General features: G+C 72.5%; 54 protein-coding genes and 1 pseudogene (1 of these 55 running past the window's edge). 19 read left to right on the forward strand and 36 right to left on the reverse strand.

Annotated elements, in window-relative coordinates; translation table 11 throughout:
- Positions 1-97: 97 nt before the first annotated feature.
- Both ACFFIA_RS18365 and ACFFIA_RS18370 read right to left on the reverse strand, forming a co-directional pair.
- Positions 98-595 carry a DUF2752 domain-containing protein gene (locus tag ACFFIA_RS18365; protein ID WP_377252575.1) on the reverse strand — a complete coding sequence of 166 codons (498 nt, stop codon included), beginning with the start codon at positions 593-595 and terminating at the stop codon, positions 98-100.
- 33 nt (positions 596-628) lie between these two features.
- The gene (locus ACFFIA_RS18370) at positions 629-1,840 is read right to left on the reverse strand and encodes a winged helix-turn-helix domain-containing protein (protein ID WP_377252577.1); all 1,212 of its coding nucleotides are present in this window, start codon (positions 1,838-1,840) and stop codon (positions 629-631) included.
- A gap of 60 nt (positions 1,841-1,900) precedes the next feature.
- Here ACFFIA_RS18370 and ACFFIA_RS18375 point away from each other — a divergent pair, with 60 nt between their 5' ends.
- Together ACFFIA_RS18375 and ACFFIA_RS18380 are read left to right on the forward strand one after the other, a co-directional pair.
- Positions 1,901-2,743, forward strand: a complete 843-nt coding sequence (locus tag ACFFIA_RS18375; RefSeq protein ID WP_377252579.1) for a bifunctional DNA primase/polymerase — start codon at positions 1,901-1,903, stop codon at positions 2,741-2,743.
- 64 nt (positions 2,744-2,807) lie between these two features.
- Complete coding sequence (locus tag ACFFIA_RS18380) at positions 2,808-3,359, forward strand: GNAT family N-acetyltransferase (RefSeq protein ID WP_377252581.1); 552 nt, start codon at positions 2,808-2,810, stop codon at positions 3,357-3,359.
- Between the two features lie 624 nt (positions 3,360-3,983).
- Here ACFFIA_RS18380 and dapB read toward each other — a convergent pair.
- The 17 genes and pseudogenes from dapB to rimP all read right to left on the reverse strand — a co-directional run bounded on the left by dapB (position 3,984) and on the right by rimP (position 21,373).
- Positions 3,984-4,742, reverse strand: coding sequence for a 4-hydroxy-tetrahydrodipicolinate reductase (gene dapB / locus ACFFIA_RS18385; RefSeq protein WP_377252583.1), 759 nt, complete (start codon positions 4,740-4,742; stop codon positions 3,984-3,986).
- 29 nt (positions 4,743-4,771) lie between these two features.
- Positions 4,772-5,683, reverse strand: a complete 912-nt coding sequence (locus tag ACFFIA_RS18390) for an acetylxylan esterase (protein ID WP_377252585.1) — start codon at positions 5,681-5,683, stop codon at positions 4,772-4,774.
- A gap of 157 nt (positions 5,684-5,840) precedes the next feature.
- The gene (locus tag ACFFIA_RS18395) at positions 5,841-7,097 is read right to left on the reverse strand and encodes a M16 family metallopeptidase (protein WP_377252587.1); all 1,257 of its coding nucleotides are present in this window, start codon (positions 7,095-7,097) and stop codon (positions 5,841-5,843) included.
- A complete protein-coding gene (locus tag ACFFIA_RS18400) occupies positions 7,097-9,463 on the reverse strand; it encodes a polyribonucleotide nucleotidyltransferase (RefSeq protein ID WP_377252589.1) in 2,367 nt (788 codons plus the stop codon). The genes ACFFIA_RS18395 and ACFFIA_RS18400 overlap by 1 nt, the downstream gene beginning before the upstream one ends.
- A 223-nt stretch (positions 9,464-9,686) precedes the next feature.
- The gene (rpsO, locus tag ACFFIA_RS18405; RefSeq protein ID WP_308714609.1) at positions 9,687-9,956 is read right to left on the reverse strand and encodes a 30S ribosomal protein S15; all 270 of its coding nucleotides are present in this window, start codon (positions 9,954-9,956) and stop codon (positions 9,687-9,689) included.
- Positions 9,957-10,069: 113 nt separating this feature from the next.
- Positions 10,070-10,996 carry a bifunctional riboflavin kinase/FAD synthetase gene (locus ACFFIA_RS18410; RefSeq protein ID WP_377252592.1) on the reverse strand — a complete coding sequence of 309 codons (927 nt, stop codon included), beginning with the start codon at positions 10,994-10,996 and terminating at the stop codon, positions 10,070-10,072.
- Positions 10,997-11,159: 163 nt separating this feature from the next.
- Complete coding sequence (truB, locus tag ACFFIA_RS18415; protein WP_377252594.1) at positions 11,160-12,041, reverse strand: tRNA pseudouridine(55) synthase TruB; 882 nt, start codon at positions 12,039-12,041, stop codon at positions 11,160-11,162.
- Positions 12,042-12,086: 45 nt separating this feature from the next.
- A complete protein-coding gene (locus ACFFIA_RS18420; protein WP_377252596.1) occupies positions 12,087-13,388 on the reverse strand; it encodes an MATE family efflux transporter in 1,302 nt (433 codons plus the stop codon).
- A gap of 51 nt (positions 13,389-13,439) precedes the next feature.
- Positions 13,440-13,808, reverse strand: a complete 369-nt coding sequence (locus tag ACFFIA_RS18425; RefSeq protein WP_377252599.1) for a hypothetical protein — start codon at positions 13,806-13,808, stop codon at positions 13,440-13,442.
- A 463-nt stretch (positions 13,809-14,271) separates the two neighbouring features.
- The gene (locus ACFFIA_RS18430; RefSeq protein ID WP_377252682.1) at positions 14,272-15,324 is read right to left on the reverse strand and encodes a DHH family phosphoesterase; all 1,053 of its coding nucleotides are present in this window, start codon (positions 15,322-15,324) and stop codon (positions 14,272-14,274) included.
- Positions 15,325-15,329: 5 nt separating this feature from the next.
- On the reverse strand, positions 15,330-15,800 hold the full coding sequence (gene rbfA / locus ACFFIA_RS18435; RefSeq protein ID WP_377252602.1) for a 30S ribosome-binding factor RbfA: 471 nt from the start codon (positions 15,798-15,800) through the stop codon (positions 15,330-15,332).
- Positions 15,801-15,896: 96 nt separating this feature from the next.
- Entirely contained in the window at positions 15,897-16,190 is a 294-nt protein-coding gene (locus tag ACFFIA_RS18440; RefSeq protein WP_377252604.1) for a DUF503 domain-containing protein, read from the reverse strand.
- A gap of 82 nt (positions 16,191-16,272) precedes the next feature.
- Positions 16,273-18,903: a translation initiation factor IF-2 gene (gene infB, locus ACFFIA_RS18445; RefSeq protein WP_377252685.1), complete on the reverse strand. Its 2,631-nt coding sequence runs from the start codon at positions 18,901-18,903 to the stop codon at positions 16,273-16,275.
- 291 nt (positions 18,904-19,194) lie between these two features.
- Positions 19,195-19,299, reverse strand: a pseudogene (locus tag ACFFIA_RS18450) (translation initiation factor IF-2 N-terminal domain-containing protein); the annotation flags it as partial.
- 81 nt (positions 19,300-19,380) lie between these two features.
- Positions 19,381-19,695 (reverse strand): YlxR family protein, encoded by a 315-nt coding sequence (locus ACFFIA_RS18455; RefSeq protein ID WP_377252606.1) that lies wholly within the window; start codon positions 19,693-19,695, stop codon positions 19,381-19,383.
- A gap of 35 nt (positions 19,696-19,730) precedes the next feature.
- On the reverse strand, positions 19,731-20,765 hold the full coding sequence (gene nusA, locus ACFFIA_RS18460; RefSeq protein WP_377252608.1) for a transcription termination factor NusA: 1,035 nt from the start codon (positions 20,763-20,765) through the stop codon (positions 19,731-19,733).
- Positions 20,762-21,373, reverse strand: a complete 612-nt coding sequence (gene rimP, locus ACFFIA_RS18465; protein WP_377252610.1) for a ribosome maturation factor RimP — start codon at positions 21,371-21,373, stop codon at positions 20,762-20,764. The genes nusA and rimP overlap by 4 nt, the downstream gene beginning before the upstream one ends.
- 356 nt (positions 21,374-21,729) lie before the next feature.
- Between rimP and ACFFIA_RS18470 the strand changes: the two genes are divergently transcribed.
- From ACFFIA_RS18470 to ACFFIA_RS18495, 6 genes are all read left to right on the forward strand, one after another.
- The gene (locus tag ACFFIA_RS18470) at positions 21,730-22,155 is read left to right on the forward strand and encodes a hypothetical protein (protein ID WP_377252687.1); all 426 of its coding nucleotides are present in this window, start codon (positions 21,730-21,732) and stop codon (positions 22,153-22,155) included.
- Positions 22,156-22,201: 46 nt separating this feature from the next.
- Positions 22,202-22,627: a ferritin-like domain-containing protein gene (locus tag ACFFIA_RS18475; protein ID WP_377252612.1), complete on the forward strand. Its 426-nt coding sequence runs from the start codon at positions 22,202-22,204 to the stop codon at positions 22,625-22,627.
- Positions 22,628-22,675: 48 nt separating this feature from the next.
- Positions 22,676-23,269, forward strand: coding sequence for a PadR family transcriptional regulator (locus ACFFIA_RS18480; RefSeq protein ID WP_377252614.1), 594 nt, complete (start codon positions 22,676-22,678; stop codon positions 23,267-23,269).
- Positions 23,266-23,979: an ABC transporter ATP-binding protein gene (locus ACFFIA_RS18485; RefSeq protein WP_377252616.1), complete on the forward strand. Its 714-nt coding sequence runs from the start codon at positions 23,266-23,268 to the stop codon at positions 23,977-23,979. The genes ACFFIA_RS18480 and ACFFIA_RS18485 overlap by 4 nt, the downstream gene beginning before the upstream one ends.
- The gene (locus ACFFIA_RS18490) at positions 23,976-26,693 is read left to right on the forward strand and encodes an FtsX-like permease family protein (RefSeq protein WP_377252618.1); all 2,718 of its coding nucleotides are present in this window, start codon (positions 23,976-23,978) and stop codon (positions 26,691-26,693) included. The genes ACFFIA_RS18485 and ACFFIA_RS18490 overlap by 4 nt, the downstream gene beginning before the upstream one ends.
- Positions 26,694-26,866: 173 nt before the next feature.
- Complete coding sequence (locus ACFFIA_RS18495) at positions 26,867-27,580, forward strand: nucleotidyltransferase domain-containing protein (protein ID WP_377252620.1); 714 nt, start codon at positions 26,867-26,869, stop codon at positions 27,578-27,580.
- Positions 27,581-27,692: 112 nt separating this feature from the next.
- Here ACFFIA_RS18495 and ACFFIA_RS18500 read toward each other — a convergent pair whose 3' ends face one another.
- The 9 genes from ACFFIA_RS18500 to ACFFIA_RS18540 all read right to left on the reverse strand — a co-directional run bounded on the left by ACFFIA_RS18500 (position 27,693) and on the right by ACFFIA_RS18540 (position 37,038).
- Complete coding sequence (locus ACFFIA_RS18500; protein ID WP_377252622.1) at positions 27,693-28,409, reverse strand: VIT1/CCC1 transporter family protein; 717 nt, start codon at positions 28,407-28,409, stop codon at positions 27,693-27,695.
- Complete coding sequence (gene map, locus ACFFIA_RS18505) at positions 28,406-29,263, reverse strand: type I methionyl aminopeptidase (RefSeq protein WP_377252624.1); 858 nt, start codon at positions 29,261-29,263, stop codon at positions 28,406-28,408. The genes ACFFIA_RS18500 and map overlap by 4 nt, the downstream gene beginning before the upstream one ends.
- Before the next feature lie 87 nt (positions 29,264-29,350).
- Positions 29,351-30,022: a gamma-glutamyl-gamma-aminobutyrate hydrolase family protein gene (locus tag ACFFIA_RS18510; RefSeq protein WP_377252626.1), complete on the reverse strand. Its 672-nt coding sequence runs from the start codon at positions 30,020-30,022 to the stop codon at positions 29,351-29,353.
- Positions 30,023-30,033: 11 nt separating this feature from the next.
- Positions 30,034-30,798: a 3-oxoacyl-ACP reductase gene (locus ACFFIA_RS18515; RefSeq protein WP_377252628.1), complete on the reverse strand. Its 765-nt coding sequence runs from the start codon at positions 30,796-30,798 to the stop codon at positions 30,034-30,036.
- Positions 30,799-30,864: 66 nt separating this feature from the next.
- Positions 30,865-32,220 (reverse strand): aldehyde dehydrogenase family protein, encoded by a 1,356-nt coding sequence (locus tag ACFFIA_RS18520; RefSeq protein WP_377252630.1) that lies wholly within the window; start codon positions 32,218-32,220, stop codon positions 30,865-30,867.
- Positions 32,217-33,617 (reverse strand): glutamine synthetase family protein, encoded by a 1,401-nt coding sequence (locus tag ACFFIA_RS18525; protein ID WP_377252632.1) that lies wholly within the window; start codon positions 33,615-33,617, stop codon positions 32,217-32,219. The genes ACFFIA_RS18520 and ACFFIA_RS18525 overlap by 4 nt, the downstream gene beginning before the upstream one ends.
- Before the next feature lie 60 nt (positions 33,618-33,677).
- The gene (locus ACFFIA_RS18530) at positions 33,678-34,502 is read right to left on the reverse strand and encodes a FadR/GntR family transcriptional regulator (protein ID WP_377252634.1); all 825 of its coding nucleotides are present in this window, start codon (positions 34,500-34,502) and stop codon (positions 33,678-33,680) included.
- Between the two features lie 17 nt (positions 34,503-34,519).
- Complete coding sequence (locus tag ACFFIA_RS18535) at positions 34,520-36,097, reverse strand: amino acid permease (RefSeq protein WP_377252636.1); 1,578 nt, start codon at positions 36,095-36,097, stop codon at positions 34,520-34,522.
- A gap of 17 nt (positions 36,098-36,114) precedes the next feature.
- Positions 36,115-37,038, reverse strand: coding sequence for a phosphotransferase (locus tag ACFFIA_RS18540; protein WP_377252638.1), 924 nt, complete (start codon positions 37,036-37,038; stop codon positions 36,115-36,117).
- Between the two features lie 524 nt (positions 37,039-37,562).
- Here ACFFIA_RS18540 and ACFFIA_RS18545 point away from each other — a divergent pair.
- Complete coding sequence (locus ACFFIA_RS18545) at positions 37,563-39,989, forward strand: GcvT family protein (RefSeq protein ID WP_377252640.1); 2,427 nt, start codon at positions 37,563-37,565, stop codon at positions 39,987-39,989.
- Here ACFFIA_RS18545 and ACFFIA_RS18550 read toward each other — a convergent pair.
- The 5 genes from ACFFIA_RS18550 to ACFFIA_RS18570 all read right to left on the reverse strand — a co-directional run bounded on the left by ACFFIA_RS18550 (position 39,970) and on the right by ACFFIA_RS18570 (position 47,061).
- Positions 39,970-41,853, reverse strand: a complete 1,884-nt coding sequence (locus ACFFIA_RS18550; RefSeq protein WP_377252642.1) for a serine/threonine-protein kinase — start codon at positions 41,851-41,853, stop codon at positions 39,970-39,972. The genes ACFFIA_RS18545 and ACFFIA_RS18550 overlap by 20 nt on opposite strands.
- Positions 41,854-42,011: 158 nt before the next feature.
- Positions 42,012-44,153: a putative bifunctional diguanylate cyclase/phosphodiesterase gene (locus tag ACFFIA_RS18555; protein WP_377252689.1), complete on the reverse strand. Its 2,142-nt coding sequence runs from the start codon at positions 44,151-44,153 to the stop codon at positions 42,012-42,014.
- A 20-nt stretch (positions 44,154-44,173) separates the two neighbouring features.
- Positions 44,174-44,986 carry an SAM-dependent methyltransferase gene (locus ACFFIA_RS18560; protein WP_377252644.1) on the reverse strand — a complete coding sequence of 271 codons (813 nt, stop codon included), beginning with the start codon at positions 44,984-44,986 and terminating at the stop codon, positions 44,174-44,176.
- Between the two features lie 143 nt (positions 44,987-45,129).
- Positions 45,130-46,341 (reverse strand): 3-oxoadipyl-CoA thiolase, encoded by a 1,212-nt coding sequence (gene pcaF / locus ACFFIA_RS18565; protein ID WP_377252646.1) that lies wholly within the window; start codon positions 46,339-46,341, stop codon positions 45,130-45,132.
- A gap of 477 nt (positions 46,342-46,818) precedes the next feature.
- Positions 46,819-47,061, reverse strand: coding sequence for an aldehyde dehydrogenase family protein (locus ACFFIA_RS18570; RefSeq protein ID WP_377252648.1), 243 nt, complete (start codon positions 47,059-47,061; stop codon positions 46,819-46,821).
- 574 nt (positions 47,062-47,635) lie between these two features.
- Between ACFFIA_RS18570 and ACFFIA_RS18575 the strand changes: the two genes are divergently transcribed.
- From ACFFIA_RS18575 to ACFFIA_RS18620, 10 genes are all read left to right on the forward strand, one after another.
- A complete protein-coding gene (locus tag ACFFIA_RS18575; RefSeq protein WP_377252650.1) occupies positions 47,636-48,454 on the forward strand; it encodes a CoA transferase subunit A in 819 nt (272 codons plus the stop codon).
- The gene (locus ACFFIA_RS18580; RefSeq protein WP_377252653.1) at positions 48,451-49,200 is read left to right on the forward strand and encodes a CoA-transferase subunit beta; all 750 of its coding nucleotides are present in this window, start codon (positions 48,451-48,453) and stop codon (positions 49,198-49,200) included. The genes ACFFIA_RS18575 and ACFFIA_RS18580 overlap by 4 nt, the downstream gene beginning before the upstream one ends.
- 150 nt (positions 49,201-49,350) lie before the next feature.
- A complete protein-coding gene (gene pcaH / locus ACFFIA_RS18585) occupies positions 49,351-50,076 on the forward strand; it encodes a protocatechuate 3,4-dioxygenase subunit beta (RefSeq protein ID WP_377252655.1) in 726 nt (241 codons plus the stop codon).
- Positions 50,073-50,621, forward strand: a complete 549-nt coding sequence (gene pcaG, locus ACFFIA_RS18590) for a protocatechuate 3,4-dioxygenase subunit alpha (protein WP_377252657.1) — start codon at positions 50,073-50,075, stop codon at positions 50,619-50,621. Before pcaH ends, pcaG begins: the two co-directional genes overlap by 4 nt.
- Positions 50,596-51,909, forward strand: coding sequence for a 3-carboxy-cis,cis-muconate cycloisomerase (pcaB, locus tag ACFFIA_RS18595; RefSeq protein WP_377252659.1), 1,314 nt, complete (start codon positions 50,596-50,598; stop codon positions 51,907-51,909). The genes pcaG and pcaB overlap by 26 nt, the downstream gene beginning before the upstream one ends.
- The gene (gene pcaD / locus ACFFIA_RS18600; RefSeq protein ID WP_377252661.1) at positions 51,906-52,673 is read left to right on the forward strand and encodes a 3-oxoadipate enol-lactonase; all 768 of its coding nucleotides are present in this window, start codon (positions 51,906-51,908) and stop codon (positions 52,671-52,673) included. Before pcaB ends, pcaD begins: the two co-directional genes overlap by 4 nt.
- Complete coding sequence (gene pcaC, locus ACFFIA_RS18605; protein ID WP_377252663.1) at positions 52,666-53,112, forward strand: 4-carboxymuconolactone decarboxylase; 447 nt, start codon at positions 52,666-52,668, stop codon at positions 53,110-53,112. The genes pcaD and pcaC overlap by 8 nt, the downstream gene beginning before the upstream one ends.
- A 77-nt stretch (positions 53,113-53,189) precedes the next feature.
- Positions 53,190-53,996: an IclR family transcriptional regulator gene (locus ACFFIA_RS18610; RefSeq protein WP_377252665.1), complete on the forward strand. Its 807-nt coding sequence runs from the start codon at positions 53,190-53,192 to the stop codon at positions 53,994-53,996.
- Between the two features lie 297 nt (positions 53,997-54,293).
- Positions 54,294-54,581: a hypothetical protein gene (locus ACFFIA_RS18615; RefSeq protein WP_377252667.1), complete on the forward strand. Its 288-nt coding sequence runs from the start codon at positions 54,294-54,296 to the stop codon at positions 54,579-54,581.
- A 28-nt stretch (positions 54,582-54,609) separates the two neighbouring features.
- Positions 54,610-54,972, forward strand: a complete 363-nt coding sequence (locus tag ACFFIA_RS18620) for a hypothetical protein (RefSeq protein WP_377252669.1) — start codon at positions 54,610-54,612, stop codon at positions 54,970-54,972.
- A gap of 143 nt (positions 54,973-55,115) precedes the next feature.
- On the opposite strand, the gene ACFFIA_RS18625 is transcribed toward ACFFIA_RS18620, so the two are convergent.
- The 3 genes in view from ACFFIA_RS18625 to ACFFIA_RS18635 are tightly spaced (each overlapping or abutting the next) and all read right to left on the reverse strand, a layout consistent with a single transcriptional unit that may run on beyond the window.
- Positions 55,116-55,934, reverse strand: coding sequence for an ABC transporter permease (locus ACFFIA_RS18625; protein WP_377252671.1), 819 nt, complete (start codon positions 55,932-55,934; stop codon positions 55,116-55,118).
- Positions 55,894-56,700 carry an ABC transporter ATP-binding protein gene (locus ACFFIA_RS18630; RefSeq protein ID WP_377252673.1) on the reverse strand — a complete coding sequence of 269 codons (807 nt, stop codon included), beginning with the start codon at positions 56,698-56,700 and terminating at the stop codon, positions 55,894-55,896. Before ACFFIA_RS18630 ends, ACFFIA_RS18625 begins: the two co-directional genes overlap by 41 nt.
- Positions 56,697-56,879: the final stretch of a MarR family winged helix-turn-helix transcriptional regulator gene (locus tag ACFFIA_RS18635; RefSeq protein WP_377252675.1), read on the reverse strand. 333 nt of this gene lie beyond the right edge of the window; 183 of the gene's 516 nt are visible here — the last part of the coding sequence; its start codon lies beyond the right edge, outside the window — the gene reads right to left on this strand; it ends in the stop codon at positions 56,697-56,699. The genes ACFFIA_RS18630 and ACFFIA_RS18635 overlap by 4 nt, the downstream gene beginning before the upstream one ends.

The following is a 56,879-nucleotide window of genomic DNA, read 5'->3' on the forward strand; positions in this document are numbered from 1 at the left end:
ACCCCGAGACGACGATCACCTCAAACCATGACGCGGATCATGACCAAGCACTACTAGGTCGAGTAGCCGGGAGGGTCTCACCTCCCGGCTACTCGACCTAGACGTAGAACCAGGTGAACGGCGCCCACGGCAGGTTGCGCAGGATGCTGAAGGCCAGCCACGCGGAGAGGAAGAAGCCGATCACCACGGGCGTGATGCGCAGCGACGGGAGTGTCTTGCCGAAGACCCGCTTGCCGGTCCAGGCCAGGTACACATAAAGCAGGAACGGCACCGCGAAGACGAAGAGCGCGTGGTGGCGGGCGGCGGCTGGGACGTCGCCGCGCAGCAGGTACCAGAACGCGCGCGTGCCGCCGCACCCCGGGCAGTCGAGCCCCGTGGTGAGCTTGAGCAGGCAGGTGGGGGGCGCGTCGGCGGTCGACTCGGTGGGGTCGGCGATCGTCACGTAGGTGGTGGCCGCCGCCAGGCAGCCGAGCACCGCCACCGGGGCGAGCCACCGGGGCGAGCGCGCCATCAGCCGGCTGAGCCGGCCGGGCGGCGGAGGCACGTAGAAGGGCGGCGGAGGCGGAGCGGCGGTGGGATCGGCCACGCTGGTCACGGCGCCTCCTGGTCGGCTCGCTCGCTCACCGGTTTACGGTACACCGAGAGCGCTTTTCATCCGGAGGTCACCGCCCTCGGGCGGTGACACCGCCGACAGGCCCAGCCATCCGGCGAGCCGGCGCAGCTCAGCCGCGAGCGCGTCGGCGGTGTCGGCCGGGTCGGCGCCCGGCTCCAGCCAGGCCGCCGGCACGCGGAGCACACCAGCCTTGCGGTCGGCCTTGAGGTCGACCCGCGCGGTGAACCGGTCGCCCTGGAGGAACGGGAGCACGTAGTAGCCGTGCACGCGCTTGTGGGCCGGCGTGTAGATCTCGATCCGGTAGGTGAAGTCGAAAAGCCGCTCGGTGCGCGCCCGCTCCCAGATCAGCGGGTCGAACGGGCTGATCAGAGTGTCGCCCCGGATCCACCGCGGCAGCTTGGCGTCGGCGTGCAGGTAGGCCGGCTGGCGCCAGCCGCGCACCTCGACCGGGATGAGCACGCCTGCGTCGACCAGCTCGGGGATGGCCGCGCGGGCGCCGGCGACCGGCAGCCGGAAGTAGTCACGCAGCTCGAACTCGGCGGCCACGCCCAGCGAACGGGCCGCCACCGCCACCAGCTCGCGATAGGCCTCGGCGGGCGTCGGCGTTGGCGCGGCCAGCACCTCGGCCGGCAGGACCCGCTCGGGCAGGTCGTAGACGCGGGCGAAGCTGCCATTGCGCCGGGCCGCCATCACCTCGCCGGCCCAGAAGAGGAACTCCAGCGCGCGCTTGACGGACGACCAGTTCCACCCCCAGTTGCCCTTTTCCCGGGGCGCGTCGTGCTCGATCTCGGCGGCGGTCAGCGGCCCGTTGACCCGCACCTCGTCGCGGACCCACTCGACCAGCTCGGGCTGCTCCTCGGCGATGCGCCGCATGCCGCCCCACGCGTCGCTGCGCGCCCCCGCCATCCGCCACCGCAGCGCGGGGTGCAGCGCCACGGGGATGAGCGAGGCCTCGTGCCCCCAGTACTCGAAGAGCTCGGGCGGCCGCCCGTAGGCCGCACGGTCGAGCAGCGCGGTCGGGTAGGGCCCGAGGCGGCTGTAGAGCGGCAGGTAGTGGGCCCGCTGGAGCACATTGACGGAGTCGATCTGGAGCAGGCCGGTGCGGGTCAGCACGCGGCGCAGGTGGCGCATGGTCACCGCCCCCACGGGCGCCGGGTCGGCGAATCCCTGGGCGGCCAGCGCGATCCGGCGGGCCTGAGCGATCGACAAAGACTCTTGAAGTGGCATCGCACCGGACGTTAACTCAGCCGTACGACAATTAGCACAGGTGTTCGATACAATCACGGAATGTCGCCGATCAAGAGCGCTCTGTGGTACGCGGCGAGCGGCGTGCCCGTCCTCCCCCTCCACACCGGCCTCGGCGGCGGGCGGTGCTCGTGCCGGCGCCCGCACTGCGACCGCCCCGGCAAGCACCCCCGGTGGCACCCCCGCCTGATCACCGCCGGCCTCCACCAGGCCAGCACCGACGCCGACCAGGTGCGCCGCTGGTGGGCCGCGTGGCCGGAGGCAAACGTGGGGCTGCGCACCGGCATCGCGGTCGACGTGTGCGATGTGGACACCGACTCCGGCCTGCACCTGCTCCGCGACCTGGTCGGCGACCTCGACGACACCCCGCTGGTGCAGACCGGCTCGGGCGGGCTGCACCTCTACTTCGCGGCGAGCGGCGCGCCGAGCCGGGTCCGCGTGCTGCCCGGCGTCGACTGGCGCGGCGAGGGAGGCTACGTGGTGGCGCCCCCGTCGATTCACGGCAGCGGCGTGCCCTACCGGTGGATCCAGCACGGTCCGGCGCCGCCCTGCCCGCCCGCGCTGCTGCGGCTGGTCGTCCCGCCACCGCCCCCTCCCCCGCCGGTGGTGCGGCATCCCGGGCGATACGCGTCCGCCGCGCTCGACAACGAGGCCAAGCGGGTGCGCTGGGCGCCGGTCGGCGAGCGCAACAACACGCTCTACCGGGCCGCCCGCAGCCTGGGGCGGCTGGCCGCGGCGGGGCTCCTCGATCCGTACGACATCGTCAGCGCGCTCACCCCGGCCGCCATCGCCGCCGGGCTGGGCCCCGCCGAGACCGCCCGCACGATCCACTCGGGGCTGACCGCCGGCCGCCGGGCGGGCACCGTCGGTGCCATGCCAGCCTGACTCCCAGACCCCGATCGTGGGGCCGCCGCCGCGCGACGGCGCCACCTCCGTAGGCTGGTCACTCATGGCCACGGGGTACGTCCGGCCGGCCCGTCCCGAGGACGCCGGTGAGATCGCACGCATCCAGCTCTCCACCTGGCGCACCGCATACCGCAAAGTGCTGCCGGCCCGCGCGCTCGACCAGCTCGACGAGGCGTGGATGGCCGAGCGGTGGCGGGAGGCGATCCAGGCGCCGCCCTCGCCGCTGCACCGGGTTCTCGTGGCGTTCGAGCAGGCGGAGCAGACGTACCTCGTCGGGTTTGCCGCCTCGGGCCCGGCCGACGAGCAGGCGCTCGCGCCCGACGAGCCGCCACTGGCCGCGGACGTCGTGGCCTTCACCGACCTGCTGGTCGAGCCCCGCTGGGGGAGGCGCGGCCACGGCAGCCGGCTGCTGGCCGCGAGCGTCGACCTGTGGCGCGAAGACGGGCTCGCCCGCGCGGTCGCCTGGGTCTACGACGGCGACCCGGCGACCCGCAAGTTTCTCAGCTCGGCGGGCTGGGAGCCGGACGGCGCCGCCCGCGCACTCGACGTCGACGACCAGCTCATCGCCCAGCACCGCCTGCACACAGCGCTCTAGCTGAGCTATTCCAAGGGATAGACCTGGGCTACCGCGATGTCCGCCGCGCTCCAGACCGCAGCTCCCGCGGCCTCACCCGCCGCAGCGCACAACCAAACCCCGCCCTCGCCCAGCAGCACCGAAAGGGCTACTTCCGGGAAGCAGCCCTCTCACGCCGCCGGCAAAGGGCTGTTTCCCGGAAAGAGCCCTTCGGAGGCCAGGACACGCTGCGACATTTCCGGCGAAAGCCACGCCAGTTCCCCGCACCTCCCAAGGGGTCGGGTCCGTACGTGGCGAAGAGTTGACCCTATGGAGCCTGTTGCAAATCGTCAGATTCGCGCGAACTGAGGGGCGCGCTAACCCTCGCTGGCCGCCCTTCGACGGCCAGCGACCGATACAGCCGTGTTCTTCTCGACACCCACTGCGATCGAGCAATTTTGCGACAGGCTCTGTGGGGTCAAGAAATCGCCACGGACGCGCAGCGGCCACAGCCGCGCGTGTTTTCCTGGAAGGAGGACCGCTGACAAGCGGGGCTTGAAACCGCGGAGGGCGAGGCTGCGGGAGCAGCGGCCTGGACCACGACGAGCATCGCGGCAGCCCGCATCTGTCCTTTGAATAGATCGTCCAGGGACCGTTTCAGCAGGGTCAGTCGAGCAGCGGACCCAGACCGATGGTCAGACCGGGGCGCCTGATCACCTCGCGGACCGCCATCAGCACGCCGGGCATGAAGGAGGCCCGGTCGAACGAGTCGTGGCGGATCGTGAGTGTCTCGCCGGTGGTGCCGAAGAGGATCTCCTGGTGGGCGACCAGGCCGGCGGCGCGTACCGAGTGGATGCGCACGCCGTCGAGCTCGGCGCCGCGGGCGCCGGGCAGCTCGTCCTTGGTGGCGTCGGGCATCGCGCCCAGGCCGGCGGCCGCGCGGGCCTCGGCCACCACACGGGCCGTGTGCGTGGCGGTGCCGCTGGGAGCGTCGACCTTCGCGGGGTGGTGCTGCTCGATGATCTCGACGGACTCGAAGTAGCGGGCCGCACGGGCGGCGAACTCCATCATGAGCACAGCGCCGATGCCGAAGTTGGGCGCGATGACCACGCCGACCTCGGGCTTGTGCTGGAGCCAGGTGCGCACGCGGTCGAGGCGCTGCTCGGTGAAGCCGCTCGTGCCCACGACGACGTTGATGCCCTGGTCGATGCTCCAGTGCAGATTGTCCATGACCACGTCGGGGTTGGTGAAGTCGACGACCACCTCCGCCCCCGCGTCGGAGGCGTTGAACAGCCAGTCGCCCTGGTCGATCATCGCCACCACTTCGAGGTCGTCGGCGGCGTCGACGGCCTTGCACACCTCCATGCCCATGCGCCCGCGGGCACCGAGCACGCCGACACGGATGGGTTCGCGCTCTTCACTCACCGGGAGAACTTAACCCACGGGGGAACGCGTCACGCGAAGAAGGTTGCCAGCTCGCGGTCGCGCGCCGCCAGCTCGCTCGCCTGGCCCGGGTACGTCGTGTGGCCGGCGCTCAGCAGGTACAGGCGCTTGGGGCCACCGAGCGCGTGGTACACCGCGAACTGCCCCACCGGCGGTACCGCGGAATCGCGGCGGGCCACCGAGACGAACGTGGGTATCCGGATGCGGGTCGCGGCCGTCGCGGCGTCGAAGTAACCGAGCACGGTGCGCAGCTCCGGCTCCCGCGCCACGCGGTGGCGTACGGCCTCGCCGCTCCCCGTGCACGGCACGCGCAGCCGCAGCGGATGGTGGCCGAAGCTGGGCAGGGACAGGTGGGCACGGCGGAAGCGGTCGTCCCACGGCAGCGCGAGTGCCCCGATGCCACCGCCGAAGCTGCCGCCGCTGTAGTCGAGCTGCTCGATGCCGGGGAACCGCTCCAGCAGCACCGAGGCGGCCCGCCAGATGTCCGCGACGCAGAAGCGGTGCACGTACGTGTCGCGGGAGCTGATGCCGTGCAGCACGTGCTCGGCGGTCACCGCGGGGATGGCGGCCGAGAGGCTGCGCGGCAGCCCTGGCGCGCAGGGGAAGATCTTGGCGGCATACGGCACCGGTACGTGCTCGTCCGGGCCGTCCGCGCGGCCCTGGTAGCCGTGGCTCACCACCATCCCCCGGGTCGGCTGGCCCTCGCGCTGGTACGTGACCCAGGCGAACGCGCGCTCGCCGGTGGAGGAGTCGAAGCTCAGCTCCTCGACCCACCGGTCCAGCCCGGGGTCGTCGTACCGCCGGTGGACCCGCCAGGCCAGTGGCGCTCTGGTCAGTTCCTCGCGAGTGGTGCGCCAGAACGCGTCGAAGTCGGCCGGCTCGGGCGGAGGTGCGGAGCGCTCGGGGAGGGGCCCGTCGCTCACGGCCGTCCTCGCTTCGTGACGGACGGCCGTGGGGCTCCGAGCGCGCTGAGTTCGTTGGTTCGCGCGCGACGCTCGCTCATGGCCCATCATCGTGCCGCGCACGGCATTGACGATCAAGGCCCCAATGGATAGACCACGATCAGGGCACCTAAAAGCCCTATACCGGACCAATAACCGCCAGCGAGGTAGGCCGGGTCAGCAGATCGGTGGCCAGCGCGTTCACCTCGTCGAGCGTCACCGCGTCGACCTGGGCCAGCAGCTCATCGACGGGGAGCACGTCGCCGTAGAGCAGCTCGCCCTTGGCCAGCCGGCTCATCCGCGAGCCGGTGTCTTCCAGGCCCAGCACGAACGAGCCCTTGGACATCCCCTTGCCGCGCGCCAACTCCGCCTCGGTGAAGCCCTTCGTGGCCGCCGCAGCCAGCTCGGCCCGCGTCAGCTCCAGCACCTCCTCGACCTTGCCCGGCGCGCAGCCGGCGTAGACCGCGAAGAGGCCGGTGTCGGCGTACTGGCTGGAGTAGGAGTAGACCGAGTACGCGAGGCCGCGCTTCTCCCGGATCTCCTGGAAGAGGCGGCTGGACATGCCACCGCCGAGCACGTTGTTGAGCACGCCGAGCGCGAACCGCCGCTCGTCGAGCCGCCCGATCGCGGGGCAGCCGAGCACGAGGTGGGCCTGCTCGGTGTCCTTGCCGCGTACGACGGTGTCCGGCGCCCTGGTGGGGACGGCCACCACGGGCCGCAGCGGCGTCGGCGTGCCCCCGCCGACCAGGTCGAGATTGCGCCGCACGAGGTCGACCACGAGGTCGTGGTCGAGGTTGCCAGCGGCGGCGACCACAATGGACGGTGCGAGGTACTCCGTCTTGTAGAAGCTCTCGATCTGCGCCCGGCTCATCGGCGCGATGGTCTCCTCGGTGCCGGAGATGAGCCGCCCCAGCGGATGCGTGCCGTAGATGGCCTCGGCGAAGACGTCGTGCACCTCGTCGCCGGGCTCGTCGTCGTGCATCGCGATCTCTTCGAGGATCACGCCGCGCTCGGTCTCCACGTCGGCCGGGTCGAGCACCGAGTGGGCCACGATGTCGCACATCACGTCGATGGCGAGCGGCAGGTCCTCGTCGAGCACACGCGCGTAGTAGCAGGTGTACTCCTTGGTGGTGAACGCGTTGGTCTCGCCGCCCACCGCCTCGATCTGCGCGGAGATGTCGAGCGCGGTGCGCCGCTCGGTGCCCTTGAAGAGCAGGTGCTCCAGGAAGTGCGAGACACCGCCCAGCTCGGGCGTCTCGTCACGGGAGCCGATGCCCACCCAGATGCCGAACGAGACGCTCCGCGTCGACGGGATCGCCTCGGTCAGCACCCTGAGACCCGAAGGCAGCACGGTACGACGTACCGTGCTGCCCCCGTCTGTCTTGTTTAGCGTCATCAGCGGCGGTGCCGGCGGCGGCGCGGGCCGCCTTCGCCGTCGCCCTCACCCTCGCGCTCGCCGCGGCTCGGGCCACGGTCGCCGCCGTCACGGTCACCACGGTCGCGCGGACCCCGGTCGCCCCGGTCACGGGCCGGCGGGCGGTCGCCACCGGACGCGTCGGACGGCGCCGCCGCCTCTTCCTCGCCCTCGGCACGCACCTTGTCGAGGTAGATCTTGCCGCGCTGGTCGATGTCGGCGATCTGCACCTCGACCTTGTCGCCGACGTTGAGGAAGTCCTCGACCTTCTCGACCCGCTTGCCGTTGCCCACCTTGGAGATGTGCAGCAGGCCGTCGCGGCCGGGCAGCAGCGAGATGAACGCGCCGAACGCGGCCGTCTTCACCACCGTGCCGAGGAACTTGTCGCCGACCTTGGGGAGCGTCGGGTTGGCGATCGCGTTGATCCGCTCGACGGCGGCCTCGGCCGAGGGGCCGTTGGTCGCGCCGACGTAGATCGTGCCGTCGTCTTCGATCGAGATCTCGGCGCCGGTCTCGTCCTGGATCGCGTTGATCGTCTGGCCCTTCGGCCCGATCACCATGCCGATCTTGTCGACCGGGATCTTGACGGTGGTGACCCGCGGCGCGTACTCGGACATCGTGGCGGGCGCCTCGATGGCCTCCTGCATCACGTCGAGGATCGTCTGCCGTGCGTCGTGGGCCTGCTGCAACGCGGCGGCCAGCACGTCGGACGGGATGCCGTCGAGCTTGGTGTCGAGCTGGAGCGCGGTCACGAACTCACGCGTGCCGGCGACCTTGAAGTCCATGTCGCCGTAGGCGTCTTCCGCGCCGAGGATGTCGGTGAGGCTGACGTACTGCGTCTTGCCCTCGACCTCGTCGGAGATCAGGCCCATCGCGATGCCCGCCACCGGCGCCTTCAGCGGCACACCGGCCGACAGCAGCGACATGGTGGAGGCGCAGACCGAGCCCATCGAGGTGGAGCCGTTGGAGCCGAGGGCCTCGGAGACCTGCCGGATCGCGTACGGGAACTCCTCGCGGCTGGGCAGCACCGGGATCAGCGCCCGCTCGGCCAGCGCGCCGTGGCCGATCTCGCGGCGCTTGGGCGCGCCGACGCGGCCGGTCTCACCCGTGGAGTACGGCGGGAAGTTGTAGTTGTGCATGTAGCGCTTGTGCTTCTCCGGGGAGAGCGTGTCGAGCTGCTGCTCCATGCGAAGCATGTTGAGCGTGGTGACGCCGAGGATCTGCGTCTCGCCCCGCTCGAACAGCGCCGATCCGTGCACCCGCGGCAGCACCTGGGTCTCGGCGGTCAGCGGCCGGATGTCGCGAGGGCCGCGGCCGTCGATGCGCACCTGGTCGCGGAGCACGCGGGTGCGGACCTCGGACTTGACCAGCGACCGGAACGCCGCGCTGATCTCCTTCTCGCGCCCCTCGAACTGCGGCGCGACCACCTCGATCGCCTTGTCCTTGATCCGGTCGAGCGCCTCCTCGCGCTCGGCCTTGCCGGCGATCTTCAGCGCCTCGGTGACCTCACCCCGCACGGCGGTGGAGACGGCCTCGTAGACGTCGTCCTGGTAGTCCAGGAAGACCGGGAACTCGGCGACCGGCTTGGCCGCGACCTCGGCCAGCACGTTCTGCGCGCGGCACAGCTCGCGGATGGTCGGCTTGGCGGCCTCCAGGCCACCGGCCACGATCTCCTCGGTCGGCGCGACGGCCCCACCGGCGACAAGGCCGACGGTGTGCTCGGTGGCCTCGGCCTCGACCATCATGATCGCGACATCGCCGTCGGGCAGGACCCGTCCGGCCACCACCATGTCGAAGGTGGCCCGGGCCAGCTCGTCGTAGGTCGGGAAGGCGATCCACTGGCCGTCGACGTGGGCCATCCGAGTCGCCCCGATCGGGCCGGAGAACGGCAGGCCGGAGAGCTTGGTGGAGAGCGAGGCCGCGTTGATCGCCACCACGTCGTACGGGTGGTCGGGGTCGAGCGCCAGCACGGTCTCGACGACCTGGACCTCGTTGCGCAGGCCCTTGACGAAGCTGGGGCGCAGCGGCCGGTCGATGAGGCGGCAGGTGAGGATCGCGTCCTCGCTGGGGCGCCCCTCGCGGCGGAAGAAGGAGCCGGGGATGCGACCCGCGGCGTACATGCGCTCCTCGACGTCGACGGTCAGCGGGAAGAAGTCGAACTGCTCCCGGGGCTGCTTGCTCGCCGTGGTCGCGGAGAGGACGACGGTGTCGGCCAGCTGCGCGAGCACCGAGCCGGCGGCCTGCTTGGCCAGCCGCCCGGTGGAGAACGTGATCTCGCGGGTGCCGAACGACCCGTTGTCGATGACTGCGGTGCTGTGCTGCGTGCCGAGGCTGTTGTGCTCGGTCATGTTCTGGATGCACTCCTGTCCGGTCGTGGGGCCACAACCTAACGGGAGCTGCTCAGACGGGCCGGTCTTCGATCGAAGCGCCCGGGGGGGCCGATGGTCGGCAGCCCGGGGGCCACTACCGAGGACCGGTGCGTCGATCCGCTCCCCGGGCCCCTGGTTTGGGCATATCGATGTAGGGGGAGCGGCTATCCCACCTTGGTGTCGCTGCCGCTCCCCCGTTAGCTCATCGCCGCAGGCCGAGTCGTTCGATGATCGACCGGTAGCGGTTGATGTCCTTCTTGGCCATGTAGTTGAGCAGGCGGCGGCGGCGCCCCACCAGGAGGAGCAGACCACGACGGCTGTGGTGGTCGTGCTTGTGCACCTTGAGGTGCTCGGTGAGGTCGGCGATCCGCTTGGTGAGCACCGCGACCTGCACCTCGGGGGAACCGGTGTCCCCCTCGACGGTCGCGTACTCTTCCCTGATCTTGGCCTTGGCTTGCTGGTCGAGCGCCATTTTCTCCCTGTTTCTGTGGGCTTGTCGCAGTCCGGGACCCGCGGCGTCGTGCAGGCACACGGAACAGAACGTCGTAACACGACGTCCTGGTAACACTACCAGCCCGTGGGACGCTACCCGTTCAGCAGTGCCCGGGTCTGCGCCACGTCCTCCTTGATCTGGGCGATCAAGGGCTCGACCCCGTCGTACTTGACCTGGCCACGCAGGTTGGCGACGAACTCCAGCCCCAGCCGCTCGCCGTAGAGGTCGCCGTCGAAGTCGAGGATGTGCGCCTCGACTCGCCGATCCTCCCCCGCGAACGTCGGGTTGGTGCCCACCGAAGCCGCCGCCGGCAGGCGCTCGCCGCCCCGGATCACCCAGCCCGCGTACACACCGTCGGCCGGCACCGCCGTGTGCGTGCCGGTGAGGAAGTTGGCCGTGGGGAAACCGAGCTGGCGGCCGCGCTGGTCGCCGCGGACGATGGCGCCCTCGACCCGATGCGGCCGGCCCAGCGCCTCCGCCGCGGCCGACACGTCGCCGGCGGCGACGCAGGCCCGGATGTACGTGGAGGAGAAGACCGTGCCGGAGCTGGCCACCAGCTCCGAGTCTTCGACCCCGAAGCCGAACCGCTCCCCCAGCTCGCGCAGCAGCGCGCCGTCGCCGGCCGCCTTGTGCCCGAAGCGGAAGTTGCCGCCCACCACGACCGCCGCCGCGTGGAGGTGCTCGACCAGCACGTCGTGCACGAACGCCTCCGGCGACAGCCGGGAGAACTCCAGCGTGAACGGCACCACGCAGAGCGCGTCGACCCCCAGCTCGGCGATCAGCTCCGCCTTGCGGCGCGGCTCGGTCAGCACGGCGGGGTGCGTGCCCGGGCGCACCACCTCGGACGGGTGCGGGTCGAAGGTCACCACCACCGCGTGCAGCCCCGCGTCGCGAGCCCGCTTCACCGCCTGGCCGATGGTCGCCTGGTGTCCCCTGTGGACGCCGTCGAACACACCGATGGTGACCACCGAGCGGCCGAACCCGCTCGGCACCGCGTCATACCCCCGCCACCTCTGCATGCTGCCCAGCTTAGGTCGTCCGGTGGTGTGACCTGCGCTGTGTGGGTCATCACTGGCCCGGACAGCCCGCTCACCGGGGCGCCAGCCGCCTCGGCCCGGCTCCGCTCGGAGCGCCCGGTACCTCGGCCCGGCGCCGCAGGGGCGCCCCGCCGACCCCCGCGCCTCAGCCGGTGAAGACGACCTCCGGGCGGGCCCGGCCCTCCCGCTCGCGCACGATGGCGAGCAGCCCGCCGTCCGGGGCGAAGACCGCGTACGGCCCGTCGATCCCGGCGCGGTCGAGCGGCCCCCCGTGCGACAGCGTCTTCGCCTCGTCGGCGGAGGCGTCGCGGGCCGGGAAGTAGCGCCGGGCGGCGTCGGCCAGCGGCAGGTTGACCACCTCGGGAGCCACCTTCTCCAGCTCCTCCAATGTGGACGCCTCGGCCAGCGTGAAACCGCCGACCGCCGTACGGCGCAAGGCCGTCAGGTGGCCGCCCACGCCCAGCCCGTCGCCGAGGTCGCGGGCGATGGCGCGCACGTACGTCCCGGAGGAGCAGGCCACCTCGACATCGATGTCGACCACCTCGGGCGATGGGCGGCGGATCTCCACGAGGTCGAGGCGGGAGACGGTCACCGGGCGGGCGGCGAGCGACACCTGCTCCCCCTCGCGCACGCGCTTGTACGCCCGCTTGCCGTCGATCTTGATGGCGCTGACCGCGCTCGGCACCTGCTGGATCTCGCCGGTGAGCACGCCCAGCCCCGCCTCGATCGCGCCGTCGCTCACGTGGCCGGCGGGCGTGGCGGCGACCACCTCGCCCTCGGCGTCGTCGGTGACCGTGCTCTGCCCGAGCCGGATCGTCGCCGTGTACCCCTTGGCCGACCCGATCACGTACGTCAGCAGCCGGGTCGCCCGGCCCACGCCGATCACCAGCACGCCGGTCGCCATCGGGTCGAGCGTGCCGCCGTGCCCGACCCGCCGCGTGCGCGCCAGCCGCCTGATCCGCGCCACCACGTCGTGCGACGTCATCCCGGCCGCCTTGTCGACGACCACCAGCCCGTCCGTACTCACCGCGCCAGCCTGCCAGAGTCGGTGGGGCCGCGCGCACGACGCCCCTCAGCGCACCGCGCCGACCACGGCCCACGCGCCGGAACGCATCCGCAGCAGCAGCGTCACCAGCCGCGCCACGATGAAGAGGGCGAGCCCGGCCCAGATGCCGCCCAGCCCGATGTCGAACGCGTACGCCAGCCAGATCATCGGCAGGAAGCCGCCCAGGGCCGCGACGATCGTCGCGTTGCGCAGGTAGCGGGCGTCGCCGGCGCCGATGAGCACGCCGTCGAGCGCGTACACGACGCCGGCCAGCGGCAGCAGCGCCACAAACCACGGCCACGCCACCAGCGCCTGCTCGTGCACGGCCGGGTCGGGGCTGAACCAGCCCGGCACCACGCCCGCGCCCGCGCCGATCACCACCGCGAAGCCGGCTCCGCTCACGCCGCCGATCACCGCGATCCGCCGGCCCAGATCGCGGGCCTCGCCGTCCTGACCGGCGCCGAGCGCGGCGCCGACCAGCGACTGGGCCGCGATCGCCACCGCGTCGAGGGCGAGCGCGCAGAAGAACCACAGCTGCACCGTGATCTGGTGCGCGGCGACCGCCGCGGTGCCGAAGCGGGCGGCCACCGCCGTGGCGGACAGGAAGCACGCCTGGAACGCCGAGCCGCGGATCAGCAGGTCGCGCCCCAGCACCAACTGCTGGCCGATCACGGCGGGGCGCGGGCGCAGGGCGACGCGCTCGACGACGAGGGCCCGCGCGAAGAGCACGCCGGCCACCGACTGCGCCACCACGTTGGCCACGGCCGAGCCGGGGAGGCCCAGCCCCACCGGGTACACCAGGATCGGGCAGAGCACCGCGGAGAGCACGTTGGCCCCGAGCACGTAGTAGAGCGGGCGGCGGGCGTCCTGCACGCCACGCATCCAACCGTTGCCCGCGGCGGCGAGAAGAAGACCAGGAGCGCCCAGCGCCGCGATCCGCAGCCACTCCGCGGCCGCGCCGGCCACCTCGGCGTCGTCCCCGGCCAGGGTACGGGCGAGCGGGCCCGCCGCCACCTGCGCCACCGCCGCGAGGGCCAGCCCCACGCCGAACGCGAGCCACGACGCCTGCACCCCCTCGGCCACCGCCGCGGCCCGGTCGCCGGCGCCGAAACGGCGGGCCGAACGGCCGGTCGTGCCGTACGCCATCACGGTGCCCAGCCAGGCGGCCGCCGACATCACGGTGCCGCCGATCGCGAGCGCGGCCAGCGGCAGGCTGCCCAAGTGCCCCACGACCGCGGTGTCGACCAGCACGTACAGCGGCTCGGCCGCCAGCACGACCAACGCGGGCAGCGCGAGACCCGCCACACGGCGCAGGGAGTACGCAGGCATCGCCCGCCATCCTGACACCGACGGCGTAATGACCGCAATGATGGCTGGTACTTACATCACGGAGGAGAGCGCGCGCGGCTCGCCGTACTCCTCGACGTCGGACCTGGTGAGCTTGATGAGGGCGCGCGACTGGCGCCAGCCGACGACCTGCTCGGAGTAGCGGACGCCGCCGCGGGTGCGGGCCACGACGGTCCAGGGCATGCCGAACCCGACGCGGAGCACGGTGACGATCGGCAGCAGCAGGAGCAGCAGAAGCCACTCGGCGACGAAAATGGTCGCGACGATGATGGCGGGCAACACCACGATCACGGCGAAGACGCCGATCGCGATCAGGAACCCGATGGGCTCGTCACCGGTAATCGGGAAGTCGGGGACGCCGCCGCCGACGTCGGCACCGCGGGGCCGCCACCGCCAGGGCAACCAGCGCCGGCCAACCCGCCATCGGCGACCGTCGGGGAGCCTTCGATCCGCATGCCGTGGCATGGTGCCACGGCCGACCAAGAGCGTGACTTACTGGCGCGTGTCCATGGAGGTCTGGAGGGCGCGGCGGGCCTGCTCGCGCTCGTCTTCGTTGGTCTGGGGCTTGGGCTTGGTGGCCATGGGAACGGGGTCCTTCCAGGGCGTGCGCGACTCGCGACAGCGAGCCCGCACTGCGGGCACTCGTGCGATGCGCCGAGACGGCCCTCCGGGATCGCCGGAGCGACGGTGGCGCGAGCCCGGGTCGGGTCAGACCCTGGAGGCAACACCGATCGTGCGGAGCGTCACTCATGGCAGTGCACGCACGGACCGGTACGCAACGCAACCCAAGTTAGCGTTAAGTCAATTGAACGCGCGCCCCGTTCCCGGGATACGGACCGGTAGCAGAAGGAAACCCTGCGTGGGATCAAAGCTCCGCGCGAATGGCGTCGATCACATCGTCGACCGTGCCCCGCCCGGTGAATCCCGCCGCCAGCCGGTGCCCACCGCCGCCCAGCGCCACCGCGACCCGGCTCACGTCGACCGCGCCCTTGCTCCGCATCGAGACCGCCCACTCGGACGCCCCGACCTGCTTGATCACGCAGCTCACATCGGCCTCGGCCGCGCAGCGCACGGAGTCGATGAGCGCCTCCAGCACGTACGGCTTCTGGTGGTGGCGGGCGAGGTCGTCGAGCGTCGCGTACGTCCACACGAGCCCCACGCCGCCGGCCGCCTCCGGCTCGAGCCGGGCCCGCTGGAGCACGTCGCCGTAGAGCCGCACCGCCCCGAACGGGCGCGTGTCGAAGATCCGCCGGGAGATCTCCCCCGGGCTGATGCCGGTGGCGATCAGCCGGGCGGCCATCTCGTGCACGGCCGGCGTGGTCATGTCGAACCGGAACGAGCCGGTGTCGGTCGCCAGCGCCACGTACAGACACGAGGCGATCTCCGCGTCGAGCGGCACCTCCAGCCGGTTGAGCAGCCCCTCGGCCACCACCGAGGTCGCGGCGGCGCCCGGGTCGACCAGGTGGATGCCGCCGAAGCGGGTATTGGAGGCGTGGTGGTCGAGCACCACCGCCGCCCCGGCCGTGTCGAGCCGGTCGACCAGCTCGCCGAGCCGCGAAGCGCTCGCCGCGTCGAAGCAGAGCAGCAGGTCGGGCGCCGGATACGCGGCGTCGGCCGGCACGAGGAGGTCGAGGCCGGGCAGCCAGCGGAACGGCTCGGGCACCTCCGGCGGAGCCGCGTGTCCCTCGCCGCCGTCGCCCGCCGTCGCGCCCGGGAAGGTCGCCTGCAACTGGGCGATCCCCAGCCGGCGCAGGCCCAGCGCCACGCCGAGCATGCTGCCCAGCGCGTCGCCGTCGGGGTTGACGTGGCAGACCAGGAGCACCGTGCCGTCGGCCGGCAGGCCGTGCACCGCGGCGACCGCCGCGGCCCAATCCGCGGGGGAAGGCTCGGATGTGCCCGCCGCCGGCACCTCGGCCACGGTTGTCACGGCCGGTCCCTGGAGTCAGCGGAGGTGTCGTCGTCGGCCTCGTCCTCTTCGGCTTCCTCGCGGTAGGGGTTGGCCTCCCCCGCGTACTCCGCGCCGGCCGCGATCCGCTGCACCTCGGCGTCGGCCGTGCGCGCCTGGGCGAGCAGGTCGTCGATGTGCTTGGCGTGCTCCTGCACGTCGTCGTGGACGAACGTGAGCGTCGGCGAGTGGCGCAGGCCGAGCGCCTTGCCGACCGTGCTGCGCACCAGCCCGTTGGCACTGTCGAGCGCCGCCGCCGTGCCCGCCTGGGCGGCGGCGTCGCCGAGCACCGTGTAGAAGACCGTGGCGTCGCGCAGGTCGGGCGTGATCCGGGCATCGGTGATCGTGATCATGCCGAGGCGAGGGTCTTTGATCTGGGTACGCACCACCGAAGCCACCAGCTCTCGCACCCGCTCCGCGTGCCGGCGTACCTTGGCCGGGTCCGTCATCTCGCCACCTCCGGGAAGTACCACTGCGCGCACCCGGCCCGAGGGCCGGAAACACCCGCCAACCCCTCGCACACTACCCGTGTGAGCTGCCCAGAATCAGTCCTCGTCGCCGTGTAGCCGCCGCCTCACGGACAGCAGTTCGATCTCCGGGCGACCCGCCACCAGACGCTCGCACGAGTCGAGGACCTCGCCCACGTGACCGGGCTCGGCGGCCACCACCGCCACGCCGATCTCCGCCCGCCCGTGCCGGTCGAGCGCGCCGACCTCGGCCACGGAAACCTCGAACTTCCGCAGCGCGGCCACGATCGGTCGCACGTATGACCGCTTCTGCTTCAACGAACGAGAGTCCCCTGGCAGGAGGACGTCAAACACCGCGGTTCCCGTGTACACGTCCAGAGAACTTACTGTGCCGGCGGCCGGAAACGGCGGCGGGGCAGAGCGAAACCGCTCTGCCCCGCCACTGAAGGTGCGCCTAGGAGCGCGCCTTCTCCCGCATCTCGAACGTCTCGATGACGTCGTCGACCTGGATGTTGTTGTAGCCCTGCAGCGTCAGACCACACTCGAAGCCCTCGCGGACCTCGGTCGCGTCGTCCTTGAACCGCTTGAGCGAGCTGATCGTGAGGTTTTCCGCCACCACGACCCCGTCGCGGATGAGCCTCGCCTTGGCGTTGCGCCGGAGGAGGCCGGACCGGACGATACAACCCGCGATGTTGCCGACCTTGGACGAGCGGAAGACCTCGCGGACCTCCGCCGAGCCCAGCTCGACCTCCTCGAACTCGGGCTTGAGCAGGCCCTTGAGCGCCGCCTCGATCTCCTCGATGGCCTGGTAGATGACCGTGTAGTAACGGATCTCCACGCCTTCGCGATCGGCGATCTCGCGGACCTTGTTGGAGGCCCGCACGTTGAAGCCGATGATCGTCGCGGCCTCGGACGAGGCACTGGCGAGCATGACGTTGCTCTCGGTGATCGCGCCGACGCCCCGGTCGAGGATCTTGAGCTGCACCTCTTCGGGGATGTCGAGCTTGAACAGCGCATCCTCCAGGGCCTCCACCGAACCGGAGACGTCGCCCTTGAGGATGAGGTTGAGCGTGGTCTTCTCGCCTTCCTTGATCTGCTCCATGAGCGTCTCGAGGGTCGCCCGGCCACGGGAGTTGGCGAAGCTCGCCGCCCGCCGCCGCGCCTGCCGCTGCTCGGCGATCTGCCGCACGGTGCGGTCGTCGGCCGCGGCCAGGAACGTGTCACCCGCGCCCGGCACCGCCGTGAGGCCCAGCACCAGCACCGGACGGGACGGACCCGCCTCGACCACCGGCTTGCCGTTTTCGTCGAGCATCGCGCGGACGCGACCGTGCGCCCCACCGGCGACGATCGAGTCGCCGGCGCGGAGCGTGCCCTTCTGGACCAGCACCGTGGCCACCGCGCCCCGGCCCTTGTCGAGGTGGGCCTCGATGGCCACACCCTGAGCTGGACCGTCGACCGGAGCGGTCAGCTCCAGCGACGCGTCGGCGGTCAGCAGCACCGCCTCGAGCAGCTCGTCGATGCCGATGCCGCGCTTGGCCGCGACGTTGACGAACATCGTGTCGCCGCCGTACTCCTCGGCGACCAGCCCGTACTCGGTGAGCTGCTGGCGCACCTTGTCGGGGTTGGCCTCCGGCTTGTCGACCTTGTTGACCGCGACCACGATCGGCACCTCGGCCGCCTTGGCGTGGTTGAGCGCCTCGATCGTCTGCGGCATGACGCCGTCGTCGGCCGCGACGACCAGGATGACGATGTCGGTCACCTGGGCACCACGGGCACGCATGGCGGTGAACGCCTCGTGACCCGGGGTGTCGATGAAGGTGATCGCCCGCTCGGCACTGTCGTGCTCGACCATGACCTGGTAAGCACCGATGTGCTGGGTGATGCCGCCGGCCTCGCCCTCGATCACGTTGCTCTTGCGGATCGCGTCCAGCAGCTTCGTCTTACCGTGGTCGACGTGACCCATGACGGTCACGACCGGGGGCCGGCTGACCAGCCGGTCCTCGTCGACCGCGGCGTCGAGGTCGATGTTGAACTGCGCGAGCAGCTCGCGATCCTCGTCTTCCGGGCTCACGATCTGCACGTCGAAGCCGAGGTGCTCACCGAGCAGCAGCAACGTGTCGTCGGAGCACGACTGCGTCGCCGTCACCATCTCGCCCAGGTTGAACATCTCCTGGACCAGCGAACCGGGGTTGGCGTTGATCTTGTCGGCGAAGTCGGAGAGCGACGCGCCGCGCGAGAGCCGGACAACCTGGCCCTGACCGCGCGGAGCACCGGAGCTCATCTGCGGCGCGGACAGGTTGTCGAACTCTTGACGCCGCTGCTTCTTCGACTTGCGACCGCGGGTCGGCTTGCCGCCGGGACGCCCGAAGGCACCCGCCGCGCCACCGCCGCGACCGCGACCGCCGCCACCGGGACGACCGGCACCGCCGGCACCCGCCGGGGCGCCACCGCGGAAGCCACCGCCGCCGCCACCGCCGCCGGGACCGCCACCGCCACCGCGGAAGCCACCACCGCCACCGCCGCCGGGACCGCCACCGCCACCGCGGAAGCCACCACCGCCACCGCCGCCGGGACCGCCACCGCCACGGAAGCCACCACCGGTGCGACCGCCGCCGCCACCGCCGCCCGGACCACCGCCGGGACGGCCGGGACCGCCACCCGGACGGCCAGGCCGCTGGGTGGGCATGGACGCCGGGCTGGGCCGCGGCGGCATAGACGCCGGGCTGGGCCGCGGCGGCATGGACGCCGGGTTGGGCCGCGGCGCGCCGGTGCCACCGCTGGCCGGGGGACGCTGGCCGCTGGGCGTGATGCCGAACGGGTTGTTGCCACCGCTGCGCGGCGGGCGCGGACCGGGACGGCCCGGACCCGGGGTGGGCGCCGCGGGAGGCGCGGACCGACCGGCGGCCGGGGAGCCGGGCCGCGGGGGGACCGCGCCCGGACCGGGCTTGGGCCGGGTCGCACCGTCTGCCGGAGGCTCCCGGCGCGCGGTGTCACGCTGCTTGGCGGCCTGCTGGGCAGCCTTGACCGCCGCCTCCTGGTCACGCTTGAGCCGCGCCGCACGCTCCTCGGCGGCGGCGACCTCGATGTCGTGGGCGCTCGCCGGCTTGGCGACGGGGGCGGGCTGGGGCGGGCCGGGGACGGGGCCCTTGGGGCGGGCCGTCGGCCCAGGCGTGGGCGCGGTCCGCCGAGGCGGCGCGGGGCGCGCCGAGACCTTGGACTGTGGCGCCGCCGGCGCGGGTGCGGCGGATGACGCCGACGCGGCCGCCGGAGCCGACGGGGCGGCTGGTGCCGCCGCTGGGGCTTGCGATTGAGCGGCGAACGCACCGCGCAGTCGCCGGGCTACCGGCGCCTCGACGGTGCTCGACGCGGACTTGACGAACTCGCCCATCTCCTTCAGCTTGGCGAGCACGGTCTTACTCTCGACCCCGAGCTCTTTCGCAAGCTCGTGTACGCGGGCCTTGCCTGCCACTGCACTCCTCACTCCGAGGTCGTGCGGGCGGCACCCGCAGCGACCTCACTCCTGCACTTGAAGCCTGGTCATTTGAGCGACTTCATCGTGTGCTCATGTCGGTCGTCCTACCTTGCTCTTTGCGACCCCCGACCGGTCTGCTTGACCGGTCGTAGTGGCTACCGCACGGATGTGCTCGGCTAGCGCACCGGAATCCAGGAACCCGGTGACGCGCAGCGCCCGCCCGAAGGCACGGCGCCGCTCCGCCAGCGCGAAGCAAGCCGGATCAGGATGCAGGTGCGCTCCCCGACCCGGCAGTCTACGGGCCGGATCGGGCGTGAGGCTGTGGCCAGCCTCACTGGAAACCGCGATGACCCGCAGCAAATCGGTGGCCGTCGCCCGCTGCCGGCAACCCACGCAGGTGCGCACCGGCCGCGCACGTCGTACCAACAGAGAGTCTACTCCTACGCTTCGGCGACCGCGCCGCCCGGCTCGGTCGCATGATCGTCACCGGCGGGCCGCGCCGGCTCGTTGTCCGGCTTGATGTCGATACGCCACCCGGTGAGCCGAGCGGCGAGGCGCGCGTTTTGCCCCTCCCGGCCGATCGCGAGCGACAGCTGGAAGTCTGGCACGGTCACCCGCGCGGTACGCGTCGCCGCGTCGACGACCTCCACCCGCAGCGCCTTGGCCGGGGAGAGTGCGTTACCGACGAAGTGGGCCGGGTCGTCCGACCAGTCGATAATGTCGATTTTCTCACCGTGCAGCTCGCTCATCACCGCGCGGACCCGCTGCCCCATCGGCCCGATGCAGGCGCCCTTGGCGTTGACGCCGGGAGCGGTCGAGCGTACCGCGATCTTGGTGCGGTGCCCGGCCTCGCGGGCGATCGCGGCGATCTCCACGGTGCCGTCCGCGATCTCCGGCACCTCCAGCGCGAAGAGCTTCTTCACCAGGTTGGGGTGCGAGCGCGACAGCGTGATCTGCGGCCCGCGGAAGCCCTTCGCCACGTGTACGACCACGCACCGGATCCGCTGCCCGTGCGCGTAGATCTCGCCGGGCACCTGCTCCGAGTGGGGCAGCACCGCCTCGAGCTTGCCGAGGTCGACCGTGACGATGCCCTTCTCCGACCGCGCCTCGTGCGCCTGGACCACACCGGTCACCAGGTCGCCGTCGCGGCCCACGTACTCGCCGAAGTGCACCTCGTCGGTGGCCTCCCGCAGCCGCTGGAGGATGACCTGCTTGGCGGTCATCGCGGCGATGCGGCCGAAGTCGTGCGGGGTGTCGTCCCACTCACGGACGACGGTGCCGTCCGAGTCGAGCTCCTGCGCGTACACGAGCGCGACGCCGGTCTTCCGGTCGATCTCCACGCGGGCGTGCGACTCCGCGCCCTCGGTATGGCGGTAGGCGGTCAGCAGCGCGGTCTCGATCGCCGCGAGGATCGTGTCGAACGGGATCTCCCGCTCCCGCTCGAGGGCACGCAGCGCCGCGAGGTCGATGTTCACCTCTCCTCGTCCTCCTCGTCGTCGATCTCGTCGTCCTCTTCTTCCACACCCTCGACCTCGCCCCACCGGGTGAACTCCAACTGCACCCGGCCCGGCCCGAGGTCGGCGTGGGCCACCTCCTGGACGGTGCCGTCGACGTCGAGCGTCACGCCCTCGTCGCCGGCCGCCTTGACCCGCGCGGTGACCTGCCGGCCAGCCGCGCTCACCTTCACCAGCCGCCCCACGTTGCGCCGCCAGTGGCGGGGCAGGGTGAGCGGCCGGTCGACGCCCCGCGAGCTGACTTCCAGCTCGTACTCCCCGGGCAGCAGGTCGCCCTCCGCCGCCTCGGCCGCGTCGAGCGCCGCCGAGACGGCCCGGGACACGTCGGCGATGTCGTCGAGGCTCACGCCCCGGTCGCCGTCGATCGTCACCCGCACCACGTGGCGCCGCCCTGCCCGGGACACGGCCAGGTCCTCCAGGTCGTAGCCAGCGCCGGCGACCACCGGCTGGACGACCGCGACGACCCGATCCTTGGAGACCCGGGGCTGCGGGGTCCGCTCGGCGCCGGCCGGCGGACGGCGGCGGTCGCCGGAGCTTCGGGGCGGAGTGGTGCGGCCACGCTGAGTCATCAGGCGCACCTCTCTCCGTCACTCGGGCCCCTCCACCACCGCCCTGCGGACCTGGTGAAAGAGCCATGCCTCCTTGCCACCGGACCAAAGCGCGTCCGGTGGCTGCGCAGAGCGTAACGCGCCGAAGCACTTCGGGGACGGCCGGCGCACCGACCTTCCCCCGGGGCGACCCTCGCCCCGGCCCCACTTCGCCCCACCTGTTGACAAAGAGCGGCATGTCACCCCGGACGGGGGTTTCCGGGAGTGGTGGCCGCTCGGTGGCAGCCGTACGGCAGACTTTGCCCGTGCGGAGCTGGCTACAAGATCAACGGCCGTCCCGCCGCGGAGTGCTGGCCGCGGCGGTGGGGGCCGCCGCGCTGTACCCGATCTCGGGGTGCGGCCTCTTCGGCGGCGATGAGGAGAACGTGCCGCCCCCACCGCCCGACCCGCTCGCTCCACTGCTGGCCGAGGCGCTCTCCCTCGCCGGCGCCCACGAGGCCGCGGCCGCCGCGTTTCCGGAGCTGGCGGAGCGGCTCACACCTGTCGCGCAGGCGCACCGCGAGCACGCCACCGCGCTCGCCGCCATCGTCAGGACGCCAGAGCCCACGGCCACCGCCTCCCCCGAGGCGTCCGCCAGCCCGGTGGCCGGCGACGCGAAGAGCACGCTCGCCGCGCTGCGCTCCGCGGAGCAGAAGGGGCAGAAGGCGGCCGCGCAGGCCTGCCACGCCGCGCCCCCCGAGCGGGCCGCGCTGGTCGGCTCGATCGCCGCCGCTCGCGCGACACACCTGGAGGTGGTCCGGTGACGACAACGCACCGGGGGCCGCGATCGTTCCCGCCCGGAGCGCTCCGATGAGCCCCGAGTCGCTGGCGAGCGCCCTCAACGCCGAGCACGCCGCGATCTTCGCGTACGGGCCGATCGGGGTGCGCCTCGACGCCGCCTCGGTGGCCGAGGCACGGGACGCCGAGGCCGCGCACCGCGCCCGCCGCGACACGCTGGTGCTCCGGCTGACCGAGCTCGGCACCACGCCCCCGCCGGCGGCACCGAGCTACGAGCTGCCGTACCCGCTCACCGACCGGAGCGCCGCGCTCCGGCTGGCGACCGAGATCGAGGAGCGCACGGCCGCGGTCTGGCGGGCCGCCCTGCCCGCCACCGCGGGGGCCGACCGGGCCACCGCGCTCGCCGGGCTCACCGACTGCGCCGTGCGCGCCACGCGCTGGCGCCGCCGTGCCGGAGTCGCCCCCGCCACCGTCCCCTTCCCGGGCCGGACCGCCTGACGCACCGCACTTGCCCAACGGCATACCGGGTATGCATACTCGGTAGCCATGTCCATCCGTCACGGTCTCCTGGCGCTGCTCGAACGCGGCCCCATGTACGGCTACCAGCTCCGCGCCGCCTTCGAAGAGTCGACCGGCGCGACTTGGCCGCTGAACATCGGGCAGGTCTACACGACCCTGTCCCGCCTCGAACGGGACGGCCTCGTGCGCCCGCTGCCGGAGAACGACGGGGGGCAGCGGCCGTACGAGATCACCGACCCCGGCCGCACCGAGCTGGCCCAGTGGTTCGCGACGCCGATCAGCCGCACCGACCGGCCGCGCGACGAGCTGGCCATCAAGCTCGCGCTGGCGCTCACCACGCCGGGAGTCGACATCCGTGCGGTGGTACAGACCCAGCGCACCGCCAGCATGCGGACCCTCCAGGAGTACACGCGCCTCAAGAGCCGTGACGCGGAAAACGTCGAGCTGCCCTGGCGACTCGTACTCGACGCCATGATCTTCCAGGCCGAGGCGGAGATCCGCTGGCTGGACCACTGCGAGGCGAGCCTGATGCGCTACACGCCGCCCGCGCCCAAGGCACCTCCGGCAGCCAGCCCGGCGGACGTGCCGGATCCCGAACACAGCGAGGTGCGCCCGTCATGATCCTCGAACTGCGCGACGTGCACCGCACGCACGGCACCGGCGCGGCGGCCGTACACGCGCTGCGCGGCATCACGCTCGGCGTCCGCCCCGGCGAGCTGGTCGCCGTGATGGGCCCCTCCGGCTCCGGCAAGTCCACGCTGCTCAACCTCGCCGGCGGGCTGGACCGCCCCACGCGGGGCGGCGTGTACGTGGAGGGCCAACTCCTCGGCGAGCTCTCCAAGCGGCGGCTCGCCGCGCTGCGCCGGCGCTCGGTCGGCTACGTCTTCCAGGACCTCAACCTGCTGGCCAGCCTCACCGCCGCGGAGAACGTCGCGCTGCCGCTGGAGCTGGACGGCATGGGCGTACGCAAGGCGCGGCGGCTCGCGGTGGCCGCGCTGGAGGAGGTGGGCCTCGCCGACCTGGGCCCGCGCTTCCCCGACGACATGTCCGGCGGCCAGCAGCAGCGCGTGGCGATTGCCCGCGCGCTGGTCGGCGACCGCCGGCTCGTACTCGCCGACGAGCCCACCGGCGCGCTCGACTCGCAGACCGGCGAGGCGGTGCTCCGCCTGCTCCGGACGCGGGTCGACGCCGGCGCCGCGGGCGTACTGGTGACCCACGAGGCGCGGCACGCCGGCTGGGCCGACCGCGTGGTCTTCCTCCGCGACGGCGTCGTCGTGGACACCTCGGGCCCGCTCACCCAGCCCGAGGAGCTGCTGGAGCCAGCCTCGTGACCTCCTGGCTGACCGCGCTCCGCATCGCTCGCCGCGAGGCCCGGCGGGCCAAGGGCCGCTCCGCGCTGGTGATCGCGATGATCGCGCTGCCCGTGCTGGCGCTCTCCTTCGCCGCCGCGTCGTACGACATGTTCCGGCTCCGCCCGGCCGAGCAGGCCGCCCGCGAGATGGGCACCGCCGACGCCCGGCTGCTGTGGGAGTTTGACGGGCCGATCGCGCAGAACCCACGCGGTGAGGGCTGGTCCAGCAGCAGCGACCCGGTCACCTCGCCGCGCACCGAGCGGGAACTGCTCGCCGCCCTGCCCCCGGGCAGCCGCGTCATCCCCAGCCGGCAGGGCTTCGCCGAGTTTCGCACCGCCGCCGGCATCGGCTCGATGCTGACCCGCGGGCTGGACATCCGCGACCCGCTCACCACCGGCCTCGTCACCGTCCTGGACGGCCGCGCGCCGGCGAGCGACGGCGAGGTCGCGCTCACCAAGGAGGCGGCCGAGCGGCTGGGCACCAGCCTCGGCGGCACGATCCAGGACGCGGGCCGCAGCCGGTCGTGGACGGTCACCGCGATCGTCGAGTTTCCCGGCGCGCTCCGCGAGGCCGTCGTCTTCCTGCCCACCGCCCTGCCCGGCGATCCCGCGTCCACCACGGCCGCCGGCTGGCTCTGGGACGCGCCCGCGCCGGTCACCTGGGACCAGGTCAGGCAGCTCAACCAGCGCGGCATGGTGGTCTTCTCCCGGGACGTACTGCTCAACCCACCGCCCCTGGAGGCGACGCCGGAGATGCTCCGCAGCACCAGCGTGGACGCCGGGGCGATCGGGATCGGCGGCCTGGTCGCGGGGCTCGCCATCCTGGAGATCGTGCTGCTGGCCGGCCCGGCCTTCGCGGTCGGCGCCCGCCGCCGGCGGCGCGACCTCGGCCTCATCGCCGCCAACGGGGGTACCCCGGCACACCTGCGCCGCATCGTCCTCGCCGACGGCCTCGTGCTGGGCGCGCTGGGCGCCGCCGCCGGCCTGGTGATCGGCGTGGTGACCGCGTTCGCCACGCGACCGCTGCTGGAGGAGTACCTGACGAACCAGCGGGCCGGCGGCTACCGGGCCTTCCCGCTCGCGCTCGCCGGGATCGCCCTGCTGGCGGTCGGCACCGGGCTGCTCGCCGCGCTCGTGCCGGCGTTCACCGCCGCTCGCAACGACGTGGTCGCGGCGCTGACCGGGCGGCGCGGCTCGGTACGCTCGCGCAAGCGCTGGCTGGTCGCCGGCCTCGCGCTGGCCGCGATCGGGGCCGCCGTCACCATGTACGGGTCGCGGCAGACCGACATCAACGTGCTCCTGGCCGGGCTGATCATCGGCGAGCTGGGGCTGGTGCTCTGCACACCGGCGCTCGTGGGGCTGATCGCCCGGCTCGGCCGGGTACTGCCGCTCGCGCCCCGGATCGCGCTGCGCGACACCGCCCGCAACCGGGCCGCCTCGGCGCCGGCGATCGCGGCGGTGATGGCCGCCGTCGCGGGCAGCGTCGCGCTCGGCGTCGTGCTCGGCGCCGAGCAGGAGCGCAACGACTCGAGCTACGAGCCGGGCCTGCCGGAGGGGCACGCGCTCATCTACTACGAGCACCAGACCGCCGGCGACCCGGTGCCCGACCCGGAGGAGCTGGTGGCGATAGCCCGGGAGACACTTCCCACGGTCACCGCGCTCCCGGTCGGGCAGGTCACCTGCCCACCGGGGTCGCCCGCGGACGTCTACTGTGGACTGAGCCCGCGCCTCCCCGAGTCCCGGGAGTGTCCGTGGTTCGACGACGCGGGGTCGCTGAGCCGGGAGGACCAGCGCCGGGCCCGGGAGGATCCGCGCTGCGAGCCAGACAACGGCTGGTCGCGAGTGGCGTACGGCAACCTCGTCGTCACGCCCGACGCCCTTCCGGCACTGACCGGCGCGACCGGCGACGACCTGGCCCGCGCCCGGGAGGTGCTGCTCGCCGGCGGTGTGGTGATCGGCGACCCGCGGTACGTCGTCGACGGCAAGGTCACTTTGCGGATCGACGACGCCAACCAGCCGGAGGGGATGGTCACGGAGGAGGACGAGCGGCGGATGCCCACGCTCGTCGTGCCCGGGTACGCGGTCGCCAGCGGGCTCCCGGCGTACAGCGGCGTCATCATCTCCAGCGCGACGGTGGCGGCGGCGAAGCTGGCCGTGCAGCCGTCCGGCGTCGTGGTGGCCACCGACCGGATGCCCACCACGGCCGAGGAGGACCGGCTCACCGGCCGGCTGCGCGAGTTGGAGGTGCGGGCGTGGATCACGGTCGAGCGCGGGCCGGAAACCCATTCCGATCCGACGCTGCTGATCCTCGCCGCCGCGGCCGGGCTGATCACGCTGGGAGCGGCCGGCATCGCCACCGGCCTCGCCGCCGCCGACGGCCACGCCGACCTCGCGACGCTCGCGGCGGTGGGGGCCAGTCCGGGGGTACGCCGGCGGCTGTCGCTCAGCCAGTCGGGCGTGATCGCCGGCCTCGGCACGGTGCTCGGGGTCGCCGCCGGGCTGGGCGTCTCGGCCGCGGTGCTGTACGCGTACAACCAGGCGGGGGCCGAGCGGTGGCCGGTCGAGGTGCCGTACCCGATCGGGGTCCCCTGGTCGAGCCTCGCGGTGGTGGCCGTGGTGCCGCTGGTGGCTATGCTCGGCGCGGGCCTGCTGACCCGCTCCCGGCTGCCGATCGAGGCGCGGCGGGCGACCTGAGCCCCCGCGAGAATCCCGAAGTCGTGCCACACCTGCCTCCGGCGGCCGTGCGCAGGCCCGCCGGGCGGCAGGATCATGCGCATGACGCGATGGGCCGGCCCGACATAGGGCGAGTCGGAAAACAGGAACGCAGCGCTACCGCGCCGCCACGGTGATACCGGAGAATCATCGCCGTGGCGGAGACCAACCCGTACCTCGCCAACCCCCGCTGGGTCGTGGCGGAGCAGGTCGCCGACATCGCCCGGCGGCGATATCCGGCGGGGGTGCTGGCGATCGGCGCGCACGGGTCGCTGGCCCACGGCGACGACACCGACACCAGCGACGTCGACCTGGTCGTGGTCACCTACAAGCCGGGCGCCGGGCCGCGGCCGGTGACCCGCCGCGTCGACGGGATCCTCGTCGACCTCGGCGTGGTGGCCGCCGACGAGTACATCCAGCACGCCCGCACGCTCTCCACCTCGTGGCCGCTCGCCGCCGACCGATACGTCACCACGCGGGCGATCTACGACCCCAACGGCTGGTTCGAGCGGCTCCGCGACACGCACCTCGGGCGGCTGGCCGAGGCGAAGTCGCTGGAGTTCACGACGCTGGCGCGCGAGGCGTGGTGCCGGGCCTTCTCGGCGCACGCGCGGGCGGTGCGGCTCACTCAGTGGTACGAGACCGACACCGCGATGCTGATGATCGGCGAGGCACGCCTCTCGGCGGCGATGGTGGTGGGGCTGTTGAGCCGCACGTACTTTCGCAACAGCGCCGACGCGGTCAAGCGCACCGGCCTCGCCGGCGTCGACATGACCGAGCTCGGCGTCGTCCTGCGCGACCAGGCCAAGGAGCTGGCCAACCGGGGCCGCCCCGTCGACGCGACCGTCAACCAGGTCTTCGAGTCCTGACCCAGCGGCCGGGGTCGCGGTCGTGGGAACGCGGACGGTGCGGCCGCGGGAGCGGCGGTCCGCACCGCGACGGACGTCGCGGTAGCCCAGATCTGTCTCTTGAACAGGCCGGCTAGATGCCGCCGCTCACGCCGATGAGCCGGCCGATCAGGTAGGTGGCGCCGGCGGCCGCCGAGCCGAGCAGCAGCTGCCGCAGCCCGCTCCCCCACCACGACCGGCTGGTGAAGCGGGCGACCAGCGCGCCGGCCACGAAGAGCCCGACGCCGCCGACGGCGAGCGCCAGCCACAGGCGCTCGAAGCCGAGCAGGTACGGGAGGAGGGGCACCAGCGCGCCGGCCGAGAAGCACAGGAACGAGGAGCCGGCGGCGAGCCACGGGCTGGGCCGCTCGTCCGGGTCGACGCCAAGCTCCTCGCGGGCGTGTACGCGCAGCGCCTCCTCCGGGTTGCGGCGGAGCACGGCCGCGATCTCCTCGGCCAGCTCGCGGGGCAGGCCGCGCGCGGTCCAGGTCTGCACCAGCTCGTGCGCCTCGGCGTCGGGAAACCGCTCCAGCTCCCGCCGCTCCTTGGCGATCTCCGCGGCGACCTGCTCGTTCTGCGTGCGCACGCTGGTGTACTCGCCGAGGCCCATCGAGATCGCCCCGGCGACCAGCCCGGCCGCACCGGTCAGCACGATGCTCCCCGGCGCCACTCCGCCGCCGCCCACGCCGGCGATCAGCGCGATGTTGGTGACCAGGCCGTCCATGGCGCCGAAGACGGCGGGACGCAGCCAGCCGCCGGAGACGTCGGCGTGGTGGTGCGGGTTGAGCGCGGCCGGTGTGTCGGCCGTCACGGCAAGGTCAGGATCTCGTGCCCGTCGTCGGTCACCACGATCGTGTGCTCGAACTGGGCGGTCCACCTGAGGTCCTTGGTCACGACCGTCCAGCCGTCGCGCCACATGGTGTACTCGTGGGTCCCCAGCGTGATCATCGGCTCGATGGTGAACGTCATGCCCGGCTCCATGACGACGTCGAGCTGCGGATTGTCGTAATGCGGCACGTACAGCCCACTGTGGAACGACTCGCCGATGCCGTGGCCGGTGAAGTCGCGCACGACCCCGTAGCCGAAGCGGCGCGCGTACGCCTCGATGACCCGCCCCACCGCGTTGAGCGGCCGGCCCGGCGCCACCGCCCGGATGCCCCGCATCATCGCCTCGTGCGTGCGCTCGACGAGCAGGCGCGCCTCCTCGGAGACGTCACCGACGAGGAACGTGGCGTCGGTGTCGCCGTGCACACCGCCGATGAACGCCGTGACGTCGACGTTGACGATGTCGCCGTCTTCGAGCACGGTGCTGTCCGGGATGCCGTGGCAGATCACCTCGTTGAGGCTCGTGCAGCACGACTTGGGGAAGCCCTTGTAGCCGAGCGTCGACGGGTAGGCGCCGTGGTCGCAGAGAAACTCGTGCACGACCTTGTCGATCTCGTCGGTGGTGACGCCGGGCTTGCAGTGCTCACCGGCGAGCTGGGTCGCCTGCGCCGCCAGCCGCCCGGCGATCCGCATCTTCTCGATCGTCTCGGGGGTCTGCACGTGCGAGCCGCGCCACTCCTTGGGCCGCTTCTTGCCCACGTACTCGGGGCGGGCGATGCTGGCGGGCACCTGGCGCCAAGGGGTGAGCTGGCCTGGCGCCAGCGGGGCACGGACGGTCATGACCTCCACCCTAACGCCGGGCGGGGGCCCGTCACCGCAATGCCGTCTTGCGCGCCCGCGCCGCCTCCACGGAGGCTTGCGGTCAACCTAGCGCGACGCGTCCACCAGCGCCCGGAACGGCCGCACGTCCCCATCCGCCTCGGGATGCCACTGCACGCCGAGCAGGAACGGCCGCTCCGGGTCTTCGACCGCCTCGATGGTGCCGTCCTCGGCCCAGCCGGTGACGGTGAGCCGCCCGGCGTCGGCGACCCCCTGGTGGTGGTACGAGTTGACCACGCCGTCGCCCCCCATGATCGCGCCGATCAGGCTGCCGGGGGCGAAGCGGGCGCCGTGCGAGCCGTACACGCCGGGCTCGGGGCGGTGCCCGTCGTGCCCCACCACCACGGGCAGGTGCTGGTGCAGCCGCCCGCCGTACGCCACCGCGAGCAACTGCATGCCCCGGCACACGCCAAGGATCGGCAGGTCGGCCTCGACGAGCGGAAACTCGCCCGCGTCGCGCTCCGGCCGGCTGTCGGTGAGCGGGCCGGCCGGCTCGCCGTAGCGCGCGGCGTCGACGTCCGGCCCGCCGGCGAGCACGAGCCCGTCGAGCACACGCAGGACCTCTGCGCTCTCCGGGTCGGGCGGGAGCACGACCGCCCGCCCTCCGGCCGCCTCGACCGCCCGCACGTACGAGTGGGGCAGGAGGGTCGCCGGTACGCCGCGCCACACGCCCCAGGCGGCGGGCTCGACGTACGAGGTGATTCCGATGATCGGCCGCATCACTGCCCGCCTTAGATAGGTGTCACGTACGCGCCGGTGATGCCGCCGTCGACCACGAACTGGGACGCGGTGACGAACGAGGCGTCGTCGCTGGCCAGGAACGCCACCGCCGCCGCGATCTCGGCGGGCTCGGCGAAGCGTCCCATCGGCACGTGCACCAGCCGCCGGGCGGCCCGCTCCGGATCCTTCGCGAAGAGCTCCATCAGCAACGGCGTGGCCACCGGGCCGGGGCAGAGCGCGTTGACCCGGATCCCCTCCCGGGCGAACTGCACGCCCAGCTCGCGGCTGAGCGCCAGCACGCCGCCCTTGCTCGCCGTGTACGCGATCTGGCTCGTCGCCGCCCCCATCAGCGCGACGAACGACGCGGTGTTGATGATCGAGCCCTTGCCCTGCCGCCGCATGTGCGGGATGGCGTACTTGCAGCACAGGTAGACGCTGGTCGTGTTGACCTTGATGACCCGCTCCCACGCCTCCAGCCCGGTGACCAGGATCGAGTCGTCGTCGGGCGGCGAGATGCCGGCGTTGTTGAACGCCACGTCTACCCGCCCGTGCCGCGCCGCCACCCCGTCGAAGAGGTCGCGGACGGCCGCCTCGCCGGTCACGTCACAGTGCGCGAACTCGCCACCGACCTCGTCTGCCGCCGCCCTGCCGCTCACCTCGTCGATGTCGACGCAGACGACGGTCGCCCCCTCGTCGCGAAACCGCCGGGCGGTGGCCAGACCGATCCCGCTCCCCGCCCCGGTCACCACCGCGACGCGCCCCGCAAGACGCGCCATGCCTAGCGCTCGTCCGCCGCCGTGCTCCAGGCCCGTGGCCTCGCGACTCCCGCTCACGCCCACCCCTCACGCTGCGATGAACACGTTTTTGACATCGGTGAACGACAGCAGCGCGTCGGGCCCCAGCTCGCGGCCGAGCCCGGACTGCTTCATCCCGCCGAACGGAGTCCAGTAGCGGACCGAGGAGTTGGAGTTGACGCTCAGGTTGCCCGACTCCACACCGCGCGCGACCCGGATCGCCCGCCCCACGTCGCGGGTCCAGATCGAGCCGGAGAGGCCGTACTCGGTGTCGTTGGCGAGCCGGATCGCGTCGGCCTCGTCGTCGAAGGGCAGCACCGACACGACCGGCCCGAAGATCTCCTCCCGCCAGTGCCGCTCGGCGGACGAGTCGGCCAGCAGGACGGTCGGCGGGTACCAGAACCCGTCGCCGGCCGGTGCCGAGCCGGTGAACGCCACCTCCGCACCGTCTACATAGGAGGCGACGGCCGCCCGCCGACCCGCCGAGATGAGCGGGCCCATCTGCGCCGTCTCCAGCGCCGGGTCTTCCACGCGGAACGCCCGTACCGCCGGCTCGAACAGCGCCAGGAACTCGTCGTACACCGATCGCTGGACCAGGATCCGGGAGCGCGCGCAGCAGTCCTGCCCGGCGTTGTCGAAGACCGCGGCCGGCGCGGCGGCGGCCGCGGCGGCGAGGTCGGCGTCGGCGAAGACCAGGTTGGCGCTCTTGCCGCCCAGCTCGAGCGTCACCCGCTTCACCTGCTCCGCGCAGCCCGCCATGATCCGCTTGCCGACCTCGGTGGAGCCGGTGAAGCACACCTTGCGCACCGCCGGATGGCTCACGAACCGCTCTCCCACGACCGACCCCTTTCCGGGTACGACCGTGAGGACGCCCTCCGGCAGCCCCGCCTCCAGCGCCAGCTCGCCCAGCCGGAGCGCGGTCAGCGGGGTCAGCTCGGCCGGCTTGAGCACCACCGTGTTGCCGGCGGCGAGCGCGGGCGCGAAGCCCCAGCCGGCGATCGGCATCGGGAAGTTCCACGGCACGATCACGCCGACCACGCCGAGCGGCTCGTGGAACGTCACGTCGAGCCCGCCGGGCACCGGGATCTGGCGCCCGGTCAGCCGCTCCGGCGCGCCCGCGTAGTAGTCGAGCACGTCGCGCACGTTGCCCGCCTCCCAGCGGGCGTTGCCGATCGTGTGCCCGGAATTGCGCACCTCGAGATCGGCCAGCTCGGAAAGTCGCGCGTCGACCACCGCCGCGAAGCGCCGCAGCAGCCGGGCTCGGTCGCCGGGCGAGACCTGACGCCAGGAATCGAACGCCCCCCTCGAGCGCTCGATGGCGGCGTCGGTCTCCTCGGTCGAGGACGACGGGACCGTCGCCACGACCCGCCCGGTCGCCGGGTTGAGCACATCCGTCGTCGTCACAGCCGCTCGAACCCCCGCCGCAGCTCCCAGTCGGTCACCGCGGCGTCGAAAGCGGCCAGCTCGACACGTGCGGCGTTGGCGTAGTGGGCGACCACCTCGTCGCCGAACGCCACGCGCGCGACCGCCGAAGTCTCCCACAATCCCAGTGCGTCGCGCAGTGACGCCGGCACGCGCGCAGCGGTGGCGTCCTCGTACGCGTTGCCGGTGTACGCCTCCTCCAGCGCCAGCTCGTTTTCGATGCCGTGCACCGCCCCGGCGACCAGCGCGGCGATCGCCAGGTACGGATTGACGTCGGCGCCCGGCACGCGGTTTTCCACGCGCAACGAGTGCCCGCCGTGCCCCACGAGCCGCAGCGCGCAGGTGCGGTTGTCGGTGCCCCAGCGCACGGCGGTCGGCGCGAACGAGCCGGGCTGGTAGCGCTTGTACGAGTTGATGTTGGGCGCGTAGAGGAGGCTCAGCTCGCGCATCGTGGCGAGCAGCCCGGCCAGCGCCCGCTCACCAACAGCGGAAAGGTGCGCCCTCCCACCGCTCCCGGCCGCTGAGCCTGACCCGTCGCCGACCATCGCCGCCCCGCCGGCCGGCGTACGCAGCGAAAAATGGATGTGGCAGGAGTTGCCCTCGCGCTCGTTGGGCTTGGCCATGAAGGTGATCGACATGCCCTCCTGGGCGGCGATCTCCTTCGCCCCGTTCTTGTAGATCACGTGGTGGTCGGCGCAGGTGAGCGCGTCCGCGTACCGGAAGGCGATCTCGTGCTGCCCCAGGTTGCACTCGCCTTTGGCGCTCTCCGGCACCAGCCCCGCCCCGTGCATCTCGTTGCGGATGCGGCGCAGCAGCGGCTCGACCCGGGCGGTGCCGAGCAGCGAGTAGTCGACGTTGTAGAGGTTTGCCGGGCTGAGATCGCGGTAGCCACGCCGCTGCGCGTCCTCGTACGAGTCGCGGTAGAGCACGAACTCCAGCTCGGTCCCGGCGTACGCGGTCAGCCCGAGCGCGGCCAGCCGGTCGAGCTGCCGGCGCAGGATCTGCCGCGGCGAGGCCACCACGCCGCCGGAGCCGTCGAGCCACCGGAGGTCGGCCAGCAGCATCGCGGTGCCCGGCTGCCACGGGACCCGCCGGAGCGTGGAAAGGTCGGGCACCATCGCGAAGTCGCCGTAGCCCCGCTCCCACGACGACATCGCGTATCCGTCCACTGTGTTCATGTCGACGTCGACGGCGAGCAGGTAGTTACAGCCCTCGCTGCCGTGCGCGACCACCTCGTCCAGGAAGTGGCGGGCGTGGAACCGCTTGCCCTGCAACCGTCCCTGCATGTCGGTGAGGGCGAGCACCACCGTGTCGATCTGCCCGGAGTCGACCGCGACGCGCAGCTCCTCCAGCGAGAGCGCCGGCCTGCCTACCGTCATGAGCCTGCCTCCGGAAAAGGTCCGTAGCTATACCAAATATGCCCGTCGCTTCTACGAATATCAGGTGAGCAGCCCCAGCAACAGCTCCGCCGTACCGTCGCAGTGCTCCTCCATGAGCGACCGCGCGGCGGCCGGGTCGCCGGCGAGGATCGCGTCGACGATCCGCGTGTGCTGGGCGTCGGAGTGGTCGAGGTTGCGCTTGATGACCGGTATCGCGGCGAGCAGCCGGTCGAGTGTGAGCTGCACGTCGGCGACCGCGGCCGCCAGCGAAGGGCTGCCGCTCGCCCCCGCGATGGCCAGGTGCAGCCGCGAGTCGGCCACTCGCCGCGTGGCCGGGTCGCGGCCGCGCGAGTCGGTGAGGCAGGCGACCAGGTGCTGGCGGTCGGCGGCCGCGAGTGCCCGGCTGGCCCCCAGCCCGGCCGCCCCCGGCTCGACCACGCGCCGGAAGTCGAGCGCGTCGTGCAGTGTGTCGCCCATCTCCCGGGCCAGGTCGGCCGCCGTGCCACGCCGGGCCAGCGGCGTGACGGCCGCTACCGGCGCCGTCGACTTCCGGCCCGGCCTGGACCGGCCGGCGACCGGTGGTGTCCCGGCCCGGGAGACCACGAAGGTGCCGCCGGTCCGCCCCCGCCGGGACTCCAGATAGCCGGCCTCCCGCAGCGCCCGGATCGCCTCGCGCAGCGTGACCCGGCTGACCTGGAGCTTTTCCGCGAGCTCGCGCTCGGCCGGCAGCCGCTCTCCCTCGGCCACCAGCCCGAGCTTGATCGCCTGAGCCAGCCGGGACACCGTGATCTCGAACGCGTTGCCGCCGCGGACCGGCCGCCACAGGGGCATCGCCACCACCGGCGACTCGCGCCCCTGCTTCGCGGTGACCGCGTCGCTCGACATGCGCTCCCCCTGATGCCTCAGGCGACCGGCTGCTCCACGTCGGCGCCGTCCGCCTCGTCGATCGTACGGCGGGGACCTGTGAACCATTTGCGGGCCGAGGCGTACCACCAGACCGCCACGAGCAGCAGCACACCGCCCACCGCGATCGGCGCGTAGTTCACCGACGACCAGCTGAAGTCGCCGTTGCCGGGCACGCCCGCGGGGACGATCGGCATGACGAAGTACACGCAGATCACGCCGATCTCGATGACCGCGATCCAGCCGAGCACCTTGTACTTGCGGCCGAGCGTCCACGGGCCGGGCACGAAGCGGTCGCCCATCCGCAGCCGCAGCGCGATCGGGATGAGGAACGCGAGGTACAGGCCGATGACCGCGACCGAGACGACCGCGTAGAACGCGACCGGGATGCCCGCGTCGCTCTGGTACAGCGCCGGGAGCGTGAGGACCAGCCCGGCCAGGGTGGCGCCGACGATCGCGTTGACCGGCGTGCCGTTGCGGTCCACTTTGGACCAGAGCCGCCAGCCCGGCACCGCGCGGTCGCGGCTGAAGGCGTACGTCATCCGGGACATGCTCGTCACGCAGCTCATGCCGCAGAAGAACTGCCCGATGGTGGAGATGATGATGACCACCTTGAAGAAGAACGGCGTCAGCGCGCTCTCGAAGATGGCGCCGGAGAAGCCGCCCGCCTCGTTCACCGCGTCCACATTGGTCGCCGCGAAGAGGAACGACAGCAGCAGGATCCAGCCGCCGATCGCCGAGTAGAAGATGGAACGCCACAGCCCTTTCGCGGCGGCCGTCGACGCGCCCTTGGTCTCCTCCGACACGTGCGCGCAGGCGTCGAAACCGGTGATCGTGTACTGGGTGAGCAGGAAGCCCAGCGGCAGGATGTAGAACCAGAACATCAGCCCGTTGTTGTCACCGCCGGCGAAGCCGGAGTTGTTGAACTTCTCGGTGAAGACGAACTCCAGGCTCTGGTGGTTGTCCGGCACGACGACGAGGATCAGCACGACCGCGGTCGCGCCGGCGACGTGCCACCACACCGAGACGTTCTGCAGGATGTCGATGATCTGGTGGCCGAAGATGTTGATGATCCCGTGCAGCGTCAGGATGATCACGAAGAGCAGGAACGCCTGGTCGAGCGTGCCGGCCCAGCCCTCGAAGAGCGCGGAGAGGGTCAGGTTGAGGAAGGTCGCACAGCCGTAGTCGACCGACGCGGTGACCGCGATGAGTCCGATCAGGTTGAGCCATCCGGTAAACCAGCCGTGCACCGGCTTGCCCATCTTGGCGGCCCACCAGTAGATCCCGCCCGCGGTCGGGTACGCCGAGACGAGCTCGGACATGCAGAATCCGATGATCAGAATGAACAGCGAGATGAGCGGCCAGCCCCAGCTGATCGCGATCGGGCCGCCGTTGTTCCACGCCTGGCCGAAGGTGGTGAAGCAGCCGGCCAGGATCGAGATGATGGAAAACGAGATGGCGAAGTTGGAGAAGCCACTCCACTTGCGCCGCAGCTCCTGCTTGTAGCCGAGTTCGGCGAGGCGGTGGGCGTCGTCATCCCTGGGATGCTCGGCCGTCACCGGTGCGGTGGTTGCCATGAGGGGTCTCCCGTCAACTAAGGATGGAGGGAGGTGCGGCCCGCGACCGCCTGCAGGAGCCGGCCCAGGTCCGGTGCGTCCATGTCCCGGCAGGCCTGGCCCCACTTGTCGGCCGCCTCGGCCCAGTAGTCGAACGTCGAACCTTGGCTGCTTTGGGCGGCTTGGTGGGCAGTGTCACGGTCGCTCAGCAGGCCGTGATGCACGGAGAACCACAGTGTCCAGGTGACGTTGGAGAGCAGGAGGTTCAGCCGTACCCGGGCGACCAGCGTGGGCGTGGTCTCGGCGCCGAAGTAGGCGGCGGTGAGGTCTGCCGCCTGGTCCGGGTCGAAGTCGGCCTCGGCCGCGATGTCGCCCAACTCGAAAGCCGGGTCGTTGTTGCCGGAGAGCTGGTAGTCGACGATCCGGAGCGAGCCGCGTCGCTCGCTGGCGGGCCGTGGACACGGGCTCGGTCCGTCGTCGTCGCGCCGCTCGGACCGGAGGACGCCATCCTCGGCGCTGGTGTCGATGAAGTTTTCCGCGAGCAGGTCGTTGTGGCAGGGCACGGTCGGCAGGGGGAGGATGCCCAGCGCCGCCCGCACGTGCTCCACGATGGAGAGTCGCTCGAGGTAGCCGTCCGGCAGCGGCAGGTCATGGTGGCGGCACACGTCCAGCAGCTCGTACAGCTTGGCGATGATGTCGAAGTCGTTGCCGAAGCGGGGGCCGGCGTGCAGCCGGCGGCATGCGGCCGCGATCCGCGGGATCATGGCCGGCTCCCGGACCGCGGCCGAATCCAGCGTCTGCCCCGGCAGAAACTCCAGCACCAGCGCGGGCACGTCGGGAAGCACCTCGAAGACCCGCGCGCCGACGCCCGACTCCGCCGCCAACAGAGTGTTGTCGATCTCCAACGGCGGGGGCACCCCCAGCCCCGCCGCGGAGACCGCGGGCTCGAGCACGCGCAGCACGTAGCTGCACCCGCCCCGCGTGCGCGAGGAGTGAGCTCCGGCGACCTCCAGCCCCTCCGCGGAGTCCGCCGCCTGCGAGCCCCGCAGTCGCGCGCGAAAGGCAGGCCCCTGCGCGTGCGAGGAGTGAGCTCCCGCGGCCTCCAACCCCTCCTCGGACTCGGCCGCCTGCGAGCCCCGCAGTCGCGCGCGAAAGGCAGGCCCCTGCGCGTGCGAGGAGTGAGCTCCCGCGGCCTCCAACCCCTCTGCGGAGTCCGCCGCCTGCGAGCCCCGCAGTCGCGCGCGAAAGGCAGGCTCTGTGTCGACCCGCCAAATGTGGTGCGAAAGGCCGCCCGTCAGCGGCCTGTGGGTGACCGGCTGGCCAGCCCACATCGCGACGCGCCCCAGCACGTCTTCGACATGGATCGTCCGTGCACCCATGGCTGAGTTTCAGCCCGTGGGATGAGGAGCGTCAATACACTCCAGGTTAAGTTTTGAGTGTCCGCTCAGCTCTTTTGGTCTGACCAATTAGGTGATAGGACTCGCGTGTGCGTACTGATGCCCGTGTGGTCGTCGTCGGCGGCGGGGTCGCCGGATGCAGCATCGCGTACCACCTGGCCCGGCTCGGCTGGACCGACGTGGTGGTGCTGGAGCAGCACGAGCTGACCGAGGGCACGACCTGGCACTCGGCCGGTTTCGTCGGCCAGCTCCGCTCCACGATCAGCCAGACCCGCATGATCATGTACTCCTCCTCGCTCTACGCCGAGCTGCGCGAGCGCACCGGCCTGGACCCGGGCTGGCGGGGCGTGGGCGGGCTGCGGCTGGCTACCACGCCGGAGCGGGAGGAGGAGCTGCTGCGCCAGGTCAGCTCCGCGACCACGTACGGGCTGGAGATGGAGCTGCTCTCCCCCGCGAAGACCGCCGACCGGCTGCCGCTGCTCGACGTCTCCGACGTGCGGGCCGCCGGCTGGCTCCCCGGCGACGGCTACCTGCACCCGGAGGCACTGGCCGCGGCGCTGGCGGCGGGCGCGCGCCAGCTCGGCGTCGAGTTCCACACCGGGGTCCGGGTCACCGGCTTCGAGGTCGAGCGCGGGCGGGTCCGCGCGGTGCTGACCGATCACGGGCGGATCGCCACCGAGGTGGTGGTCAACGCGGCCGGCGCGGCGGCGGGTCACCTGGGGCGGCTCGCTGGCGCGGCCATCCCGATCGTGCCGATCAAGCACCAGTACGTCGTTTCATCCACTGTGGACGCTCCGGACGTGGCCGAGATCCCGACGGTGCGCGACCCCGACCACATCGTCTACTTCCGGGGCGAGGGCGACGGGCTGCTGGTCGGCGGCTACATCCGTACCCCCGACGTGTGCTGGCCGGAGGACGGCGCGGCGCCGCTGGCGACGGCGCGCACGCTCTTCCCGCCCGATCTGGCGAAGTTCGACGAGTCCTGGGCCAACGCCCGGCGGCGCGTACCGGCGCTGCGGGCGGCGGAGATCGGCCGCGTGGTGCACGGGCCGGAGGCGTTCACGCCGGACGGCGAGTTCCTGCTCGGCGAGACGGCGGTCCGCGGCTTCTGGGTCGCGGCGGGATTCTGCGTGCACGGGCTCGCCGCGGCCGGCGGCGTCGGCAAGGTGCTGGCGGAGTGGATTGTGGACGGCCAGCCGGAGTTCGACGTGTCCCACATGGACATCCGCCGCTTCGGCGCGCACGCGGCGAGCCGGTCGTGGGCCACCGCCAAGGCGCTCGACGCGTACTCCCGCTACTACGACATCGTGTACCCGTACACCGAATGGTCCGCCGGCCGCCCATTGCGCCGCTCCGCGACCTGGCCCCGGCTCGAGCCGCTCGGCGCGGCGCTCGGCGAGAAGGCGGGCTGGGAGCGGGTCAACTGGTTCGCCCCGCCGGCCGACTTCGTACCGTCGGCGCCCCGCCCATCCGGCTGGGCCGGGCAGGTGTGGTCGCCGGCCATCGAGGCGGAGTGCCGGGCGACCGCCGACGGCGCCGGCCTCTTCGACCAGTCCTCCTTCGCCAAGCTGGACGTGCGCGGGCCGGTCTCCTTTCTCCAGTGGATGTGCGCGGCCGATGTGGACCGTCCGGTGGGGACGGTGGTGTACACGCAACTGCTCAACGCGCGGGCCGGCATCGAGGCCGACCTGACCGTGACCCGGCTAAGCGAGTCGCACTTCCGGATCGTCACCAGCACCGCATCGGGCGTACGCGACCTGGCCTGGCTGCGCCGCCACGCGCCCGACGAGGTGAGCGTCGAGGACGTGACCGGCGCGTACGGCTGCCTCTGCCTCTGGGGTCCGGCCGCCCGCGACATCCTCCAGCCGCTGGTCGACGAGGCGCTCGACTTCCGCTTCCTGCGAGCCCGCCTCCTCACGGTCGGGCCGGTGCCGGTGCTGGCCCAGCGCGTGACGTTCGTCGGCGAGTACGGCTGGGAGCTCTACGCCCCCACCGAGTACCTGCTGACGCTCTGGGACCTGCTGCGGTCGGCGGGCGGCCCGTACGGCCTGGCACCGGCGGGCTACCGCGCGATCGACGCGATGCGGCTGGAGAAGGGGTACCGGGTCTGGGGCGCCGACATCACGCCGGAGACCACGCCCGACGAGGCGGGGCTGTCGTTCGCCGTACGCGTGGAGACCGACTTCCTCGGCCGCGCGGCCCTGCTGGCGGCGCGCGTGGCGGGCGGCCCGCGGCGGCGGCTGCGCTGCCTGGTGCTCGACGACCCGCGCACCGTCTGCCTCGGCACCGAGCCGGTGCGCGTCGACGGCCGCCCGTGCGGGCGGGTCACCTCCGGCGGCTACGGCTACCGGGTCGGCGCCTCCATCGCGTACGCGTACCTGCCCGCCACGGTCGAGGTGGGCGCGAAGGTGGAGGTGGGCGTCTTCGGCTCGTGGCAGAGCGCGGAGGTGCGCGCCGAGCCCCTCTACGACCCGGCGAACAGCCGCGTCCGCCAACCTAGCCGCGAAACGCCCTGACCTCCACATTGGAGAATGCCACGGTGAACGGCGGCTCGTGGTCGGGCGTCTCGGGGTAGATGCCGAGCACGACGCGCCCCTCCTGGAACGTCGTGTCCCGCACCGTGCCGACCACCTGCCCGTCCCGCTCCAGCGTGATAGTCGCGCCCTGCATCGAGACGGTCACGCGGGTCGTCGCGCCGACCGCGATCGGCGGGGCGAACGGCATCGTGCGCAGGACCCGCACGGTGCTGCCGTCGCCGACGCCATGCGTACCAACGTAGAAGCCCTCCGGGCAGACGCGCACGATGTAGCCGGCGGCGGCGACGAAGCGGAACCACAGCGCCGCGCAGGCACCCTCGCTGCGCAGCCGCACGTCGACCGCCATCGAGAAGTCGGTGAGCTGGTCCATCGGCCCGGGGCAGCGGTATGGCCCCTGCTTGTTCCGTGTGATCACCAGCGCGCCGTCGAACTCGCAGGTGGTGAGCTGTACGTCGTCGTCGCGGACCTCCCACAGCAGGGGCCCGGTCAGCGGGTCCCGCACGACGACGTCGCTGGCGCGGGGCGTGGCGGTGGACGGTGCGGAGGTCGCCGTGCCGGCCGTGGCCGACGGACCCGTGCCGGAGGGAGTGCCACCGCCGTCGTCGCCCTCGAAGGGCAGCACGCCACTGGCGATCCCGGCCACGGTCAGCGAGGTCACCAGCACCGCCAGAGCCAGCGCCACGTTGGCGAAGCGCCCCCAGCGGCTGCCGCCCTTGACGGCTGGCGGCGCGGGAGGCGCCGGTATCGGCGACATCGGCACGGGCACGGCGGGCGGAGGCGGCGATCCCCCGGCCGCGGCCACCGCTGGCGCCGCTGGCGCCGTCGCCTGGTCGGAGGGGAAGACCTCGGTCGCGCCCGCCGACGCGGTGCCCAGCTCCGGCGGGACGGCGGCCGCGGTGTTCGCGCGCTCCGGCTGCTGCTCGGTCGCCGCCTGTGCCTCGGCGGCCGCGACCAGCAGGCCCGGCTGCTGGGCGAGCGCGGCGGCCACCGCGGGCGGCCGGTCCGGCCCGGCGGCCAGCAGCAGGTCGAGCAGTGCCCGCGCGGTCGGCCGGTCGGCGGGGCTCTTGGCGAGCGTCCGCTCCACCAGGTCGCGCAGCGGCGGCACCAGGCCGGTCAGGTCGGGCGGCTGCGTGAGGATGCGGGCGGCGACCACCGGCGGCGAGTCGGCGGCGAAGGGCGTGCGGCCGGTCCCCGCGTACGCCAGCACCGCGCCCCACGCGAAGACGTCGGCGGCGGGCGTGATGACCGTGCTCGCGTTCTCCGAGAAGCGCTCCGGCGCCATGTACGCCACCGTGCCGAGCCACTGGTTGGTCGCCGTGTGCTGGCTGGTCGCCTCGACCGTCCGCGCGATGCCGAAGTCGATGACCTTCGGGCTGCCCGGCGGGAGGAGTACGTTGCTCGGCTTGAGGTCGCGGTGGATGACGCCGGCGCCGTGGATGGCGGTCAGCGCGGTCGCCATGCCGATCGCGAGCGCGTGCAGGTTGGCCGGCGTGAGCGGGCCGCGCTCGGCGACGACGGTGGAGAGGCTGGGGCCGTCGACGTACTCGACGACGAGGTAGGGACGCTCGTGGCCCGGGTCTGCGTCGAGCACCTCCGCCGTGCAGAACGGCGGCACCTGCCTGGCCCGGTTGACCTCGCTGCGAAAGCGGCGACGGAACTCCTCGTCGACCTCCAGGTCGGCCCGGATCATCTTGATCGCCACCTGGCGCCCGTCGGCGGTGCGAGCGAGGTAGACGACCCCCATGCCGCCCTCGCCGAGCCGCCCGACCAGCTCGTACCGCCCGAGCTTGCGCGGGTCGCCCTTACGCAGCGGCGCGGCGCGCGACCCCTGGTCCCCGCTCATGTACGTGATCTCCCCGCATGTCCCCAGACCCGCCGGAGCCACCGGTCAGGCCGAATTCCCCCAGTCGCGGCCCCGACCTCCGCGAGACCGCACAAACCACGCGCCAGCATCCCACTCGGCCGCCGATCACGACACCCCTGGCGCCGGTATGCGACCGTTCAGCGGGTTGACCGCAACCGCGCCGTGATGTCGCCTGCGGACGTGGCGCCGCCGAAGAACAGCCCCTGCCCGGTGTCGCAGTCGAGCGCCCGCAGCAGCTCCGCCTGCTGGGCCGTCTCCACCGCCTCCGCCGTCACGGTGAGGCCCAGCGCGTGCGCCAGCCGCACCAGCGCGTCGACGATCCGCTCGTCGGCCATGCTCGCCGAGTCGGCGATGTCGCCCGACCGCAGCTCCTCGATGAACGGACCGGCCAGCTTCAGTGAGTGGATCGGCAGCCGCCGCAGGTACGCCAGGTTGGAGTAGCCGGTGCCGAAGTCGTCGATGGCGATCCGCACACCGGTGGCGGCCAGCCCGCGCAGCGAGCGCACCGGCTCGCCGGCGGTGGGCATGACCGCGCTCTCGGTCAGCTCGAGCTGCAACTGGCCGGCCGGGAGGCCGGTGCGCTCCAGCACGCCGGCGACCTCCTCGACGATGCCGGGGGCGTTCGCCTGCCGTACGGCCAGGTTGACGCTCACCACCAGCCGCGCCTCCGGAAACTCGCGGTGCCACGCCGCGGCCTGGACGCACGCCTGCTCCAGCACCCACCGTCCAAGTCGGACGATCATGCCGGTCTCCTCGGCCAGCCCGATGAACCGGTCCGGCGGCACCATCCCCAGCTCCGGATGGCGCCAACGCACCAGCGCCTCGACCGCGCACAGCCGCCCGCTCTCCAGGCCCACGATCGGCTGGTACTCCAATGTGAACTCACCCCGGTCGAGCGCGCCGGGCAGCGCGGCGGCCAGTGCCGCGCGGGCCAGCTGGTGTGCGCCGCGGACCGGGTCGAAGAGCGCCCAGCGGCCGCGCCCGTCGGCCTTGGCCCAGTAGAGGGTCGTGTCGGCGGCCTTCATCACCTCGGTCGGGCTGGTGCCCTCGACCGTGCGCTCGACGATGCCGATGCTCGCGGTGACCGAGAGCGGCTGGTGCGACTCGATCTTCACCGGCTCGGCCACCGCCGCCAGCGCCGCCTCCGCCACCTCGATCACCGACTCGGTGCCGGTCGAGTCTTCGACCAGGATCACGAACTCGTCGCCGCCCATCCGCGCCACCAGGTGCCCCCGCGCGGAGACCGAGGCGGCCAGCCGCCGCGCGACGACCACCAGCAGCTCGTCGCCGACGTAGTGGCCGAGGCTGTCGTTGACCGCCTTGAAGCCGTCGAGGTCGAGGAAGCAGACGCCGACGCGGCTCGCCGTGCCGTCGAAGACCGCCGCGAGCCGCTCGAAGAAGAGCGTGCGGTTGGGCAGCCCGGTGAGCGGGTCGTGCAGTGCCTGGAAGCGCAGGCGCTCCTGAAGCTCGTACCGGTCGGTGATGTCCTCCACCATCGCCACGGTGAAGCGGGGCTGGCCGTCGTCGTCACGGATGAGCGAGACGGCCAGGTCGGTCCAGAGGATCGTGCGATCCTTGCGGTAGTACCGCTTCTCGATCCGCGCGCCGTCGCGCTTGCCCTCGATCATCTCCTTGTACATGTCCCACATGCCCGGCCCGTCGTCGGGATAGAAGAGCTCCGCGACGTTGGTCACGCGCATCTCCTCGACGGTGTAGCCGAGCATGTCGGCGAACGCCTGGTTGACGTCGACGATCCGCCCGTCCATGTCCGCGATGCCGATGCCGATGGCCGCGCCGGCGAAGACCGCCCGGAAGCGCGCCTCACTCGCCCGCAGGTCATGCTCGGTCTGGTTGCGCGCCGCCCACACCGCGCGGCTGATCCGCTCCTGCTGCATGAACGTGCGGTCGCGCAGCCCTCGCGCGTAGCCCGCCGCCAGCGCGGCCTGGAGCGCCACGGCCCGGTCGACCAGGTCGCCCGCCCTCTCGGGGGCGACCAGGTCGAGGAAGCTCCGCCCGAAGGTCAACAGCGTCTGGTCGAGGAACTCCGGCGCGGTGAAGTGCGCCTCGACCAGTGCCCGCCCCACCGCGTGTGCGGGCGCGGCGGTGAACGGCTCGGCCACCAGCGCGCCGGCCAGCACTTGCGTGTGGTTACGCAGCAGGCGCTCGGTCTCCTCCGGGCTCATCGGCACGAAGCCGAGCGCCGCCCCGGCACGCGCCCACAGGTGCGCGTACCGCGCCACTCCCTCCCCGCTGATCTCGTCGATCGTCGCCTCCCGCAGCCCTGGCGGCGTGTCCGGACCTAGGGCGTGTTGTCGCGGCCGACGCCCCCGAAGGCACCGAACCGCTCGGGGTGCTCGTCGGCGTCTCCCGGCGACTCCGGCCGCCACAGTGGCAGGTGTACGAGGCCGGGCTCGACGAGCGTGTAGTCACCGAAGTACGACGAGATCTCCGCGTGCGACCGGAGCGTGATCTCGGTGGCGGTGCGCTTGGAGAGCTTCTGCGCGTCGAGCATCTCCTGCGGCTGGTCCTCGTACGTCGAGTGCGAGATGACCAGGTAGCTCCCCGGACCCACCGCCTCACGGAGCGTACGGATGACCTCACCGGGACGGTCGGCGTCGGGCAGGAAGTGCACCACGCCAGCGAGCAGCACCGCGATCGGGCGGTCGAAGTCGAGCAGCCCGAGCTTTCGCGCGCCATCGAGGATGCCCTCCGGGTCGCGCAGGTCCCCTTCGAGCACCTCGGTCCGGTCGTCTCTCTCCAAAATGGAGCGACTGTGCATGACCGCCACGGGATCGATGTCGACGTACACCACGCGCGAGGCCGGGTTGGCCGCCTGGGCCACCTCGTGCACGTTGCCCACGGTGGGGATGCCGGAGCCGACGTCGAGGTACTGGTCGACCCCCTCGGCCGCGAGGTAGCGCACCGCCCGCCGCAGGAACGCCCGCCCGGCCCGCATCGTGTCGGCCAGGTTGGGCGTCAGCGCGGCGATCTGCTCGGCCAACTGGCGGTCGACCTCGAAGTTGTGCGCGCCCCCGAGGAAGTAGTCGTACACCCGGGCCGCACTGGGACGACTCAGGTCGATGTCCGTCGAAAGATCGCGCGGCTGTTCCATGATCCGCCTTCGGAGTCCGGCCCGTGAGACTGCACCTCTTTCCGCCCGAACCGCGCGGCGCTCGCGCCCCGGCTCTCACCCTGAACCACGGCGGACCGCACGGGAGGTTGAAAAAGGTTCACTCGTTCGCGATCACACTACCCCTATGGCGCCTCGATGAGCAGAGAGATCCCCTGGCCAACGCCTATGCACATGGTGCACAACGCCCGGCGCGCCCCGCGTTGTCCCAACTCCACCGCCGCCGTCAAGGCCAGCCGTGCACCGCTCGCACCCAGTGGGTGACCGAGAGCAATCGCACCGCCGTTCGGGTTGACATGCTCGGCGTCCTCGGGCAGGCCCAGCTCACGCAGCACCGCCACCGCCTGCGCCGCGAACGCCTCGTTGAGCTCGACCACGTCGAGGTCGGCCACGCCCAGCCCAAGCCGGCCGAGCAGCTTTCGCGTGGCGGGCACCGGCCCGAGCCCCATGACCCGCGGCGGCACGCCCGCCGCGGCCGCCCCCACCACACGCGCGAGCGGCGTCAGCCCGTGCCGCGCCACCGCCTCCTCGCTCGCCACCAGCAGCGCCGCCGCGCCGTCGTTGACCGGTGACGCGTTGCCGGCGGTCACCGTGCCCCCGGCCCGGAACGGCGCTGGCAGCGCGGCCAGCTTCTCCAGCGACGTCTCCCGGGGCGGCTCGTCCGCTTCAATCGTTTTTGTCGCCCCGCGCCCCGCGGCCACCTCGATCGGCGCGATCTCCAGCGCCAGCCGGTCGCGCGCCTTGGCCGCCCGCTCCTGCGACCGGAGCGCGAACCGGTCCTGCGCCTCCCGGCCCACGTCGAACTCGGCGGCCACGTTCTCCGCGGTCTCCGGCATCGAGTCGACACCCCAGCCGTCGCGCATCAGCTTGTTGACGAAGCGCCAGCCGATCGTGGTGTCGAAGATCTCGGCGGTACGGGAGAACGCGCTCGCCGCCTTCGGCATCACGAACGGCGCGCGGCTCATGCTCTCCACGCCCCCCGCCACCACCAGGTGCGCCTCCCCGGCCCGGATCGCCCGCGCGGCGGTGGCCACCGCGTCGAGGCCGGAGCCGCAAAGCCGGTTGACGGTGGTGCCCGACACCTGCTCCGGCAGCCCACCGAGCAGCGCCGCCATGCGCGCCACGTTGCGGTTGTCCTCGCCGGCCTGGTTGGCGCAGCCGAGCACGACGTCGTCGACCTCGGCCCAGTCCACGCCCGGCGACCTGCGGATCAACTCTCGAACAACATGCGCCGCCAGGTCGTCCGGCCGCACGCCCGAAAGCGCGCCGCCATACTTTCCGAACGGCGTACGGACCCCATCGACGATGAACGCCTCCACGCGCCCACTCTCCTTCATCTACTCGCTCAGCCCGGTCACTAGAGATCTTTCGCGGTCGAGGTTCGTGCTGTCCGTTATGGTGGGATTCTGGTGTGGCAGAGGGGAGCTGCCGCGATGCCCGTCGTGCTCGCGGCCGTTGCTCCCGCGGCCTCACCCTCCGCGTCCCCACGATCGCGGTGCGTGCGACGCCGCTGGGGTCGGCGTCGGCGGCGGTTCGGACTGTCCACCGGCGCCCAGGCAGAGGGCTTTGTCGGGGACATAACCCCTTGCGGCCGGTTCGAAGAGGCAACGTCCCCGACAATCGCCCACGCGCCTGACGGGTCCGGCGCGGCGACCCACCGGACCGGGCATCCGCGCCGCCCCGCGCATCCGGCGTCCGTCCGCGTTGGGCGCTCCGGTGCGCCCAGCTCGACAGCTTGCCCAACGCGACACCAGGTCCCAGCGCGGCCCGGCCGCGCGACCACCTCGACTGCGGAAGCTCCATAGTGCCGCGGGTCAGAACGGATACCGCGGCACGTCACCACGGACCGTGACCCATCGAGTCTCGGTGAACGCCTCGACGTTGGCCGCGGCGCCACCGAAGCGCGCGCCGGTGCCGGAGGAGCCGATGCCGCCGCAGGGGACGTTGGCCTCGTCGTTCACGGTCTGGTCGTTGATGTGCGCGATCCCCGCGGGAATGCGGTCGGCGCACCCCCACCACGCCCGCCGGCACGCGCCGCGCCATGCTGAGACTGCCATCGAGGCTGAGGAGCAGCTCGCCGTACGGGCGGGAGGGGAGCGCCGCCGCCTCGTAGCATTCCTGCGCGGCCACCCCGATCTCGAAGTCGCCCTTAGGCGGGATGGCGCCGGACTCGCGCACGATCCAGTCGCACACCTCGCCGGTTCGACGACGGCCGCGTCGCCGCCTTCTCCGGTTTTCCAGCCGTTACTGAAGAACTTGCTTTGCCAGGTCGGTTGGTCGAGCAACATCATGACTCCCCACTGTGGACTCTCTTTTCGCCGCCTGGATCTGCGCGTACGCGCGTCTCCGGGGAGTCGGACGACCCGCAGGCCGTGGCGGCCACCAGCGTGGCGGCCACGGAAGGGACTGCGAAGGACCGGCGCATGGGACCTCCGAGGGGTGCGTGCGATATCCGAACATTGGTTCTCATCGTGAACGTACGGCCCGACCGCGCTCACGTCAACGTCACAGTTGTGAAACAAGGAACGCGCGATTGACACCGTTTCGGTGCGGGTCGTAGCGTGCGGATTGCGAACCTGCGTTCTAGAAACGCACACTACCGCCAGGTGGACAGAGTCGAGGAAGGTCATTATGGGGGTCATTGCCTCGCTGCCCGAAGCGATCGCCGAGTTGGTGCGCGACGGGGCGACCGTGGCCCTGGAGGGGTTCACACACCTCATCCCGGTTGCCGCCGGACATGAGATCATCCGCCAGGGGCGCCGCGACCTCACGCTGGTCCGGATGACCCCGGACATCGTCTACGACGAGATGATCGGCGCCGGCTGCGCGCGCAAGCTGATCTTCTCCTGGGCCGGCAACCCCGGCGTCGGCTCGCTGCACCGCTTCCGCGACGCCGTGCGGCACGGCTGGCCCGCCCCGCTGGAGATCGAGGAGCACAGCCACGCCGGCATGGCCAACCGCTACGTCGCCGGCGCCACCGGCCTGCCCTTCGCGGTGCTCCGTGGCTACGTCGGCACCGATCTGCCCGCGCAGACCACGACCATCAAGCCGATCACCTGCCCCTTCACCGGCGAGGTGCTGACCGCCGTGCCCGCGCTCAACCCCGACGTGGGCATCGTGCACGCGCAGCGCGCCGACCGCGCCGGCAATGTGCAGATGTGGGGCATCACCGGGGTACACAAGGAGGTCGTCCTCGCCTCGCGGCACTCCCTGGTCACCGTGGAGGAGATCGTCGACCACCTCGACCCCCGCCCGGGCGCGGTGATCCTGCCGAGCTGGGCGGTCACCTTCGTCGCCGAGGTCCCCGGCGGCGCCCATCCGTCGTACGCGATGGGCTACAGCGAGCGCGACAACGACTACTACCAGGCCTGGGACGCGATCAGCCGGGATCGGGAGGCGTTCAGCGCGTGGTTGCGCGAGCGCGTGCTGAGCGGGGTACCGGCGACATGACGTGGTCCGCTGACGAGATGATGACGGTCGCGGCGGCCCGGGCACTGCGCGACGGCGACCGGTGCTTCGTGGGGATCGGCCGCCCCAGCACGGCCGCCAACCTGGCCCGCCGCACGCACGCGCCCAACCTCGTGCTGATCTACGAGTCCGGCACCATCGGGGCCAAGCCGGCCACGCTCCCGCTCTCCATCGGCGACGGTGTGCTCGCCGAGACCGCCGACGCCGTCGTCCCGGTGCCGGAGATCTTCAACTACTGGCTCCAGCCGGGCCGGATCGACGTCGGCTTCCTCGGGGCGGCGCAGATCGACCGGTACGGCAACATCAACACGACCGTGATCGGCGACGACTACCGCGACCCGCGCGTGCGGCTGCCCGGCGCGGGCGGCGCCCCGGAGATCGCCGCGTCGTGCCGCGAGGTCATCGTGATCGTCAAGCACAGCCCCCGCACGTTCGTCGAGCGGGTCGACTTCGTCACCTCGGTCGGCTACGGCAGCGGGCCCGGCGACCGCGCCCGCCTCGGCCTGACCGGGCGCGGCCCGGCGCTGGTCATCACCGACCTCGGCGTGCTGGAGCCCGACCCGGACACCGCCGAGTTCACGCTCACCCAGGTGCATCCGGGCGTCGACCCCGCCGCCGCGAAGGAGGCGACCGGCTGGCCGCTCGCGGTCACCGCCGAACTGCGCGTCACGCCCGACCCCAGCCCGGCCGAGCTGTCCACGCTGCGGCTCCTGGAGCGGCCGGCTTGACCAGTGACGCCGCTCTCGGGACGGGAGGATCGACCGGGACTCCCGGTCCTTGGGCGGGAGGATCTACCGGGCTTCTCGCCCCCAGGACGGCGGGATCTACCGGGGTTCTCGGCCCCGGGACGGCAGGATTGACCAGGTGAGGAGGACGACGTGACGACTGCCCGCCGGCTGCTGGTGCCGGGATACCGCCGGGACGACGCCGGCTCCCATCCGCCGCTGCTCTCGCCCGACTACAAGTCGACAGTGCTGCGCGCACCCAGCCAGGCACCGCTCCCGCTGCCGCACACGCTGACCGAGGTCACCGGGCCGCTGCTCGGCGAGGGACGGGTCACCGCCGCCGACGCCGACCTCAGCCGCCACGCCGGCGGCGAGGCGCAGGGGCAGCGCATCGTCGTGCACGGGCAGGTCCGCGACAGCGACGGCCGGCCGGTGCCGGACACACTGGTCGAGGTGTGGCAGGCCAACGCGGGCGGGCGCTACCTGCACAAGTGGGACCAGCACGACGTCCCGCTCGACCCGCACTTCACCGGCGTGGGCCGGGCGCTCACCGACTCGCTGGGGCGCTACCGCTTCGTGACGGTCAAGCCGGGCGCGTACCCGTGGCGCAACCACCACAACGCGTGGCGCCCCGCGCATATCCACTTCTCGCTCTTCGGGCGCGCGTTCACCCAGCGGCTCGTCACGCAGATGTACTTTCCGGACGACCCGCTCTTCCCGTACGACCCCGTCTACAACTCGGTGCCCGAGGCGGCCCGGCACCGCATGGTGTCCCGCTTCGACCTCTCCGCGACGGTCGAGGAGTGGGCGCTCGGCTTCGAGTTCGACATCGTCCTCCGCGGACGCGAAGCGACGCCGATGGAGGAGCCTGAGTCGTGAGTTACACGCCTTCGCAGACCGTCGGGCCGTACCTGTCGATCGGTCTGCCGTGGACAGACGGACCCTCCGTCGTGGACGAGGGCGTGCACGGCGCGTTCTGGCTGCACGGCGTGGTGACCGACGGCGCGGGCGACCCGATCCCGGACGCGCTCGTCGAGACCTGGCAGGCGGATCCGGCCGGACGGTTCGACCATCCGGACGACCCGCGCGGCGCGGTGGCCGGCTTCCGGGGCTTCGGCCGCTGCCCCACCGGCGACAGTGGAGAGTGGGCGATCCGCACGCTCAAGCCCGGCCCGGTGCCCGGGCCCGACGGGACACCGCAGGCGCCGCACATCGACGTCTCGGTCTTCGCGCGCGGGCTGCTGCACCGGGTCGTCACGCGCGTCTACTTCGCCGACGAGGAGGCGGCGAACGCGACCGACGGCGTGCTGGCCGGCGTGCCCGAGGCGAGGCGAGGCACGCTGCTGGCCGTGCCCGACGAGCGGGGCTACCGGTTCGACATCCGGTTGCGGGGCGACGATGAGACCGTCTTCTTCGCCATCTGACTCCCCCGGCCCCGGGCTCTTCGACGGCGTGCTCGCCGCCGGTCCGGTACGGGCGGCGACCACCGACCTCGCGTGGCTGCGGGCGATGCTCGACGTCGAGGCGGCCCTCACCCGCGCCGGCGGGGCACCGCCCGAAATCGTCGAGGAGGTTGCCGCCGCCTGCCGGGTCGAGCGCTACGACGTCGCCGCGCTCGGTGCCGCCGCCGCGACGGCGGGCAACCCGGTCGTGCCGCTGGCCCGCGCGCTCCGGGCGGCCGTCTCCCCCGCCGCCGCCCGCCACGTGCACCGGGGCGCCACCAGCCAGGACATCCTCGACACGGCGGCGATGCTGGTCGCGCGCGACGCACTCGGCCTGATCATCGCCGACCTGACGGCGGCGGCGGAGGCCGCCGCCCGCCTCGCCGGGGCGCACCGGGACACTCCGGTCGCCGCCCGCACGCTGCTCCAGCAGGCGCTGCCGACCACCTTCGGGCTGGTGGCGGCGGGCTGGCTGACCGCGCTGGACGGTGTGGTCGACCGCCTCGCCGGCGTCCGCGACACGCGCCTGGCCGTCCAGCTCGGCGGCGCGGCGGGGACGCTGGCTGCCTTCGACTCACCATCCATCGTGGAGCGGCTGGCGGCCGAGCTCGACCTGCCCGCACCGGACCTGTCGTGGCACACCGACCGCACGCGCGTCGCCGACCTGGCCGGGGCGCTCGGCACGGCCTGCGGCATCGTCGGGAAGGTCGCCGGCGACGTCGTCCTCTTCGCACAGACCGAAGTCGGCGAGGTGGTCGAGGGGGCACCGGGCGGCTCGTCCAGCCTGCCGCACAAGCAAAACCCGGTCGCCGCCGTCTCCGCCCGCGCCTGCGCCGCGCAGGCCCCCGGCCTGGCCGGCACGCTGCTCGCGTCGATGGGGCACGAGCACCAGCGGGCGGCGGGCGCCTGGCACGCGGAGTGGGCGCCCTTCACCGGGCTGCTGCGGTCGACCGGCTCGGCCGCGCACTGGCTGGCGCGGTGCCTGGCCCACCTGCGGGTCGACCCGGGCCGGATGCGCGCCAACCTCGACGCCACCGGCGGCGCGCTGCTCGCCGAGCGGATCGGCGCGGCGCTCGCCCCGAAGGTGGGCGCGACCGAGGCACACGACCTCGTACGCGCCGCGGTCGCCAGCGGGCGGCCGCTCGCCGAGGCCCTCGCCGCGCATTTCGACCAGGCCGAGCTGGACGCCCTCCTCGACCCCGCCTCCTACCTGGGGGCCGCGCCGGCACTGACTGATCGGGCACTCAAGCGGCACGGGGAGCGGCCGTGACACCGTACTCCATAGTGGACGGTCCGGCCGGCGCGCCCGTCGTCGTACTCGCCAACTCGCTGGGCACCACTGTGGACATGTGGGAACCGCAGCTGCCGGCGCTGACCGAGCACTTCCGGGTCGTCCGCTTCGACACGCGGGGGCACGGGCGCTCGCCGGTGCCGCCCGGCCCGTACACAATCGGCGACCTGGGCGGCGACGTGCTCGCGCTCCTCGACGAGCTCGGTGTGGCGCGGGCCCATTTCTGCGGGCTCTCGCTCGGCGGCATGGTGGGCATGTGGCTCGCCGCGTACGCCCCCGAGCGGATCGACCGGCTCGTGCTCTGCTGCACCTCCGCGCGGCCCGGCGCACCGGAGTCGTGGGCGCACCGCGCGGCGACGGTACGGGCCGAGGGCACCGGGGCGATCGCCGACCTCGTGGTGAGCCGGTGGCTGACGCCCGCGTACGCCGCCGGCGAGCCCGAGCTGGTCGCCCGCCTGCGCGGGATGCTCGCCGCCACGCCCGCCCAGGGGTACGCGGCCTGCTGCGGGGTCATCGAGGGGCTCGACCTCACCGCCGCCCTGCCCCGCATCTGCGCGCCCACGCTCGTCCTGCACGGCGCCGACGACCCGGCCTTCCCGCCCGCGCACGGTGCCGACATCGCCGCGGCGGTGCCGGGGGCGCGCCTCACACTTGTGCGCGACGCCGCCCATCTGGCCAATGTGGAGCAGGTCGACGTGGTGACCGCTCTGATCGTCGACCACCTCGGAGGTACGGATGAGTGACTTCGACCGGGGCATGGTGATCCGCCGCGAGGTGCTCGGCGACGCGCACGTCGACCGGGCGGTCGCGAAGACCACGCCGCTCACCGCACCGTTCCAGGAGTTCATCACCAGGTACGCGTGGGGCGCCGTCTGGGGCCGCGACGACCTCGACCGCCGCACTCGCAGCTTCGTCACGCTCGCCGTGCTGGCCGCCCTGCGGTGCGAGGACGAGCTGGCCATGCACGTACGCGCGGCGCGACGAAACGGCCTCACTCCTGCCGAGATCGGCGAGGTGCTGCTGCACACCGGCGTCTACGCTGGTGTGCCGGCGGCCAACAGCGCACTGGCCGTGGCACAGAAGGTGCTCGACGAGCTGGGCGAGGTAGGCATGAGCGGGAGTCGCGAGGCCACGGACCACGACCACGACGGCGGAAACGCGCCGAGCGACGGAGCGAGGTAGGCATGAGCGGGAGTCGCGAGGCCACGGACCACAACCACGACGGCGGAGACACGCCGAGCGACGGAGCGAGGTAGGCAATGACGGACGACGTGGGGAGGGAGGCCCACTTTGTACAGTCGCTGGAGCGCGGGCTGGCCGTCATCCGCGCGTTCGACGCCGAGCATCCCGAGCTGACGCTCAGCGAGGTGGCCCGCATCTGCGACCTCACCCGCGCCGCCGCCCGCCGCTTCCTGCTCACGCTCGCCGACCTGGGATACGTGCGCACTGACGGCCGCATGTTCAGCCTCACGCCGCGCGTGCTTGAGCTGGGCTACGCCTTCCTGTCCAGCCTCTCCCTCCCCGAGGTGGCCGAGCCACACCTCGAGCGGCTGGTGGCGCAGGTGCACGAGTCGTCCTCGGTGTGCGTGCTCGACGGCGACGACGTGGTGTACGTGGCCCGCGTCCCCACCTCCCGGATCATGACGGTCGCCATCAACGTGGGCACGCGCTTCCCGGCGTACGCCACCTCGATGGGGCGCGTGCTGCTCGCCGGGCTGCCCGAGGAGGAGCTGGATGCCTACCTCGATCGGGTGAAGCTGACCCGCCTCACCCCGCGTACGGTCACCACCGCGGCGGCGCTCCGGACCGAGCTGCGCAAGGTGCGCGCGCAGGGGTACGCGATCGTCGACCAGGAGCTGGAGGAGGGGCTGCGCTCGGTGGCCGCCCCGATCCGCGACCGCGGTGGCTTGGTGATCGGCGCGGCCAACGTTTCGGTGCACGCCAGCCGCAATTCGGTCGAGTCGATCCGCCGCGACCTGCTGCCCCACCTGCTCGCCACGGTCGCGAAGATCGACGCCGACCTGCGGATCGCCAACCCGCGCCGCGCCCGCCACCGCGTCGGCTGACCGCCACGCCGGCCTCGTAAGCCGCCCCGGCGATCTCCGCCATCCCGGTGCCGGAGCGCGACGTGAATGCGCCACCTGGCGGACGTACGCGAAGCCCGTTCGGTAAAGGATGAACATCAAGCCGCTCGAAGCGGAGCCGATGAGAAAGGTCCCAGCCCGCGTACCGCCAAAGGGCTGCGCCGGCTGGTCGACGAGGGGTGCGTGACAAGCGCACCCCCATCGGTAATCCACGGGCGCCACCCCTTGATCGGCGCTAACGGGGCAGCGCACATCCAACCTTCCCCCTAGCCTCGGCGCATGACATCCGCAGTGGACACCGCCCAGGCGATGGCCTTGGTGGAGATGCTCTTCGGCACGCCCGACGCGGCCGCCCGCCGGGCCGTCGCGGTGCTGCACGCGCAGGCGGCAGCGCTCGCCTGGGTGCGCGACACCACCGGGCACTACCCCGCTCCCAAGCCGGTCGCCAGCGCCCTCAGCCGAGCCGCCGCCGCCCTCCGCGACGGCACCGACGACCGCGACCCCGCCGAGGTCCTGCCCGCTATCGCCGCCGACGCGCTCGGCACGTTTCTCGCCGCCGCACCATGAGCGCTTCGTCCTCGACGACCTCGCACTGGTGGCGGGGCTCACCGACATCTCCGGCGAGCGCCATCGTCGCGAGTTGTCCTGCCTGATCCACGAGGCCATCGCGGGCGGGCCGGTGATCGACGTGCCCGCCCTCTGCCTGGCCGAGGCGAGCACCGCCCGCCGCTCCATCGCCGAGCACGTGGCCGACCTCGTCGCGTCCGCGCCGCCGGGCGCGCTCGCCGTCCGTGAGCTGGTCCGCGGCGCGGAGCTCGACACCGTCCTGACCACCGACCCGACGCTCGACTGGGCCGGCACACACGCCGTGCTGCGCGCCCGCGCCAGTGGGCGGCCGATCCTCACCCTCTGTCCCGATCGATACGACGCGGTCGCGGTCGACGCCCTGCCGCTGTGACCCCACGCTGGCCTGTGTCGTCCAGAGCAGGCCGCCTCTTGTGACCGCTGTCGTCCAGTGGCGGCACCACCAAGGTTTCACCGGGTGACCGGCGGCCTTCGACCGCCGATCGCCCGGCCCGGCGAAGCCGGCAAAGGTCGGCCCTACCTCGCCAGGCGGTTGAGCAGCGCGCTCGCCACCCCGATCGCGGCCGCCGCCGCGCCGATGAGCACCGCATAGTCCAGCCACAGCCGCGCCGGCGTGCCGATCAGCAGGCCGCGCAGGGCCTCGACCTGATAGCTGAGGGGGTTGGCGTGATTGATCGCCTGGAGCCAGCCGGGCATGAGCGAGACCGGATAGAGGGCGTTCGAGGCGAAGAAGAGCGGCATCATGATGGCCTGGCCGATGCCCATCATGCGGTCGCGGGAGAGCACCAGGCCGGCGATGATGATGGAGAGGCAGCAGAAGAAGGCCGACCCGAGCAGCACCGCCACCACCACGCCGAGCAGCCGCAGCGGGTTGGTCGTCAGGCTGACGCCGAGCAGCGCGGCGAGCACCAGCACGACCAGCACCTGGCTCAGCCCCCGCATGCCCGCGGCGAATGCCTTTCCGGTCACCAGCGCGGCCCGCGGGGTCGGCGTGACCATGAGCTTGGCGAGGATGCCCGCGTCCCGGTCCCAGATGATCTGGATGCCGTAGAAGATCGAGATAAACAGCGCCGACTGCGCGATCACGCCGGGCGTCAGATAGTCCAGGTAGGGCACGTCGCCGGTCGGGATCGCCTTGATCTTCGTGAAGGTCACGCCGAAGACCATCAGCCACAGCACCGGCTGCACGGCACGGAAGAGCAGCTCGGTCTTGTCCCTCCGCATCTTCTGCAGCTCGACGAGACACATGGCGCCCACCCGGGCGACCAGCATGCGGAGGCTGCCGGCCCAGGTGTCAACCGAGGCGTGCGGCAGTGCGTCGAGTCTGGCGGACATGCCTGAATCCCTTCGTCTCCTCGTCCCAGTCGTCCCCCGCGTATGCCCGAAACACATCGTCGAGGCTGGCCGGGCCGGTGGCGTCGAGGCTGGCGATCAGCTCGGCCGGAGTGCCCACCGCCCGGATGTGGCCGCGGTGCATGAGCGCGACGCGGTCGCACGAGTGCTCCGCCTCGTCCATGTAGTGCGTGGTGACCAGCACCGTCATGCCCGTGTCCCGCCGCACCTGCGCGATCCGCTCCCACACGCCGGCCCGCGCGACCGGGTCGAGGCCGATGGTGGGCTCGTCGAGCACGAGCAGCCGCGGCGAGCTGACCAGCGCCTGCGCCAGCTCCAGGCGACGGATCATGCCACCGGAGTAGGTGCCCGCGGGACGCTCGGCCGCGTCGCTCAGCCCCATCGCGGCGATCGCCTCGTCGACGCGGGCGGCCCGCTCGCGGCGGGGCACGTCGTAGAGCCGGGCGAAGAGGCTCACGTTTTGCCGCCCGGTCAGCGCGCCGTCGGCGGAGAGGAGCTGGGGCACGTAGCCGATCAGGCGCCGCACCGCGATCCGCCGGCGCCGCACGTCGAGCCCAAGCACCGACACGGTGTGACGCGGCACCGGCAGCAGCGTGGTGATCGCGCGGATGGTGGTGGTCTTGCCCGCGCCGTTGGGGCCGAGCAGGCCGAAGATCTCGCCGGGCGCCACGTCGAGGTCGATCCCGTCGACCGCCACCGTGTCGCCAAACGCGTAGCGCAGCCCGCGCACGCTCACCGCCGCCGTCATGCCCGCTCTCCCTCCCCGGGCGCCGAGCCCGATGCCGTGCCGCCCGCTGCCGGCGCGCTGCCGCTCGGCGGCGCCTCCTCGTCTCGTACCTGATAAAGGAGCCGGCGCAGCGCGGGCAGCGCGGCCGCCACGGCCTCGCGGTCGGCGGTGTCCAGGCGCTCCAGTGCCCGCCCGACCAA

The sequence above is a fragment of the Phytohabitans kaempferiae genome (assembly GCF_042433955.1).
In the GTDB taxonomy this organism is placed as follows: domain Bacteria; phylum Actinomycetota; class Actinomycetes; order Mycobacteriales; family Micromonosporaceae; genus Phytohabitans; species Phytohabitans kaempferiae.

Bases quoted from the DNA above. Each gene is read 5' to 3' on its own strand.
- ACFFIA_RS18370 (WP_377252577.1), bottom strand. From the start codon at position 1,840: ATGCCACTTCAAGAGTCTTTGTCGATCGCTCAGGCCCGCCGGATCGCG.
- ACFFIA_RS18375 (WP_377252579.1), top strand. From the start codon at position 1,901: ATGTCGCCGATCAAGAGCGCTCTGTGGTACGCGGCGAGCGGCGTGCCC.
- ACFFIA_RS18380 (WP_377252581.1), top strand. From the start codon at position 2,808: ATGGCCACGGGGTACGTCCGGCCGGCCCGTCCCGAGGACGCCGGTGAG.
- ACFFIA_RS18395 (WP_377252587.1), bottom strand. From the start codon at position 7,097: ATGACGCTAAACAAGACAGACGGGGGCAGCACGGTACGTCGTACCGTG.
- ACFFIA_RS18400 (WP_377252589.1), bottom strand. From the start codon at position 9,463: ATGACCGAGCACAACAGCCTCGGCACGCAGCACAGCACCGCAGTCATC.
- rpsO (WP_308714609.1), bottom strand. From the start codon at position 9,956: ATGGCGCTCGACCAGCAAGCCAAGGCCAAGATCAGGGAAGAGTACGCG.
- ACFFIA_RS18410 (WP_377252592.1), bottom strand. From the start codon at position 10,996: ATGCAGAGGTGGCGGGGGTATGACGCGGTGCCGAGCGGGTTCGGCCGC.
- ACFFIA_RS18420 (WP_377252596.1), bottom strand. From the start codon at position 13,388: ATGCCTGCGTACTCCCTGCGCCGTGTGGCGGGTCTCGCGCTGCCCGCG.
- rbfA (WP_377252602.1), bottom strand. From the start codon at position 15,800: ATGACGGACCCGGCCAAGGTACGCCGGCACGCGGAGCGGGTGCGAGAG.
- rimP (WP_377252610.1), bottom strand. From the start codon at position 21,373: ATGACTCAGCGTGGCCGCACCACTCCGCCCCGAAGCTCCGGCGACCGC.
- ACFFIA_RS18475 (WP_377252612.1), top strand. From the start codon at position 22,202: ATGAGCCCCGAGTCGCTGGCGAGCGCCCTCAACGCCGAGCACGCCGCG.
- ACFFIA_RS18480 (WP_377252614.1), top strand. From the start codon at position 22,676: ATGTCCATCCGTCACGGTCTCCTGGCGCTGCTCGAACGCGGCCCCATG.
- ACFFIA_RS18485 (WP_377252616.1), top strand. From the start codon at position 23,266: ATGATCCTCGAACTGCGCGACGTGCACCGCACGCACGGCACCGGCGCG.
- map (WP_377252624.1), bottom strand. From the start codon at position 29,263: ATGACCGTCCGTGCCCCGCTGGCGCCAGGCCAGCTCACCCCTTGGCGC.
- ACFFIA_RS18510 (WP_377252626.1), bottom strand. From the start codon at position 30,022: ATGCGGCCGATCATCGGAATCACCTCGTACGTCGAGCCCGCCGCCTGG.
- ACFFIA_RS18515 (WP_377252628.1), bottom strand. From the start codon at position 30,798: ATGGCGCGTCTTGCGGGGCGCGTCGCGGTGGTGACCGGGGCGGGGAGC.
- ACFFIA_RS18525 (WP_377252632.1), bottom strand. From the start codon at position 33,617: ATGACGGTAGGCAGGCCGGCGCTCTCGCTGGAGGAGCTGCGCGTCGCG.
- ACFFIA_RS18530 (WP_377252634.1), bottom strand. From the start codon at position 34,502: ATGTCGAGCGACGCGGTCACCGCGAAGCAGGGGCGCGAGTCGCCGGTG.
- ACFFIA_RS18535 (WP_377252636.1), bottom strand. From the start codon at position 36,097: ATGGCAACCACCGCACCGGTGACGGCCGAGCATCCCAGGGATGACGAC.
- ACFFIA_RS18550 (WP_377252642.1), bottom strand. From the start codon at position 41,853: ATGAGCGGGGACCAGGGGTCGCGCGCCGCGCCGCTGCGTAAGGGCGAC.
- ACFFIA_RS18560 (WP_377252644.1), bottom strand. From the start codon at position 44,986: ATGGAACAGCCGCGCGATCTTTCGACGGACATCGACCTGAGTCGTCCC.
- pcaF (WP_377252646.1), bottom strand. From the start codon at position 46,341: ATGAAGGAGAGTGGGCGCGTGGAGGCGTTCATCGTCGATGGGGTCCGT.
- ACFFIA_RS18570 (WP_377252648.1), bottom strand. From the start codon at position 47,061: ATGGCAGTCTCAGCATGGCGCGGCGCGTGCCGGCGGGCGTGGTGGGGG.
- ACFFIA_RS18575 (WP_377252650.1), top strand. From the start codon at position 47,636: ATGGGGGTCATTGCCTCGCTGCCCGAAGCGATCGCCGAGTTGGTGCGC.
- ACFFIA_RS18580 (WP_377252653.1), top strand. From the start codon at position 48,451: ATGACGTGGTCCGCTGACGAGATGATGACGGTCGCGGCGGCCCGGGCA.
- pcaB (WP_377252659.1), top strand. From the start codon at position 50,596: ATGAGACCGTCTTCTTCGCCATCTGACTCCCCCGGCCCCGGGCTCTTC.
- pcaC (WP_377252663.1), top strand. From the start codon at position 52,666: ATGAGTGACTTCGACCGGGGCATGGTGATCCGCCGCGAGGTGCTCGGC.
- ACFFIA_RS18610 (WP_377252665.1), top strand. From the start codon at position 53,190: ATGACGGACGACGTGGGGAGGGAGGCCCACTTTGTACAGTCGCTGGAG.
- ACFFIA_RS18615 (WP_377252667.1), top strand. From the start codon at position 54,294: ATGACATCCGCAGTGGACACCGCCCAGGCGATGGCCTTGGTGGAGATG.
- ACFFIA_RS18625 (WP_377252671.1), bottom strand. From the start codon at position 55,934: ATGTCCGCCAGACTCGACGCACTGCCGCACGCCTCGGTTGACACCTGG.
- ACFFIA_RS18630 (WP_377252673.1), bottom strand. From the start codon at position 56,700: ATGACGGCGGCGGTGAGCGTGCGCGGGCTGCGCTACGCGTTTGGCGAC.